At 68.3% G+C, this 55,067-nt stretch carries 53 protein-coding genes (2 of these 53 only partly in view); 28 read left to right on the forward strand and 25 right to left on the reverse strand.

Annotation, left to right across the window (positions count from 1 at the left end):
* The 9 genes from gspD to gspG form a co-directional block, all read right to left on the reverse strand.
* Positions 1–424, reverse strand: the beginning of a protein-coding gene (gspD, locus tag AC1DF3_RS06250) for a type II secretion system secretin GspD (protein ID WP_478139158.1). Its footprint begins 1,859 nt before the window's first position; 424 of the gene's 2,283 nt are visible here — the first part of the coding sequence; it begins with the start codon at positions 422–424; its stop codon lies off the left edge, out of view.
* A gap of 2 nt (positions 425–426) precedes the next feature.
* Entirely contained in the window at positions 427–1,221 is a 795-nt protein-coding gene (gene gspN, locus AC1DF3_RS06255; RefSeq protein WP_478139159.1) for a type II secretion system protein N, read from the reverse strand.
* An 8-nt stretch (positions 1,222–1,229) separates the two neighbouring features.
* A complete protein-coding gene (gspM, locus tag AC1DF3_RS06260; RefSeq protein ID WP_478139269.1) occupies positions 1,230–1,727 on the reverse strand; it encodes a type II secretion system protein GspM in 498 nt (165 codons plus the stop codon).
* 77 nt (positions 1,728–1,804) lie between these two features.
* Complete coding sequence (gene gspL, locus AC1DF3_RS06265) at positions 1,805–3,013, reverse strand: type II secretion system protein GspL (RefSeq protein WP_286536370.1); 1,209 nt, start codon at positions 3,011–3,013, stop codon at positions 1,805–1,807.
* Positions 3,014–3,144: 131 nt separating this feature from the next.
* Positions 3,145–4,272 (reverse strand): type II secretion system minor pseudopilin GspK, encoded by a 1,128-nt coding sequence (gspK, locus tag AC1DF3_RS06270; RefSeq protein WP_478139160.1) that lies wholly within the window; start codon positions 4,270–4,272, stop codon positions 3,145–3,147.
* On the reverse strand, positions 4,269–4,919 hold the full coding sequence (locus AC1DF3_RS06275; RefSeq protein ID WP_286523592.1) for a PulJ/GspJ family protein: 651 nt from the start codon (positions 4,917–4,919) through the stop codon (positions 4,269–4,271). Before AC1DF3_RS06275 ends, gspK begins: the two co-directional genes overlap by 4 nt.
* Positions 4,919–5,290, reverse strand: a complete 372-nt coding sequence (gspI, locus tag AC1DF3_RS06280) for a type II secretion system minor pseudopilin GspI (RefSeq protein ID WP_286536368.1) — start codon at positions 5,288–5,290, stop codon at positions 4,919–4,921. Before gspI ends, AC1DF3_RS06275 begins: the two co-directional genes overlap by 1 nt.
* On the reverse strand, positions 5,287–5,790 hold the full coding sequence (locus AC1DF3_RS06285) for a prepilin-type N-terminal cleavage/methylation domain-containing protein (RefSeq protein WP_478139161.1): 504 nt from the start codon (positions 5,788–5,790) through the stop codon (positions 5,287–5,289). The genes gspI and AC1DF3_RS06285 overlap by 4 nt, the downstream gene beginning before the upstream one ends.
* Positions 5,765–6,229 (reverse strand): type II secretion system major pseudopilin GspG, encoded by a 465-nt coding sequence (gene gspG, locus AC1DF3_RS06290; protein WP_478139162.1) that lies wholly within the window; start codon positions 6,227–6,229, stop codon positions 5,765–5,767. Before gspG ends, AC1DF3_RS06285 begins: the two co-directional genes overlap by 26 nt.
* On the opposite strand from gspG, the gene AC1DF3_RS06295 reads away from it, so the two are divergent.
* The gene (locus tag AC1DF3_RS06295) at positions 6,228–6,719 is read left to right on the forward strand and encodes a type II secretion system protein N (protein ID WP_478139163.1); all 492 of its coding nucleotides are present in this window, start codon (positions 6,228–6,230) and stop codon (positions 6,717–6,719) included. The genes gspG and AC1DF3_RS06295 overlap by 2 nt on opposite strands.
* A 10-nt stretch (positions 6,720–6,729) precedes the next feature.
* Here the strand turns inward: AC1DF3_RS06295 and ilvA are convergent, their stop codons facing one another.
* Positions 6,730–8,286: a threonine ammonia-lyase, biosynthetic gene (gene ilvA / locus AC1DF3_RS06300; RefSeq protein ID WP_478139164.1), complete on the reverse strand. Its 1,557-nt coding sequence runs from the start codon at positions 8,284–8,286 to the stop codon at positions 6,730–6,732.
* 251 nt (positions 8,287–8,537) lie between these two features.
* Here ilvA and AC1DF3_RS06305 point away from each other — a divergent pair, with 251 nt between their 5' ends.
* A complete protein-coding gene (locus AC1DF3_RS06305; RefSeq protein ID WP_286523583.1) occupies positions 8,538–8,987 on the forward strand; it encodes an OsmC family protein in 450 nt (149 codons plus the stop codon).
* Position 8,988: 1 nt separating this feature from the next.
* On the opposite strand, the gene coq7 is transcribed toward AC1DF3_RS06305, so the two are convergent.
* Complete coding sequence (coq7, locus tag AC1DF3_RS06310) at positions 8,989–9,618, reverse strand: 2-polyprenyl-3-methyl-6-methoxy-1,4-benzoquinone monooxygenase (protein ID WP_478139165.1); 630 nt, start codon at positions 9,616–9,618, stop codon at positions 8,989–8,991.
* 282 nt (positions 9,619–9,900) lie between these two features.
* Here coq7 and AC1DF3_RS06315 point away from each other — a divergent pair, with 282 nt between their 5' ends.
* The 7 genes from AC1DF3_RS06315 to AC1DF3_RS06345 all read left to right on the forward strand — a co-directional run bounded on the left by AC1DF3_RS06315 (position 9,901) and on the right by AC1DF3_RS06345 (position 18,205).
* Positions 9,901–11,220, forward strand: a complete 1,320-nt coding sequence (locus AC1DF3_RS06315) for a porin (protein ID WP_478139166.1) — start codon at positions 9,901–9,903, stop codon at positions 11,218–11,220.
* Between the two features lie 161 nt (positions 11,221–11,381).
* On the forward strand, positions 11,382–12,362 hold the full coding sequence (locus AC1DF3_RS06320) for an ABC transporter permease (RefSeq protein ID WP_286523577.1): 981 nt from the start codon (positions 11,382–11,384) through the stop codon (positions 12,360–12,362).
* On the forward strand, positions 12,363–13,616 hold the full coding sequence (locus AC1DF3_RS06325) for a M20 aminoacylase family protein (RefSeq protein ID WP_478139167.1): 1,254 nt from the start codon (positions 12,363–12,365) through the stop codon (positions 13,614–13,616). It abuts the gene before it with no gap.
* A 27-nt stretch (positions 13,617–13,643) separates the two neighbouring features.
* Positions 13,644–15,227, forward strand: a complete 1,584-nt coding sequence (locus tag AC1DF3_RS06330; protein ID WP_286536360.1) for an ABC transporter substrate-binding protein — start codon at positions 13,644–13,646, stop codon at positions 15,225–15,227.
* Between the two features lie 68 nt (positions 15,228–15,295).
* On the forward strand, positions 15,296–16,207 hold the full coding sequence (locus tag AC1DF3_RS06335) for an ABC transporter permease (protein WP_286536359.1): 912 nt from the start codon (positions 15,296–15,298) through the stop codon (positions 16,205–16,207).
* A gap of 16 nt (positions 16,208–16,223) precedes the next feature.
* Positions 16,224–17,216: an ABC transporter ATP-binding protein gene (locus tag AC1DF3_RS06340; RefSeq protein WP_286523571.1), complete on the forward strand. Its 993-nt coding sequence runs from the start codon at positions 16,224–16,226 to the stop codon at positions 17,214–17,216.
* Positions 17,213–18,205: an ABC transporter ATP-binding protein gene (locus AC1DF3_RS06345; RefSeq protein WP_478139168.1), complete on the forward strand. Its 993-nt coding sequence runs from the start codon at positions 17,213–17,215 to the stop codon at positions 18,203–18,205. Before AC1DF3_RS06340 ends, AC1DF3_RS06345 begins: the two co-directional genes overlap by 4 nt.
* A gap of 18 nt (positions 18,206–18,223) precedes the next feature.
* Here the strand turns inward: AC1DF3_RS06345 and zwf are convergent, their stop codons facing one another.
* Positions 18,224–19,693: a glucose-6-phosphate dehydrogenase gene (gene zwf / locus AC1DF3_RS06350; RefSeq protein WP_286536357.1), complete on the reverse strand. Its 1,470-nt coding sequence runs from the start codon at positions 19,691–19,693 to the stop codon at positions 18,224–18,226.
* 135 nt (positions 19,694–19,828) lie between these two features.
* Here zwf and AC1DF3_RS06355 point away from each other — a divergent pair, with 135 nt between their 5' ends.
* The 4 genes from AC1DF3_RS06355 to AC1DF3_RS06370 are packed head-to-tail and all read left to right on the forward strand — an operon-like array spanning position 19,829 to position 24,782.
* The gene (locus AC1DF3_RS06355) at positions 19,829–20,848 is read left to right on the forward strand and encodes an ABC transporter substrate-binding protein (protein WP_286523566.1); all 1,020 of its coding nucleotides are present in this window, start codon (positions 19,829–19,831) and stop codon (positions 20,846–20,848) included.
* 4 nt (positions 20,849–20,852) lie between these two features.
* Positions 20,853–23,063, forward strand: coding sequence for an ABC transporter permease (locus AC1DF3_RS06360; RefSeq protein ID WP_478139169.1), 2,211 nt, complete (start codon positions 20,853–20,855; stop codon positions 23,061–23,063).
* A 13-nt stretch (positions 23,064–23,076) separates the two neighbouring features.
* Positions 23,077–24,123 (forward strand): ABC transporter ATP-binding protein, encoded by a 1,047-nt coding sequence (locus tag AC1DF3_RS06365; protein ID WP_286536354.1) that lies wholly within the window; start codon positions 23,077–23,079, stop codon positions 24,121–24,123.
* 23 nt (positions 24,124–24,146) lie between these two features.
* A complete protein-coding gene (locus AC1DF3_RS06370; protein WP_478139170.1) occupies positions 24,147–24,782 on the forward strand; it encodes an HAD family hydrolase in 636 nt (211 codons plus the stop codon).
* Here AC1DF3_RS06370 and AC1DF3_RS06375 read toward each other — a convergent pair.
* A complete protein-coding gene (locus AC1DF3_RS06375; RefSeq protein WP_286536352.1) occupies positions 24,728–25,396 on the reverse strand; it encodes a lipocalin family protein in 669 nt (222 codons plus the stop codon). The two genes, AC1DF3_RS06370 and AC1DF3_RS06375, sit on opposite strands and share 55 nt — an antisense overlap.
* Before the next feature lie 112 nt (positions 25,397–25,508).
* On the opposite strand from AC1DF3_RS06375, the gene tal reads away from it, so the two are divergent.
* The 3 genes from tal (at position 25,509) to AC1DF3_RS06390 (ending at position 28,444) form a co-directional block, all read left to right on the forward strand.
* On the forward strand, positions 25,509–26,456 hold the full coding sequence (gene tal, locus AC1DF3_RS06380) for a transaldolase (protein ID WP_301802882.1): 948 nt from the start codon (positions 25,509–25,511) through the stop codon (positions 26,454–26,456).
* Positions 26,456–28,012, forward strand: coding sequence for a glucose-6-phosphate isomerase (gene pgi / locus AC1DF3_RS06385; protein ID WP_478139171.1), 1,557 nt, complete (start codon positions 26,456–26,458; stop codon positions 28,010–28,012). Before tal ends, pgi begins: the two co-directional genes overlap by 1 nt.
* 81 nt (positions 28,013–28,093) lie before the next feature.
* Positions 28,094–28,444 carry a DUF805 domain-containing protein gene (locus AC1DF3_RS06390; protein ID WP_478139172.1) on the forward strand — a complete coding sequence of 117 codons (351 nt, stop codon included), beginning with the start codon at positions 28,094–28,096 and terminating at the stop codon, positions 28,442–28,444.
* A gap of 81 nt (positions 28,445–28,525) precedes the next feature.
* On the opposite strand, the gene groL is transcribed toward AC1DF3_RS06390, so the two are convergent.
* The 6 genes from groL to AC1DF3_RS06420 form a co-directional block, all read right to left on the reverse strand.
* Complete coding sequence (gene groL / locus AC1DF3_RS06395) at positions 28,526–30,181, reverse strand: chaperonin GroEL (RefSeq protein ID WP_286523554.1); 1,656 nt, start codon at positions 30,179–30,181, stop codon at positions 28,526–28,528.
* A 47-nt stretch (positions 30,182–30,228) separates the two neighbouring features.
* A complete protein-coding gene (gene groES / locus AC1DF3_RS06400) occupies positions 30,229–30,519 on the reverse strand; it encodes a co-chaperone GroES (RefSeq protein ID WP_286536348.1) in 291 nt (96 codons plus the stop codon).
* 275 nt (positions 30,520–30,794) lie between these two features.
* Positions 30,795–31,043, reverse strand: a complete 249-nt coding sequence (locus tag AC1DF3_RS06405; RefSeq protein WP_286536347.1) for a hypothetical protein — start codon at positions 31,041–31,043, stop codon at positions 30,795–30,797.
* Between the two features lie 91 nt (positions 31,044–31,134).
* Entirely contained in the window at positions 31,135–32,790 is a 1,656-nt protein-coding gene (gene pgm / locus AC1DF3_RS06410; protein WP_478139173.1) for a phosphoglucomutase (alpha-D-glucose-1,6-bisphosphate-dependent), read from the reverse strand.
* Positions 32,791–32,818: 28 nt separating this feature from the next.
* Entirely contained in the window at positions 32,819–33,481 is a 663-nt protein-coding gene (locus AC1DF3_RS06415; protein WP_478139174.1) for an HAD family hydrolase, read from the reverse strand.
* Positions 33,482–33,491: 10 nt separating this feature from the next.
* The gene (locus AC1DF3_RS06420) at positions 33,492–35,063 is read right to left on the reverse strand and encodes a phospholipase D family protein (protein ID WP_286536344.1); all 1,572 of its coding nucleotides are present in this window, start codon (positions 35,061–35,063) and stop codon (positions 33,492–33,494) included.
* Between the two features lie 168 nt (positions 35,064–35,231).
* Between AC1DF3_RS06420 and AC1DF3_RS06425 the strand changes: the two genes are divergently transcribed.
* Complete coding sequence (locus AC1DF3_RS06425) at positions 35,232–37,367, forward strand: TonB-dependent receptor domain-containing protein (RefSeq protein WP_478139175.1); 2,136 nt, start codon at positions 35,232–35,234, stop codon at positions 37,365–37,367.
* Between the two features lie 23 nt (positions 37,368–37,390).
* Positions 37,391–38,014, forward strand: coding sequence for a phosphoribosyltransferase (locus AC1DF3_RS06430; RefSeq protein WP_286536342.1), 624 nt, complete (start codon positions 37,391–37,393; stop codon positions 38,012–38,014).
* A gap of 221 nt (positions 38,015–38,235) precedes the next feature.
* On the opposite strand, the gene metK is transcribed toward AC1DF3_RS06430, so the two are convergent.
* A complete protein-coding gene (metK, locus tag AC1DF3_RS06435; RefSeq protein WP_478139176.1) occupies positions 38,236–39,417 on the reverse strand; it encodes a methionine adenosyltransferase in 1,182 nt (393 codons plus the stop codon).
* Between the two features lie 186 nt (positions 39,418–39,603).
* Here metK and AC1DF3_RS06440 point away from each other — a divergent pair, with 186 nt between their 5' ends.
* The gene (locus AC1DF3_RS06440; RefSeq protein ID WP_286536341.1) at positions 39,604–40,482 is read left to right on the forward strand and encodes a lysophospholipid acyltransferase family protein; all 879 of its coding nucleotides are present in this window, start codon (positions 39,604–39,606) and stop codon (positions 40,480–40,482) included.
* The gene (locus tag AC1DF3_RS06445; RefSeq protein WP_286536340.1) at positions 40,479–41,366 is read left to right on the forward strand and encodes an LpxL/LpxP family acyltransferase; all 888 of its coding nucleotides are present in this window, start codon (positions 40,479–40,481) and stop codon (positions 41,364–41,366) included. The genes AC1DF3_RS06440 and AC1DF3_RS06445 overlap by 4 nt, the downstream gene beginning before the upstream one ends.
* Here AC1DF3_RS06445 and AC1DF3_RS06450 read toward each other — a convergent pair.
* Complete coding sequence (locus AC1DF3_RS06450) at positions 41,360–42,274, reverse strand: alpha/beta fold hydrolase (RefSeq protein ID WP_478139177.1); 915 nt, start codon at positions 42,272–42,274, stop codon at positions 41,360–41,362. The genes AC1DF3_RS06445 and AC1DF3_RS06450 overlap by 7 nt on opposite strands.
* A gap of 47 nt (positions 42,275–42,321) precedes the next feature.
* Positions 42,322–43,080, reverse strand: a complete 759-nt coding sequence (gene yihA / locus AC1DF3_RS06455; protein WP_286536338.1) for a ribosome biogenesis GTP-binding protein YihA/YsxC — start codon at positions 43,078–43,080, stop codon at positions 42,322–42,324.
* A gap of 70 nt (positions 43,081–43,150) precedes the next feature.
* Between yihA and AC1DF3_RS06460 the strand changes: the two genes are divergently transcribed.
* From AC1DF3_RS06460 to AC1DF3_RS06480, 5 genes are all read left to right on the forward strand, one after another.
* Positions 43,151–43,825, forward strand: coding sequence for a c-type cytochrome (locus AC1DF3_RS06460; RefSeq protein ID WP_286536337.1), 675 nt, complete (start codon positions 43,151–43,153; stop codon positions 43,823–43,825).
* A 105-nt stretch (positions 43,826–43,930) separates the two neighbouring features.
* Positions 43,931–46,081, forward strand: coding sequence for a cytochrome c biogenesis protein ResB (locus AC1DF3_RS06465; protein WP_286536336.1), 2,151 nt, complete (start codon positions 43,931–43,933; stop codon positions 46,079–46,081).
* Positions 46,078–47,394, forward strand: a complete 1,317-nt coding sequence (gene ccsB / locus AC1DF3_RS06470) for a c-type cytochrome biogenesis protein CcsB (RefSeq protein WP_478139178.1) — start codon at positions 46,078–46,080, stop codon at positions 47,392–47,394. The genes AC1DF3_RS06465 and ccsB overlap by 4 nt, the downstream gene beginning before the upstream one ends.
* A gap of 107 nt (positions 47,395–47,501) precedes the next feature.
* Positions 47,502–48,500, forward strand: a complete 999-nt coding sequence (msrP, locus tag AC1DF3_RS06475; RefSeq protein ID WP_286536335.1) for a protein-methionine-sulfoxide reductase catalytic subunit MsrP — start codon at positions 47,502–47,504, stop codon at positions 48,498–48,500.
* A gap of 70 nt (positions 48,501–48,570) precedes the next feature.
* Positions 48,571–49,230, forward strand: coding sequence for a protein-methionine-sulfoxide reductase heme-binding subunit MsrQ (locus AC1DF3_RS06480; protein ID WP_286536334.1), 660 nt, complete (start codon positions 48,571–48,573; stop codon positions 49,228–49,230).
* On the opposite strand, the gene lysA is transcribed toward AC1DF3_RS06480, so the two are convergent.
* Both lysA and lptM read right to left on the reverse strand, forming a co-directional pair.
* Entirely contained in the window at positions 49,220–50,500 is a 1,281-nt protein-coding gene (gene lysA / locus AC1DF3_RS06485) for a diaminopimelate decarboxylase (RefSeq protein WP_286536333.1), read from the reverse strand. The two genes, AC1DF3_RS06480 and lysA, sit on opposite strands and share 11 nt — an antisense overlap.
* Positions 50,497–50,730: an LPS translocon maturation chaperone LptM gene (lptM, locus tag AC1DF3_RS06490; protein ID WP_478139179.1), complete on the reverse strand. Its 234-nt coding sequence runs from the start codon at positions 50,728–50,730 to the stop codon at positions 50,497–50,499. The genes lysA and lptM overlap by 4 nt, the downstream gene beginning before the upstream one ends.
* Positions 50,731–50,742: 12 nt before the next feature.
* Here lptM and cyaY point away from each other — a divergent pair, with 12 nt between their 5' ends.
* Positions 50,743–51,075 (forward strand): iron donor protein CyaY, encoded by a 333-nt coding sequence (gene cyaY / locus AC1DF3_RS06495; RefSeq protein ID WP_286536330.1) that lies wholly within the window; start codon positions 50,743–50,745, stop codon positions 51,073–51,075.
* A gap of 145 nt (positions 51,076–51,220) precedes the next feature.
* Here cyaY and AC1DF3_RS06500 read toward each other — a convergent pair whose 3' ends face one another.
* Positions 51,221–53,623 carry a penicillin-binding protein 1A gene (locus tag AC1DF3_RS06500; RefSeq protein WP_478139180.1) on the reverse strand — a complete coding sequence of 801 codons (2,403 nt, stop codon included), beginning with the start codon at positions 53,621–53,623 and terminating at the stop codon, positions 51,221–51,223.
* Between the two features lie 241 nt (positions 53,624–53,864).
* On the opposite strand from AC1DF3_RS06500, the gene AC1DF3_RS06505 reads away from it, so the two are divergent.
* Together AC1DF3_RS06505 and AC1DF3_RS06510 are read left to right on the forward strand one after the other, a co-directional pair.
* Positions 53,865–54,944, forward strand: a complete 1,080-nt coding sequence (locus AC1DF3_RS06505; RefSeq protein ID WP_286523516.1) for a pilus assembly protein PilM — start codon at positions 53,865–53,867, stop codon at positions 54,942–54,944.
* Positions 54,941–55,067, forward strand: the beginning of a protein-coding gene (locus AC1DF3_RS06510; RefSeq protein ID WP_286523515.1) for a PilN domain-containing protein. The gene runs 488 nt beyond the window's last position; 127 of the gene's 615 nt are visible here — the first part of the coding sequence; the start codon lies at positions 54,941–54,943; the stop codon falls past the right edge of the window. The genes AC1DF3_RS06505 and AC1DF3_RS06510 overlap by 4 nt, the downstream gene beginning before the upstream one ends.

Raw genomic sequence — 55,067 nt, forward strand, 5'->3', positions numbered from 1 at the left:
TGATCTGGTTGCCGCTGAGGCTGGACCCGGCGGGCGTCGAGGTCGTCACGGTGCTGCTCTGCAGCTTGGCATCGGCCTCCGGCACGACCTTGTAGAGGCCGTCGGCCTGCACGATCGCGAAGCCCTGCAGCCGCAGCGCGGCGGCGAACTGGTTGAAGGCCGCGGCCGGTTCGATGGCGCGGTCGGTCTGCAGGGTGATGGTGCCCTTGACGCGCGGGTCGACCACCACGTCGCGCCCGGTCACGACGGCCATGGTGCGCGCCACCGATTCGATCTCGGCGTTGCTGAAGTTCAGCGTGATCGGCTCGCCGCGCCGCAGCACGTCCTGGGCGAAGGCGGAAGGAATGCAGGCCGCGATCAGCATCTGCGCGGCGAGCGCGAGGGTGCCGAGGCGGACGCCGGAAGAAGACTTTGGCTTCGTCATGGTCAACCCAGTGTGATGAGGGAGCGCGCGCCGTCGCGTCGTCCGATGATGTTCAACAAGTTCGATAGCGCGTCTTCGCGGCCCGGCGCCGCGCTGGCCTCGCCGTCGAACCGCATCGTCGTGCCGTTCCAGCGGCCGCTGCCGCTCAGTTGCAGGCTGCCTTCGCGGGTCGTCAGGAGCAGCGAAGGCACCGGTCCGCCTTCGAGAGCGATCCGGTAGCTGCCCATCGGCTTCAGGGTCGACAGGCTGGAAGAGATGTCGGTGGCGTCGAGCGTCGCCCGGCCGGCCAGCGTCAGCTGGCGGCCGCTCCAGCGCAGCACCAGCGCCTGCATCGAGAGGTCGAGCGCGCCCTCGAGTTTGAGCGTGTTCCAGGGCGCGCCGAATCCGGCCAGCATCGCCGCCGGCCAGCGCGACTGGCCGTCGCGCCACTCGAGCTCGAGCCCGTCGGCGCGCGGGCGTCCCTTGAATTCCAGCGGCTTGGCCGCGCAGCAGGGGAGGTCGAGCGCGGCGCTGATGCCGTCCCAGCGCGGCCGCAGCGTCCAGCCCAGCTGGCCGGGCAGGGAGATCGATTCGGCGCCGCCCGCCCCGCTGGAGAACACGACCCCGGCGGTGCCGTTCCAGAGCGTGCCGCGCGCATTGATCAGTTGCAGGTGGCCGTCGCTCCATTGCGCCAGGCCGGCCGCGAGCCACCGCGCGGGCGCGAACACGGCCAGCGCGAGGGCGATGCCGATGCAGGCGCCGAGCAGGGCCCAGCGCCAGCCGGAGCCGGACGGGCGGGGGGTGGACGGGATCGCCATGCGCGCTTTCAGCGGGCCGGCAGGCCCATGACCAGGGTGCCGTCCCAACGCGGACGGGGCGGTCCTGCCGGCGCGGCCGGAGCCGCAGGCGCCGCGGGCGCCGCCCCGGGGCCGGCGGGTCCGGCCTGCGGCGTGCTGCTGCGCGTCAGGTGCACTTCGCGCGGCACCGCGCGCGCATTGCTGCGCGCCTGCGTGATCAGTTGGGCGAGCGCGTCGGCCGGCGCGCTGCGCAGTGCGATGGTGGCGTTCTCGCCGGCGCCGGCGGTTTGAAGCTGGGCGTTCGGCCCGAGGTTCTCGCGCACCGAGGCTTCGAGGGCGCGCATCGCGTCGTCGCGGCTGGCGCGGGGCTGCGACTGCAAGGACTTGGCCTGGCGCTGCAGTGCCGTCATCTGCTGCAGCTGCGCATCGAGCTTCGCGTGTTCGGCCGGAGCCGCGGACAAGGTGCCCAGGGCCGGCGCCAGGGCCACCCACCAGACCAGCGCCAGGCCCACCAGCGCGGCCGCGATCGCGACCAGGCGCTGTTCGCGCGGCGCGAGTTCGGGCCACCAGGTTTGCCAACGCGCTTGGAGGGCTTCGAGCCACTTCATCGCTGCGCCTCCGCCTGCACCAGCAGCAGGTCGCTCTCGGTGCGCGCGCTGTAGCCGCGCGAGGACAGCGCGGTCTTGACGCCGGCGAACTCGGAGGCCGGCAAGCCGAGGCCGCGCAGGCGCAGCTGGCCGGCGCTGAAATCGATCGCGGTGGGCACGCGGCCCGCCGGCAGGCTGGCCGCCAGCGCGACCAGCATCGGTTCGAGGTCGGACGGCGTGACGCCGCCCGTGGCCTGCTCCAGGGCCGCGACCTCGCGCGCCATCTGCACCGGGGCGTCGACCACCAGCTTGACCGAGGGGAAGGTCTGGGTCAGCAGCGATCGCACCGCGCCGCGCTTGGCGTCGAGCGCATTGCGCTCCTTCCAGGCCCAGGCGTTGAGTCCGATGAACTGCGCCAGCAGCAGGGCCAGCACACCCCAGCGCGCCGCCCGCCAGCGGCGTCCGTACCACAGCGCGCGCGCCATGGCGGCCGCCTTCTTGCCGGCGCGTGCACGTCCCGTCGATGCCAGGTCGAACTGCGCCAGGTCCCAGGGCGAACGGCTGGCCTGCAGCCAGCGCTCGGCCGGCTTGACGATCGGCAGCCGGCGCCCGAGCAAGCTTTCGGCCAGTTCGGCGACCGCCGGCTCGGCCAGTGCCGTGGTGTCGGCGGGAAGGGGTCCGGCCAACTCGAGGCCGGCGGCGTCGAGCGGCAGCGTGGCCACGCCCTCGGTGCCGCAGACGATGCACAGCGCCGCGTCCGGATCGCCGATCGCGAACACCATCGGCGGGCTGCCGGCCGGCTGGGGCGTGAACTCGGGAACGATTCGGGTCACGCGCCGGCCGGCGGCCTCCAGCGCCTGCACGGCGGCGCGCAACCAGATGCGGTTGCAGGCGGCCACCCAGACCGGCACCGCCACCCGCGCGCCCGGTTCGAGGGCGAAATGAAGGGCTTCGGGATCGTCGAGCAGGCGGTCTTCGAGCAGGCCGTTCAGCACCGAGCGCAGGCGCACGGCCCCGCTCATGCTGCCCTGGGGCAGGGTGACCTGGTGCCACGACAGTGCTGCGGCGGGCACGCCGAGGATGACTTCGTCGCTGCTCGGCAACAGGGCCGGTGCCGCGCTGCCCTGCGAACGCAGCTTGCGGCCATCGCTGGACCAGAGCGCCCAGCCGTACTCGCCGGCCGCCGGGCCGGAAACGAGAGGAATGGTTACAAGCAGCAAGGCCATGGACAGGGGTGAAGGGTCGCTATTGTAGGAGAGGGTCGCTTGGCGATGCTACGGAATTGATAGCATCTCTTTCAGATGCAACGGGCGTTGCGACTATTTTTGACCCATTCGGTGACAGGTGGTGTGTTGCATCAGGATCTTGCCGGCTCCGGCGTCGCGCCGGCGCCACGTTCTCGCCACACGATTCCGATGTCGATGCCGACTCGGTGCAGCAGGGTCTGTTCCTCGACCCAGGTCCGGTCGATGCGCAGGCGGGCCTGTACTTCGAAGTAGGTGGTCGACACGCTTTGCTGGTCCGGCGTGAACTGCGCCGAGCTCTGCTGGACCAGCGCGCCGGCGTCGGCCAGCGTCTTGAAATAGGACTGGGTGCGGGCCGCGACCAGGCGCTTGGCGCCGGCGAGGTCGAGGGCCGGCGTGCTCGCGAAGATGGCTTCGGCGCTGGCGGTGTTGAGGTTCAGCGGTGTCCGGGTGGGCAGCACCGTGACATAGGGTTCCAGCGCCGCGGCGGTGGAGGGCGACAGGCCGAGCCAGACCAGCTGGGCCGTGCGCTGGGGCACGAGGGGGCCGGTGGCGCTGCCGGTCACGGTGGCTGGCGCCGTGGTGGTCGGGGTGGTGGTGGTCGGGGTCGTGGTCTGCGGGGTCGAGGTGCTGGCCGTGCTGCTCGCGCTGCTGGTGGTGCCCGTAGTGCCCGTGGTTCCGGTGGCCGCGGTGCTGGCGGCGGCCGGCAGTGCGCGCCGCAGGTTGGCGGTCATCAGGTCCAGCTCCTCGGCCGGCAGCCCGAGCAGCTGGAACAGTTTCTTGAACGCGGCCACCGACGTGGCGACCGGCTTGCCGGCATCGACCAGGTTGAACGCGTTGAGCTTCGACTGGGCGTCGATGATGCGGCCCGACAGGAAGGCGTCGGGCAGCCCTTCCAGCGCGTCGCTGGCGATGTTCTTGTCGGCCGCCAGGAAGGTGGTCAGCTTGGCCTCCTCGAGCGGGATCGCCCATGGCTCGGCCAGGTAGTCCGCATTGACCCCGCTGCTGCCGGCCGCCCGGGCGTCCTCGCGCAGGATCAGCCGCGACCAGTCGAGTGCGCCGACCAGCACCCAGGCGGCCTGCGTCCGGCCCCGCTCGGCGGCCTCGACCTCGGCCGCACGCCATTGCTGCCAGAGCGCGGCCGCGGCGAAGGTGGCGACCAGCGTCACGGTCAGCATGGCCGTGAGCAGCGCTGCGCCGAACTGGCGGCCACGCTTCCCCTTGTGCATCGGCGTCTTCATGACTTCGGCACCGTCAAGCTGGGCCGGACCCAGTCCCGGGTGACCAGGCCCGCGAGCGCCGGTCCCTGGGGCAGGGCCAGCGTCAGGCGCACGCCATCCGGCATCGGCGTGGTGGCGCCGAGCGCCTCGGCGCTCGTGGCCGGGGTCCAGGCGTTGTTGCGGAAGTAGGCAAGCTGCCAGCTGTCGAGCGGAATCAGGTCGACGTCTGCGCCCCCGGTGCCGCTGCCGCCGTCGGTCGCCCAGGCGGCGGCCTGGGCCCAGGCCTGCTGCCATTCGGGGCGGGTCGTGAAACCCTGCGATTGCCAGCGCCGCCAGTGGGTGCCGCCGGCAGGGTCCGGCCGCAGCGTCCAGGCGGCGACGAAGACCACCGGCGTCGCACTGTCGGTGCTGCGGCGCGTGAGCCGCAGCACGCGGCCATCCCAGTCGATCGCCGAGGTCTGCGGCAGCGCCACCATGGCGTCGAGGTCGGCGCTCCACTGGGACAGCGTGGTCTGCAGCGTCAGCACGGCGTCGCCGCGCTCCCGGTTCAGCGACTGGGCACGTCCCATCGCATCGAGCCCGCGCCAGCTCATGAGGGCCAGCAGCGCCATGGCGGCGATCGCCACCAGGAGCTCGATCAGCGTGAATCCGCGGGCCTGGCGCCTCATCAGTAGCGCCCCACCACCGTCGACAGCCGCAGCACCGGCGCGTCGAAGGCGTCGCGCACCTGGACGTCGACCCGGCGGAAGTTCGGATTCAGCGTCGACGTGGTCGTCACGGTCACGCCGAAACTCTGGCTGGCCTGCGTGCAGACGCCGCCGGCGTCGCCCACGGGCGGCATCTGCCGTGCCAGCCGGGCCTTGATCAGCTCGTTCTCGGCGCAGATCTGGGCCAGCATCACGTCCGTCTGCCGCTGCGCGTTGCGCGTCAATGCCATCGTGGCCTGGGTGCCGGCCATCAGCGCGATGGCGACGATGCCGAGGGCGACCAGCACCTCGATCAGGGTGAAGCCGCGCGCGGCCCGGCAGGTTCGCCTCATGGCGCCACCACCGTGAAGGGGCGCAGGCCGTCGGTGCCGATGCGCAGGCTGCGATCGGGCAGCGCGTCGGAGGTCAGCAGCACCTGCTGCGCGGCGATGATCGGGTCGGGGCCCAGCTGCAGCGCGCCCACGGCCCGGCCGTCGACCCCGATCGGCTGGGCCGAGATGCCGCCGCTCAGCCAGTTCGTCGGCAGCGCGCCGGATGGCAGGCCGTCGAAGCTGAAGTTGCCGGGCCCATCGGGCGTGACGCGCCACCGCACCGCGACGCCGCTGGCACGCGACTGCGCCCGCGCCGATTCGAGCAGGGCGGCGAGCCGCTCGGCTTCGCGGTCGAGCGTGGCCTGGCCGGAGTCCCTGAGCGAGAGCCCGACACCGGCAGTGGCCAGCGCGATGATCGCGATCACCACCAGCAGCTCGAACAGCGTGAAACCGCTCGCGCCGGGCCGGCCGTGAACGGGTTGGCGGCAGTGCGAGCTACTGCCAGCTGCCGATGTCGGCATTCTTGCCTTCGCCACCGGGCTCGCCGTCGGCGCCGAGCGAAAACACGTCGATCTCGCCCTTGACGCCCGGATTCAGGTACTGGTACGGGCGGCCCCAGGGGTCGTTCGGCAGCTTCTCGACATAGGGCTTCCAGTTGGGTGCCGCCGGGCCGCTGGTGGGGCGCGCGATCAGCGCCTGCAGCCCCTGCTCGGCGCTCGGGTAGCGCTGGTTGTCGAGCCGGTACAGCTTGAGCGCCTGCATCAGGTTGTTGACGTCGGTCTTGGCCGCGGTGACCCGGGCGTCATCGGCCCGTTCGATCACGTTGGGCACGATCAGCGCGGCCAGCACGCCGATGATGACCAGCACCACCATCAACTCGATCAAGGTGAAGCCGCGCTGGAGTGCGCGGGCGGGATAGCGGATGGAAATGGGCATGGAGGAATGATAATCCGGGCTCATGTCAGTCCCTTACGCCTCCCCTCGCTGGCCCGCGGCCGCCGCCACGACCGCCCTCTGGGCATTGGCCGCGGCGAGCGTCGTGTTCTGGGGCCTGCGGCTGGCTGCGCCGGCCGACGCGCCGGCCCCGCCGCCGGTGGCCGGCACGCCGCAGGCGGCGCCCGATCCGGCCGCGGTGGCGCGGATGCTGGGCGCCGTGTCGACCCCCGCCGCAGCGGCGCCGACGCCCGAGGCCGCCAGCCGCTTCGCGCTCCTGGGCGTGGTGGCCGATGCCGACCAGCGGGGTGTGGCGCTGATCGCCGTCGACGGCAAGCCGCCGCGGCCGTTCCGGGTCGGCGCCACGGTGGCCGACGGCTACGTGCTGCAGTCGCTCGAAGCCCGGGCCGCCGCCCTGGGCGCCAGCGCCGGCTCGGCGGCCGCCTTCACGCTGCAGCTGCCGACGCGGCCGCTGGCGACCATGACCCCGCCCGCGCCCCTGCCGCCGCAGAACTGACGCAAGACAACTAGATCAGAAAGAGCCGGTACACCGGGTTGTCGGTTTCCTCCACGAACGGGTAGCCCAGCGTCTGGAGGAAGGCATCGAAGGCCTCGTGTTCGGCCGCGGGCACCTGCAGCCCGACCAGGATGCGTCCGTAGTCGGCCCCCTGGTTGCGGTAGTGGAACAGGCTGATGTTCCAGTTCGGCCCCAGCAGGCTCAGGAACTTCAGCAGCGCCCCCGGCCGCTCGGGGAAGACGAAGCGCAGCAGCCGCTCTTCTTGCGCGAGGCTGGTGCGGCCGCCCACCATGTGGCGGATGTGTTCCTTGGCGAGCTCGTCGTGCGTGAGATCGATGGCACCGAAGCCATGCGCCACGAAGGTGTCGGCGATGGTGGTCGATTCGCCGCGCGCCGAGGTCGTCAGGCCGACGAACACATGGGCTTCCTTCGAGTCGCTGATGCGGTAGTTGAATTCGGTCACGTTGCGCGAGGCGCCGGGCAGCTGGCCGACCAGTTCGCAGAAGCGGCGGAAGCTGCCGCGCTCCTCGGGGATCGTCACCGCGAACAGCGCCTCGCGCTCCTCGCCGACCTCCGCGCGTTCGGCCACGAAGCGCAGGCGGTCGAAGTTCATGTTGGCGCCGCAGAGGATCGCGGCATAGGTTTCGCCGCGCGTGCCGCGGGCCTCGACGTACTGCTTGATCGCCGCCACCGCGAGCGCACCGGCCGGCTCGACGATGCTGCGGGTGTCGATGAAGACATCCTTGATGCCGGCGCAGACCGCATCGGTGTCGACCGTGATGAATTCGTCCACCAGTTCGCTCGAGATGCGGAAGGTCTCCTCGCCGACCAGCTTGACCGCCGTGCCGTCGGAAAACAGCCCGACGTCCGGCAGCGTCACGCGCTGGTGGGCGGCGACCGATTGCATCATCGCGTCGGAGTCGTTCATCTGCACGCCGATCACGCGAATCTCGGGCCGCAGCGCCTTGATGTAGTTGGCCACCCCCGAGATCAGGCCGCCGCCGCCGATGGCGACGAACACCGCGTGCAGCGGCCCCTGGTGCTGGCGCAGCATTTCCATGGCGATCGTGCCCTGGCCGGCGATCACGTCCGGGTCGTCGAACGGGTGCACGAAGGTGAGCCCGTGCAGCTTCTGCTGCTCGAGCGCATAGCCATAGGCGTCCGAATAGCTGTCGCCGTGCAGGTGGACCTCGCCGCCGAGCGCGCGCACCGCGTCGATCTTCAGTTGCGGGGTGGTCACCGGCATCACCACCACGGCCCGCGCCCCGAGTTTGCGCGCGCCCAGGGCCACGCCTTGCGCATGGTTGCCGGCCGAAGCGCAGATCACGCCGGCGGCGAGCTGTTCGGCGCTCAGCTGCGCCATCTTGTTGTAGGCGCCGCGCAGCTTGAAGCTGAAGACGGGCTGCTGGTCCTCGCGCTTGAGCAGCACGGTGTTGCCGAGCCTGGCGCTCAGGGCGCGCGCCGGTTCGAGCGCCGATTCGACCGCCACGTCGTAGACGCGCGCAGTCAGGATCTTCTTGAGGTAGTCGGCAGGGGTAAGGGGCGGGGTCGGGGTCGGGGAGGACATAGGGCCGCGATCATAGGCCTCGCCGAGGCGTCGGCCCGACCCCAAGAAAAAAGCCCCGGGCCTTGCGGCTCGGGGCTAAATCCACCAATTGGGAGGGTGGAGGAGACAACCGGTGCACATATGTGGATGTGCGATGAAATAAAGTATATCGGTTGATTGCTGCAATGCAACACGCCCGTTGCTTTTTTTGAACACTCAATCACGTCGTGCGGTGATTTCCCCGCTCGCGCGACGACTTTTCGGAGCTGAAGATGGAATGCACAGTAAGTTGGACCGGCAACGCCGGCACGCGATCGGCGATGGGCTTCGTCGCCGAGACCGGCAGCGGCCATGTCCTGATGATGGATGGCGCGCCGGATGCCGCCAAGCCCGAGAACGGCGGCCAGAACCTGGCTGCCCGGCCGATGGAGACGGTGCTGGCCGGGACCGGCGGCTGCACCGCCTACGACGTCGTGCACATCCTCAAGCGCGGCCGGCACCAGGTCGAGCGCTGCAGTGTCAAACTGACCAGCGAGCGGGCCGAAAAAGATCCCAAGGTCTTCACCAAGATCCACATGCACTTCACGGTGGCGGGCAAGGGCATTCCGGCGGCGGCGGTCGAACGCGCGATCGCCCTCAGCCACGACACCTACTGCTCGGCCACCATCATGCTCGGCAAGACGGCCGAGATCACGACGAGTTTCGACCTGGTGGAGGCCTGATTCAGATCCTGTGTGCGACCGTGGTCATCACACGGGACGCCATCCGCATCAAGGCCTTCGCCGGCGCCGGCAGTTCCTTGGCCCCGGCGTTCCAGGCCTGGGCCGCGTGACGGGCCTCGTCCACTTTCATCTGCTCGACTACGGCGCGCGAGGCGGTGTCGGCCGCCGGCAGGCGGTCGAGATGGCCATCGAGGTGCGCTTCGACCTGGCGCTCGGTCTCGGCCACGAAGCCCAGGCTGGTCGCATCCCCGAAGCGGCCCGCCACCAGTCCGAGCCCGAATGCGCCCAGATACCAGAGCGGGTTCAGGACCGACGCGTGGCTCCCCAGGTCGTCGATCCGCTGCTGGGTCCAGGCCAGGTGGTCGGTTTCCTCGCGCGCCGCCTCTTCGAAGTGCCGCCGCAGGGCAGGGTCCCGCGTGACCGCCGCCTGTGCCGTATAGAGTGCCTGTGCGCACACCTCCCCGACATGGTTGACCCGCATCAGGGCGCCGGCCTCGCGCCGCTCGGCCTCGCTCAGGCTGCCGCCAGCCACCGCGGGCGCGGGCAGCGCCCGCGTCGCGTGCGGCTTGGCAAAAAGAGTGCGCAGCGCCGCGTCGGCCGCGCCCAGGACGGAGTCAAGCGTTCGGTACATGAAGCGATTGGAACCGATGTACAAAATGTCACATGCATGGAGCGCCAACGTTCCACATCATGAAGCGGACAAGCGGGCCAAAGCTTTGTTGCACCGCTGCAACGAAACGCCTCACCCGGCCGCCTTTTCGGGCGAATTGCTTTGCCCTCCCGAAGCGGCTCTGGTGCAATAGCGACAACTTCCCAAAAGGAGGTTGGCCCGGGGTCCGGTGGGAGCACAAAGTGCCAGTCACGGTGAGCCCTTCGCACCGGAGCCCTATGTTTAACCTTGGAGAAACTTGCAATGAAAAAATCTCTAGTTGCCCTGGCTGCTCTGGCTGTTGCCGGTATTGCCTCGGCTCAGTCGTCGGTCACCCTGTTCGGTGTGGTTGACGCGACGATCAACGGCATTTCGAACAAGACCGACCAGCCGGTGTTCCTGGGCAACGTCAATGGCCTGCCGGTCTTCGGCGTCCAGAGCGTCACGACCAGCCAGACGAAGTTGACCAACTCGGGCTACAACTCCAGCCGCCTGGGCTTCCGTGGTACGGAAGACCTCGGTGGTGGCCTGGCTGCCAGCTTCTGGCTCGAAGCCGGCATGAGCAACGATGACGGCAACGGCGCTGCTACCGGTGGTGGCCTGAACTTCAACCGTCGTTCGACGGTCAGCCTGTCGGGCAACTTCGGTGAAGTGCGCCTCGGTCGCGACTACACCCCGACGTTCTGGAACGACACCGTGTTCGATCCGTTCGGCACCAACGGCGTGGGTACCAACCTGATCTCCACCGCCAACGGTTTCAGCAGCAACGGCGCCCGCACGGGTGGCTTCACCGCGAACAACAACTACGTTCGCGCCAGCAACTCGGTCGGCTACTTCCTGCCGCCGAACCTGGGTGGTTTCTACGGCCAGGTGATGTACTCGTTCAACGAGAAGACCAGCTACGATCCGGGCGGCCTGACCCCTCCCGGCTCGGTGGYCATCGTGAACAACCCCGCGCTGCTGCTCATTCCTGGCAATGAGCGCGCTGGCCGCTACGGTGGTGGTCGCGTCGGCTACGCCAACGGTCCCCTGGACGTTGCTATCGCCTACGGCCAAAGCACCATCGCGTCGAACTTCTACGCCGGCACGACGAACAACCTGAACACCTGGAACCTTGGTGCTTCGTACGACTTCGGCGTGGTCAAGCTGTTCGGTGAATACTCGAATGCTGAACTGAAGCAAGAGAGCTCGACGAACTTCATCGCTGGTGTGACCAACCCGTTCGGCTGGCGTAACCCCGGCGCTGACGGCTGGCTGATCGGCGCAACCGTGCCTGTCGGTCCTGGCCTGATCCGCCTGTCGTACTCGGCAGTCAACTACAAGAACACCGGTTCGCTGATCAACCCGGCCAACCCGTTCCTCGGCTTCAATGACGACGCCAAGGCTGACAAGTTCGCCCTGGGCTATGTGCACAACCTGTCGAAGCGTACGGCCCTGTACGCAACGGTGGCGTACCTGAGCAACAAGGACGGTGCTGACCTGACGCTGGGCGGCCCGGCTTTCTTCTCGTCGAGCGCCACCATCGTTACCGGCGTGCCGAAGAGCTCGACCGGCTACGACTTCGGTATCCGTCACGCTTTCTGATCTGACGCTGGCGCAAGCCAGCATCAATGGGAAGTCTTGAAAGCCACTCGACGAAAGTCGAGTGGCTTTTTTCATGGCCGAACCGGCGGCGCACCCCCGGGGAACCCCCTCTTGGGCACGCAGCTTGCTCTGCTAGCATCATTGGTCACTCTTGTTTCTGAATGATTGCTTTCGTACTGCGCCGCCTGATCCAGGCCGTGATCGTCATGGTCGCGGTTGCCTTCTTCGCCTTCCTCCTGTTCCAGTACGTGGGCGATCCGGTCGTCTTCCTGCTCGGCCAGGACGCCAAGCCCGAGCAGATCCGCGAACTGCGCGCCGCCTTGGGGCTCGACAAGCCCTTCTTCGTGCAGTTCTGGCACTTCCTGGTCAATGCGGCGCAAGGCGAGTTCGGCCTCAGCCTGCGGCAGGGCGCCAAGGTCTCGCGGCTGATCGGCGAGCGCTTCCCCGCGACGCTCGAACTGTCGCTGGTGGCCGCGGTGCTGGCGTTGGTCATCGGCATCCCGATGGGCGTCTACACGGCGCTGCGGCGCGGCAGCGTCACCAGCCAGGTCTTCATGACGCTGTCGCTGCTCGGCGTCTCGCTGCCGACCTTCCTGATCGGCATCCTGCTGATCCTGGTGTTCGCGGTGCACCTGGGCTGGTTCCCGAGCTTCGGCCGCGGCGAGACGGTGCAGATGGGCTGGTGGAGCACCGGCCTGCTGAAGTCCGATGGCTGGATGCACATCGTGCTGCCCGCGATCACGCTGGCGATCTTCCAGCTGACGCTCATCATGCGGCTGGTGCGCGCCGAGATGCTCGAAGTGCTGCGCGCCGACTACATCAAGTTCGCGCGGGCACGGGGCCTGTCCGACCGCGCGATCCATTTCGGTCATGCGCTCAAGAACACGCTGGTGCCGGTGATGACCATCACCGGGCTGCAGCTCGGCGGCCTGATCGCGTTCTCGATCATCACCGAGTCGGTATTCCAGTGGCCCGGCATGGGGCTGCTGTTCATCCAGGCCGTGACCTTCGCCGACATCCCCGTGATGGCCGCGTACCTCTGCCTGATCGCCCTCATCTTCGTCGTCATCAATCTCGTGGTCGATCTGCTCTATTTCGTGGTCGATCCGAGGTTGAGGATCAGCAACGCCGGAGGCCACTGAATGACTGAACCCCGACTGCAGGCGGCCGGCAGGCCCTTTGCGCACATCGCGCGCCTCCATCCCGAACTGACCGCGTTCCGGCGCGACCTGCACGCGCATCCCGAACTCGGCTTCGAAGAGGTCTACACCTCGGGCCGCGTCCACGAGGCGCTGAAGGCCTGCGGCGTGGACGAGATCCACACCGGCATCGGCAAGACCGGCGTGGTGGGCGTGATCCGTGGCCGCAGCACGGCCAGCGGCCGCATGCTGGGCTTGCGCGCCGACATGGATGCGCTGCCGATGGCCGAGGACAACGACTTCGAGTGGCGCTCGGGCAAGCAGGGCCTGATGCATGGCTGCGGCCACGACGGCCATACCGCGATGCTGGTCGGCGCCGCGCGCTACCTGGCCGAGACGCGCAACTTCGACGGCACCGCGGTGCTCATCTTCCAGCCCGGCGAGGAAGGTTTCGCGGGCGCCCGGGTGATGATCGAGGAGGGCCTCTTCGACCGCTTCCCGGTCGACTCGGTCTATGCCATGCACAACTGGCCCGGCATGCCGGCCGGAACGGTCGGCATCAATCGCGGCGCGATGATGGCGGCGGCCGATCGCATCACCATCGAAGTCACGGGCAAGGGCGGCCACGGGGCTCATGCCTATCTGACGGTCGACCCGGTGGTGGTGTCGGCCCACATCATCACGGCGGTGCAGAGCATCGTGTCGCGCAATGTGCGGCCGATCGATGCCGCGGTGGTCAGCATCTGCGCCGTGCACGCCGGCGACCTGGGCGCGATGAGCGTGGTGCCGGGCAAGGCGACGCTGGTCGGCACCGTGCGCACCTTCAGTTCGCGCGTGCAGGAGCAGGTCGAGCGGCGACTGGTCGAACTCAGCAGCGCGGTGGCCGCGGGCTTCGGCGCCACCGCCCAGGTGAAGTTCGAGCGCATCTATCCGGCCACCATCAACACGGCCCCCGAGGCCCAGTTCGCGGGTGACGTGGCGCAGGCCCTGGTGGGCGCGCACAACGTCGAGCGCAACATGGAGCCCAGCATGGGCGCCGAGGATTTCTCCTTCATGCTGCAGAAGAAAGCCGGCGCCTACCTGCGCATCGGTCAGGACGCCCGCGGCGGCGCTTTTCTGCACAACAGCCAGTACGACTTCAACGACGAGATTCTGCCGTTGGGCGCCGCCTTGCACGCGGGCCTGGTCGAGCAGGGCATGCCGCTGGCCGCCAAGGCCGGCACCACAAAAAACAGGACCGTCTCGACGGCCGCCTGAATCTTTCCAACCCGAGGAGTGCTTCCCATGAGTCTGAAGAAAAGCGTGGTCGCGGCCGCGATCCTGTCCGTGCTGGCGACCGCGAGCCTGATGGCCGGTGCCCAGACGATCCGCATCGCCAACCAGGGCGACGCGTTGTCGCTCGATCCGCATTCGCTCAACGAATCGCTGCAGCTCAGCGTCGCGGCCAATGTCTACGAGACCCTGACCGGCCGCAACAAGGACCTGAGCCTGGCGCCGCTCCTGGCCACCAGCTGGAAGCAGACCTCGCCCAACGTCTGGCGCTTCGAATTGCGCAAGGGCGTGCAGTTCCACGACGGCACGCCGTTCACCGCCGACGACGTGGTCTTCAGCTTCGCCCGCGCCAAGGGCGACGGCTCCGACATGAAGGCCACGCTGAGCGACATCAAGGAAGTGCGCAAGGTGGGCGACCTGGCGGTCGAGATCGAGACCAATGGCGCCTTCCCGATCCTGCCCGACGTGATCTCGCTGACCATGATCATGAGCAAGAAGTGGTGCGAGGAGAACGGCGCCGCCAAGCCGGTCGACAAGCGCAAGGGCATCGAGAACACCGCGTCGTTCAAGGCCAACGGCACCGGTCCGTTCCGCGTCCGCGAGCGCCAGCCCGATGTCCGCACCGTGTTCACGCGCAACGCCAACTACTGGGGCAAGATCGAAGGCAACGCGCAGGAGATCATCTTCACGCCGATCGCCAATCCGGCGACCCGCGTCGCCGCGCTGGTGTCGGGCCAGGTCGACGTGATGGAGCCCGTGCCGGTGCAGGACATCGCACGCATCACGGCCAGCCCCAATGCCCGCGTGATCACCGGCCCCGAGCTGCGCACCATCTTCATGGGCATGGACCAGAAGCGCGACGAGCTGCTCTATTCGAGCGTCAAGGGCAAGAACCCGTTCAAGGACAAGCGCGTGCGCCAGGCCTTCTTCCAGGCCATCGACATCGTCGGTATCCAGAAGACCGTGATGCGCGGCGCCTCGCGCCCGACCGCCTTGCTGGTCGGCCCGGGTGTCAACGGCTGGAGCGAGCAGCAGGACAAGCGCCTGCCCTTCGACGTCGACGCCGCCAAGAAGCTGCTCACCGATGCGGGCTACCCGAACGGCTTCGAAGTCACGCTGAACTGCCCGAACGACCGCTACGTGAACGACGGCCAGATCTGCCAGAGCGTGGCCTCCAACCTCGCGAAGATCGGCGTCAAGATCAACCTCGCGACCGAGACCAAGGGCACGTACTTCCCGAAGATCCTGCGCCGCGACACCAGCTTCTACCTGCTGGGCTGGACCCCGACCACCTATGACGCGCACAACGCGCTGTCGTCGCTCACCGCCTGCCCGGACGACAAGGGCACGGGCCAGTTCAACCTGGGCGCCTACTGCAATCCCAAGCTCGACGAGCTGACCAAGAAGATCCAGTCGGAAAGCGACAAGGGCAAGCGCGACGCGATGATCAAGGAAGCCTTCACGATCCACATGGACGACGTCGGCCACCTGCCGCTGCACCAGCAGTCGCTGGCCTGGGGCGTGAGCAAGAAGGTCGAGCTGACGCAGCTGGCCGACAACTTCATGTACTTCAAGTGGATGAGCATCAAGCCGTAATGCCATGGCGGGCCGCCTTCGGGCGGCCCGCTCGCTTCCGGCCATAGACGCCATCTTTTCGCTCCCCGATGAAAAAAACCCTAGCGCGCTGGCTCGACAGCGATGTCGGACACAGCTTCCGCAACTCGCCGGTCGCGATGATCGCCGCCGTCATCGCGTTCCTGTGCCTGTTCTGCGCCGTCTTCGCCGGCTGGGTGACGCCCCACAATCCCTTCGACCTGGCCACGCTCGAACTCGGCGATGCCCGCCTGCCGCCAGCCTGGAGCGCCGAGGGCTCCACCAAATACCTGTTTGGCACCGACGACCAGGGCCGGGACATTCTCTCGGCCGTGATCTACGGCGCCCGCATCTCGCTGGTCGTCGGCATCGTCTCGGTGGTGCTGTCGGTCCTGGTCGGCGTGATGCTCGGCCTGCTCGCCGGCTTCTGGGGCGGCTGGCTCGATGCCTTCCTGATGCGGGTCTGCGACGTGATGCTGTCGTTCCCGCCGATCCTGATCGCGCTGCTGATGGCCGGCGTCGGCCGGGCGCTGTTTCCCGACGCGCCGACCTCGGTCGCCTTCGGCGTGCTGATCGTCGCCATCTCGCTGACCGGCTGGGTGCAGTACGCCCGCACCGTGCGCGGCTCGACGCTGGTCGAGCGCAGCAAGGAGTACGTGCAGGCGGCGCGCGTGACCGGCGTTTCGCGCTGGCGCATCATGATGCGCCACGTGCTGCCGAACGTCATGGGGCCGGTGATGGTGCTGGCCACGATCCAGGTCGCGACCGCGATCATCACCGAAGCCACCTTGTCGTTCCTGGGCGTCGGCGTGCCGCCGACCTCGCCCTCGCTGGGCACCTTGATCCGGACCGGCAACGACTACCTGTTCTCGGGCGAATGGTGGATCACGGTGTTCCCGGGCGCGATGCTGGTGCTGATCTCTCTCAGCGTCAACCTGCTGGGCGACTGGCTGCGCGATGCCTTGAACCCGCGCTTGCGCTGAAGCTGGAGCCCCGCACATGAGTCTTCTGCAAGTTCGGAACCTGGTCGTCGAGTTCCCGCACCGCCGCGGCACGCTGCGCGCGCTCGACGACATTTCCTTCGAGATCGCGCCGGGGGAGATCCTCGGCGTGGTGGGTGAGTCCGGTGCCGGCAAGTCGCTCACCGGCGCCGCCATCATCGGCCTGCTCGAGCCGCCGGGCCGCGTGGCCGGCGGCGAGATCCTTCTTGAAGGGCAGCGCATCGACAACCTCGGCCACGAGGCGATGCGCCACATCCGCGGGCGCAAGATCGGCGCGATCTTCCAGGATCCGCTGACCTCGCTGAATCCGCTGTACACCGTGGGCCGGCAGCTGGTGGAGACCATCCGCGCGCACCTGCCGGTGAGCGAGAGCGAGGCGCGGCGGCGCGCCATCGGCCTGCTGCAGGACACGGGCATCCCGGCGGCGGAACAGCGCATCGACCACTTTCCGCACCAGTTCTCGGGCGGCATGCGGCAGCGCGTGGTGATCGCACTGGCGCTGGCGGCCGAGCCGAAGCTGATCGTCGCCGACGAGCCGACCACGGCCCTCGACGTCTCGATCCAGGCGCAGATCATCGAACTGCTCAAGGGCATCTGCAAGGATCGCGGCGCTGCGGTGATGCTGATCACCCACGACATGGGCGTGATCGCCGAGACCTGCGACCGCGTGGCCGTGATGTATGCGGGCCGGGTGGCCGAGATCGGGCCGGTGCACGAGGTGATCCACCAGCCCGCCCACCCCTACACCGCGGGCCTGATGGCCGCCATTCCAGACATGACGATGGACCGCGAACGCCTGAACCAGATCGATGGCGCGATGCCGCGCCTCAACGCGATCCCGCGCGGCTGCGCCTACAACCCGCGTTGCCCGCGCGTGTTCGACCATTGCATGACCGAGCGCCCGGACCTGTTCAACGCCGGCGCGACCCGCGCCGCCTGCTGGCTGCACGAGGTGCACACCGCGTCGCCGGCCTATGGGGGCTTGGCATGACGGCGCTGGTCCAGGCGCACGACCTGGCGAAGAGCTTCGATGTCTCGCCGCCCTGGCTCAACCGGGTGCTCGAGCGCAAGCCGCGCGTGCAGCTGAAGGCGGTCGACGGCGTGAGCTTCTCGATCGAGCGCGGCAAGACGCTGGCGCTGGTGGGCGAGTCCGGTTGCGGCAAGAGCACGGTGGCGCGCCTGCTGGTCGGCCTCTACGAGCCGACCCGTGGCGGCATGCAGTTCGACGGCCAGGACGCGCACGCCGCCTTCAAGACTCCCGCGGGGCGCATCCTGCGCCGGCGCGTGCAGATGATCTTCCAGGACCCGTACGCGAGCCTCAATCCGCGCTGGATCGTCGAGGACATCGTCGGCGAGCCGCTGCGCGAGCACGGCATCCTGAAGGAAGGCCCGGCACTCAAGGCGCGCGTGGGAGAGCTGCTGCAGTCGGTCGGCCTGAGCCCGCTCGACATGGTGAAGTACCCGCACCAGTTCTCCGGTGGACAGCGGCAGCGGATCTCGATCGCGCGGGCGCTGGCGACCCAGCCCGAGTTCCTGGTCTGCGACGAACCGACCTCGGCGCTCGACGTCAGCGTGCAGGCGCAGGTGCTCAACATCATGAAGGACCTGCAGCGCGCGCAGGGCCTGACCTATCTCTTCATCTCGCACAACCTGGCGGTGGTGCGGCATGTGGCCGACCAGGTCGGCGTGATGTATCTGGGTCGGCTGGTGGAGGTGGCGGACAAGGCGCACCTGTTCGCGACGCCGCAGCATCCCTACACCCGGATGCTGCTCGATGCGATCCCGCAGATGAAGCACACCGGCCGCCGCCGAACGCCGGTGCAGGGCGAAGTGCCCAATCCCCTGAACCCGCCGAGCGGCTGCACCTTCCATCCGCGCTGCCCGCTGGCCAACGAGCGCTGCAAGACCGAGCGGCCGCCGCTGCAGATGCTGCGCGGCGTGCAAGTCGCCTGCCACGCGGTGGAAGAAGGCCGAGACTGAGACCTTGCGGGACTGGGGCTACTGCTCTTCGCCCCAGGCGTAGCCGTCTCTGGCGATCATCGCGCTCGACGCGCTCGGCCCCCAGGTGCCGGCCGCATACGGGCGCGGCGCGCCTTCGGCGGCCCAGCTGTCGATCAGCGGCTCGACCCAGCGCCAGGCTTCTTCCTGCTCGTCGCTGCGCACGAACAGGTTCAGCCGGCCGTCGATGACGTCGAGCAGCAGCCGCTCGTAGGCACCGACGCGCTCGGTGCCGAAGCGCTTGTCGAAGTCGAGGTCGAGCTGCACCGGCGCCAACTGCGGGCCGGCATGGCGGTCGCCGTTGCGTTGCCGCTTGTCCTGCGCCTGGGCCAGCAGGTGCAGTTCGAGCCCGTCCTTGGGCTGCAGGTTGATCACCAGCTTGTTGGCCGCGTTGAGGGGCGCCCGATAGATCGCGTGCGGGGTCTCGCGGAAGCTGACCTCGATGCGCGCATCGCGCGAGCCCAGCCGCTTGCCGGTGCGGATGTAGAGCGGCACGCCGGCCCAGCGCCAGTTGGCGATCTCGGTGCGCAGCGCGACGAAGGTCTCGGTGCGGCTCTCGGGGTCGACGCCGGGCTCGTCGCGGTAGCCCTGGACGCGCTCGCCGTAGGCGGTGCCGGCTGTGTACTGGCCGCGGATCGCGTGCATCCCGATCGATTCGGCGGTCCAGGGCTTGAGCGCCCGCAGCACCTTGAGCTTCTCGTCGCGGATGGCGTCGGCGTGGGCGTTGATCGGCGGCTCCATGCCGAGCGCGCAGACCAGCTGCAGCGCATGGTTCTGCACCATGTCGCGCAGGGCGCCGGTCTGGTCGTAGAAGGCGCCGCGCTTCTCGACGCCGAGGTCTTCGCCGATCGTGATCTGGATGTTGGCGATGTATTCGCGGCGCCAGATCGGCTCGAACAGCGCGTTGCCGAAGCGCATCGCGAACAGGTTCTGCACCGAGGGCTTGCCCAGGTAGTGGTCGATGCGGAACACCTGCTGCTCGGTCAGCACCTTGCGCACCGCACTGTTGATCTCGCGGTTCGATGCCAGGTCATGGCCGAGCGGCTTCTCGAGCACCAGCCGCACGTGCGGGCCGTTGAGCCCGGCGACGGCCAGCTGCTCGACCGCCTGCGTGAAGAGCCCGGGCGCGGTCGCAAGGTACATCACGACGGTGTCGGCATTGCGCTGCTTCAGCAGTTCGCCGAGCTTGGCGTAGTCCTCGGGCTTCGAGAGGTCCATGCGCTGGAAGTACAGCATCGAGGCGAACTGCTTGAACTCCTCGGGCGAGGGCCGCTTGGCGCCCTCGACCGCCGCGAAGCGCGACTGGATCAGTTCGCGGTAGGCGTCGTCGGTGAGGTTGTCGCGCGCCACGCCGATGATGCGCCCGCCTTCGGGCAGGCTGCCGTGGCGGAAGGCCTGGAACAGCGCCGGCATCAGCTTGCGCCATGCGAGGTCACCGGTGCCGCCAAAGAGGACGAGGTCGAAACTCATGGATACATCCGTGGTGTTGTTGAGGGCCGAGCATGCAGCTTTCAGCGAATGGTACTTGTACCGATCCTGCGCGGTCCGGTACGCGATAAGCTGAAAAGCGGCCCGCGGGGCCTTTTTTGTTCTTGAGAGGTCCTGATGAAGAAAATTTTTGCGATGACCGCGGCGGCTGCGCTGCTGGGCGCCACGGGCGCCGCTTCGGCCCAGACCGTCAACGTCATCTGCTCGGTGCAGGCCGAATGGTGCAACATGATCGCCACGGTCTACGCACGCACCACCGGCGTCAAGCTCAACATGTCGCTCAAGGGCTCGGGCGAGGCGCTGGCGCAGCTGATCGCCGAGAAAGAGAACCCCAAGACCGACGTCTGGTTCGGCGGTACCGGCGACCCGCATCTGCAGGCGGCCGAATCGGGCCTGACGCTCGAATACAAGTCGCCCAGCCTGCCGCAGCTCTATCCGTGGGCGCAGCAGCAGGCCCAGCAGTCGGGCTGGAAGACCGTCGGCATCTACTCGGGGCCGCTGGGCTTCGGCTACAACACCGAACTGCTGCAGAAGAAGAAGCTGGCCGTGCCGCGCAGCTGGGCCGACCTGCTCAAGCCCGAGTACAAGGGCGACATCCAGGTCGCCAACCCGGCCTCCAGCGGCACCGCCTACACGATGATCGCGACCCTGGTCCAGCTGATGGGCGAGGACAAGGCCTTCGAGTACCTCAAGGGCCTGCACAAGAACGTCGGCCAGTACACGCGCTCGGGCACCGGACCGATCAAGGCGGTGGCGCGCGGCGAGACCGCGGTGTCGATCAGCTTCGTCCACGATGCGCCGCAGGAGCGGATGCAGGGCTTCCCGGTCCAGACCGTGACGCCGTCCGAAGGCACCGGCGCCGAGATCGGCTCGATGAGCATCGTCAAGGGTGCGCGCAACCTGGCCGAGGCCAAGAAGTTCTACGAATGGGCGCTGACGCCGCAGGCCCAGACCTTCGGCGCCGCGGCCAAGCAGTTCCAGCTGCCGTCGAACAAGGCGACGCCGGTCGACGCCAACGTGCCGGACTTCAAGAAGATCAAGATGATCGACTACGACTACGCCAAGTACGGCGCCAGCGCCGAACGCAAACGCCTGATCGCGCGCTGGGAGAAGGACGTCAATTCGCTGCCGCGCTGAGAGCATGTCTTCTCGGCGCCCCAATGCCCCGGTCTGGACCTGCGTCGCGGCGGGGCTGCTGGCCTACTTCGTGCTGCCCTGGTATGCGATCCAGGACACCAGCTGGTGGGAGGCGCTGCCGCAGGTCTTCGGTTCCGCCGAAGGCGCCAGCGGCGTCATGCAGGCGCTGCTGCAGGCCCGCAGCTGGCTCTGGATCGGGTTGATCGGGCTGGCGATCTGCGCGCTCGGCGCCCTGTTGCCCGCGGGGCGCATCCAGGGCCGGCTGCTGCTGGTGGGCGGCGCGGTCGGGGCGATCGGCCTGGCGCTCAGCGCCTTCCTGATCGGCGCTCGCGGCTGGACCCTGCCCGTTCTCAACGCCCGGCTCGGCGAGCTGCCGGTCAATCAGTTCGGCATCGGCGCCGGCGGCTTCATCGCGCTCTCGGCGCTGATCCTGCTCGCCGCTTTCGGGCTGGCGCGGCTCGGCTTCTTCAAGGGCGACCTGTTCGTCGCCGGCGCGGTGGTCGGCTGCGGCGTGCTGATGGCGCTGTTCATCGCCTACCCGGTCAGCAAGGCGCTGGCCGGTGCCTTCCTGGACGAGGACGGCCGCGCGTCCTTCGCGGCCTTCGTGGCGCGCATCGGCACCGAGCGGGTCTGGGGCCTGGGCTGCCTGGCCGGCGGCGTGCGCTGCGGCGTGGCCTGGAACACGCTGGTGCTGGCCTTGCTGACGGCCGCCGGCACCACCTTCCTCGGCACGCTGATGGCGCTGATGGCCGAGCGCGGCAGCCGGCGCTGGCAGGCGCCGCTGCGGGTGCTGGCGCTGCTGCCGATCATCACGCCGCCGTTCGTGGTCGGGCTCGGCCTGATCCTGCTCTTCGGACGCGCCGGGGTCGTCAACCAACTGCTCGAGAGCGCCTTCGGCATCGAGCCCACGCGCTGGTTCTACGGCATGCCGGGCGTGCTGGTGGCGCAGCTCTTCGCCTTCACGCCGATCGCCTTCATGATCATGCGCGGCGTGGTGCAGGGTGTCTCGCCCAGCCTCGAGGAGGCGGCGCAGATGCTGCGCGCCGACCGCCGCCGGACCTTCTTCACCGTCACCTTGCCGCTGCTCAAGCCCGGGCTCGCGAACGCCTTCCTGGTCGGCTTCATCGAGAGCATCGCGGACTTCGGCAATCCGGTGGTGGTGGGCGGCCAGTTCTCGGTGCTGTCGACCGACATCTTCTTTGCCATCGTCGGTGCCCAGTACGACCAGGGCCGCGCCGCCTCGCTGGCGTGGGTGCTGACGCTCTTCGCGCTCGGCGTGTTCGCGCTCCAGCGCGCCGTGCTCGGCAAGCAGAACTACACCACGGTCAGCGGCAAGGGCGACGCCGGCATCGCGATGGCGCTGCCGGCCGGCGTGCGCCGCACCATCTACGGCATCGCGCTGCCATGGATCGCCTTCACGGTGGTGGTCTACCTGTTCGCCTTCGCGGGCGGCTTCGTCCAGACCTGGGGCCGCGACTACACCTTCACGCTGAACCATTTCAAGACCGCGTTCGCGCTCGAATGGGGGCAGTTCGGCATCGTCTGGGCCGGCACCGCATGGAACTCGCTGATCACCACGGTCAAGCTGGCCGGCATCTCGGCGCCGCTCACCGCGGGGCTCGGCCTGCTGATCGCCTGGCTGCTGGCGCGCAACGAGTTCAAGGGGCAGGGCGCATTCGAATTCGCGGCGCTGCTGGCCTTCGCGATTCCGGGCACGGTGCTCGGCGTGAGCTACATCCTGGCCTTCAACGTGCCGCCGCTGGAGCTCACCGGAACCGGCCTGATCATCGTGCTGTGCTTCATGTTCCGGAACCTGCCGGTCGGCGTGCGGGCGGGCACGGCGGCCTTCAAGCAGCTCGACCGCTCGCTCGACGAGGCCTCGCTGATGCTGCGGGCCTCGACCTCGCAGACGCTGTTCAAGGTGGTGCTGCCGCTGCTGAAGCCGGCCCTCGTGGCGGCGCTGGTCTACAGCTTCGTGCGGGCGATGACCACGGTGAGCGCGGTGATCTTCCTGGTCACGGCCGAGAACGAACTGGCGACCACCTACATCATCGGTCGGGTCGGCAATGGCGACTACGGCATCGCGCTGGCCTACTGCACGGTGCTGATGATCCTGATGTCGGTCGCGATCGCGGCGGTGCAGCTGCTGGTCGGCGAACGCAAGCTGGGGCGGCGCAAGCAGGGCGTGCCGAGCATCGCGGTGGCCGCCCATTGAACACGGAGGACCCATGAGCCACGGCATCGAACTGCGCAACATCACCAAGCGCTACGGCAGCAATGCGCGCGCGCCGCTGGCCGTCAAGGGCATCAGCTTCGAGGTGCCCGCGGGCACCCTGACCACCATCCTCGGACCGTCGGGCTGCGGCAAGACCACCACTCTGCGCATGATCGCCGGGCTCGAGTCGCCGACCTCGGGCACGATCCTCATGGGTGGGCGCGACGTGACCACGCTGGGGCCGGCCGAGCGCAACGTCAGCATGATGTTCCAGAGCTACGCCCTGTTCCCGCACATGAACGTGATCGAGAACGTCGGCTACGGCCTGCGCATGAGCGGCCTGCGCAAGCCCGAGGCGGCGGCGCGGGCCCGAGAGGCGCTCCGGGGCGTCGGGCTGGTCGACTTCGACCAGCGGCTGCCGAGCGAACTGTCGGGCGGGCAGCAGCAGCGTGTCGCGCTGGCGCGGGCGCTGGTGCTGGAACCGGCCGTGCTGCTGTTCGACGAGCCGCTGTCCAACCTCGACGCCCGGCTGCGCCGCGAGATGCGCGAGGAGATCCGCAACCTGCAGCAAAGATTGCAACTGACGGTCGCCTATGTCACCCACGACCAGAGCGAGGCGCTCGCGGTCAGCGACCAGATCATCGTGATGGACCACGGCGTGATCGCGCAGCAGGGCACGCCGGAGCAGCTCTACGGCCACCCGACGAGCGAATTCGTGGCCGGGTTCATGGGCGAGGCGATGGTGTTCCCGGCGCTGGCCCAGCCCGACGGCCGGGTCGAGCTCGGCCCCTTGACCTTGACGCCGCGCTACGACGTCGCGCCGGGCTTCGTCAAGGTCGCGGTGCGTCCCGAGGCCTGGCTGATCGGCGCCGCCATCGGCCTGCCGGCGACCTTGCGCAAGGCGGCCTACCTGGGCAGCTTTTACGAATATGCTTTCGACACCGCGCTGGGCCCGGTGTTCGTGGTGTCGTCCGACCTCACGCGGCCGCTGGCCGCCGGTGCGCAGACCACCCTGTCCCTCGCCAGCCATGGCGTTTCCGTCGTCCCCGTTGCCTTATGAATGTCGTTTTCGATCTCGGAGCCGTGCTTCTGACCTGGGAGCCTGTCGCGCTCGTCCAGAACCAGCTGGCGCCCCACGCGCCCACGGCGGAGGCCGCGCACGCGCTCGCGCGCAAGATGTTCCATCACGAGGACTGGCTGGGTTTCGACCGCGGCACCCACAGCCTGGACGATGCCATCGGCCGGATGGCATTGCGGCTGCCGCTGCCGGCCGACCGCTTGAGCGAAGTCCTGGCGCCCATGGGCGAGCGGCTCGAGCCGATCCCGGTCACGGTCGAATTGCTGGCAAGCCTGCGGGCGCGCCGGGATGCCGGGGAGGATCTGCGGCTGTACTACCTGTCGAACATGCCGTCGCCGTACGCCCGGGTGCTCGAGTACCGGCATCCCTTCTTCCAATGGTTCGATGGCGGCATTTTTTCGGGCGATGTCCAGATGATCAAGCCGCAGCGCGAGATCTATGAACTGCTCGCCGCCCAGTACCGGCTGGCGGCCGCCGAAACCGTGTTCATCGACGACTCGCTGGCCAACGTGCTTGCGGCGCGCGAACTCGGCTGGCAAGCCATCCATTGCGAGCGGCCCAGCGCCTTGCCGGGCCAACTGGCCGGCTACCTGCCGGTCAGCTCGACCTTGTCGACATCGAAGCCCAGCGTGCGGGCGTAGTCCAGCTCGGCCTGCAGCGCGGCGTCGTCGAGCCGCGGCACCCGCGAGAGCACCCACAGGTACTTGCGGTTCGGCGTGCCGACCAGGGCCACCTGGTAGTCGCGGTCGAGCTTGAGGATCCAGTAGTCGCCCCAGACCAGCGGCAGCCAGCCCAGCCACTCGGGTGCGAAGCGCACCTCGAGGCGCCCGGCGCCGGGCTGGCCGGCGACCGGCACCTGCCGTGCCGAACCGACGGATTCGTCGAAGCTGCCGTCGGCCAGGATGCAGCGGTTGCGCACCTCGACGCTGCCGTCCTCCAGGGGCGTGTACTCGGCCGAGACGGCGCCGGTACATTGTTTCTGGAACCGGTTGGGGAGCCGCGCCTGCTCGTGCCACAGCCCTGCATAGCGCTTGAGATCCACCGGCGCCACCACCTGCAGCGGCGCGCGCATCAGGGGCGCGCCATCGGCCGGGCCGGCGACGGTCTGCGCCCTTGCCGTGCGCGAGTTGGTGAGGGCCAGCAGGGTCAGCGCGCCGCCGACGCAGAAGGCCGCCGCGAGGGTTCCGATCGAAGCGCTGTGGGCGCGGTCGTCGAAGGCGGCGGGCGGCGTTGCACGAGGGGGGCGGTAGGGCATGGGCTTCTCCGGAAAGGCGATCAATCGAAAGTCGAGCCTAGCGGGCGGCGAGTGGCCGCCGCGTCAGTCGCGGACCACACGCCATGTAGTGCTGCGGCGGGATAATGGCCGCATGAACCAACTCGATGCCCTCCGCCAATGGACCACCGTGGTCGCAGACACCGGTGATTTCCGCCAGCTCGCCCAGTTCAAGCCGCAGGATGCGACCACCAATCCGTCGCTGATCCTGAAGGCGGTCCAGAAGGCGGACTACCGTCCTCTGCTGGACGAGGTGGTCGGGAAACACAAGGGGGCACCGGTCGACGAGGTCATCGACCGCCTGCTGGTGCGTTTCGGCACCGAAATCCTGTCGATCATCCCGGGCCGGGTGTCGACCGAGGTCGATGCGCGCCTGAGTTTCGACACGCAGGCGACCATCGATCGGGCCGAGCGCATCGTCGCGCTCTATCGGGCCGAGGGCATCGATGTGTCCAAGCGCCTGCTGATCAAGATCGCCTCGACCTGGGAAGGCATCGAGGCGGCGCGCCAGCTCGAACAGAAGGGCATCCACTGCAACCTGACGCTGCTGTTCTCGTTCGCCCAGGCGGTGGCCTGCGGGGCTGCCAAGGTGCAGCTGATCTCGCCCTTCGTCGGCCGCATCTACGACTGGCACAAGAAGTCGCAGGGCAGCCAGTGGAACGAGGCCGCCAATGCGGGCGCCAACGATCCGGGCGTGAAATCCGTGCGCCAGATCTTCGACTACTACAAGAAGAACGGGATCGCGACCGAGGTGATGGGCGCCAGCTTCCGCAACGTCGGCCAGATCGCCGCGTTGGCCGGCTGCGACCTGCTCACCATCAGCCCCGAACTGCTGGCCGAACTGGCCGCCAGCGAGGCCCCGCTTTCGCATGCACTCGACGCCGAGGCGGCCCAGCGCCTGGAGATCCCGAAGGTGTCGCTCGACCAGGCCGCGTTCCGCTTCGCGCTGAACGAGGACGCCATGGCGACCGAGAAGCTGGCCGAGGGCATCCGTGCCTTCGCGGCCGATGCCGTGAAACTCGAAAACCTGATGGAGGCGTGATGACCCACATTCGCTGCGACGGCACGGCGGCCTGGGCCGCGCTCCAGAAGCACTACGACAGCGTCGGCCTGGGCTTCGACATCCGCCAGGCCTTCGCGAGCGATCCGGGGCGTTTCGCGGCGCTGAGCCAGTCGGCACCGCACGTCTTCGCCGACCTGTCGAAGAACCTCCTCGATGCGCGCACCGAGCAGCTGCTGCTCGACGTGGCGCGCGAAACGGGGCTGGAGGCGCACCGCGACGCGATGTTCGCGGGGCGCCACATCAACGCGACCGAAGACCGCGCGGTGCTGCATACCTTGCTGCGCCGGCCGGCTTCGGCGCCGGTTGGCGGCGACTTGGCCGCGGCCTTCGGCGACGTCCAGGCCACGCTCGATGCGATGCTCGCCTACGCCGAGAAAGTGCGCGCCGACTCGACCATCACCGACGTCGTCAACATCGGCATCGGGGGTTCCGACCTCGGGCCGCAGATGGCGGTGCTGGCGCTCGACCAGTTCGTCGCGCCGGGCAAACGCTTTCATTTCGTCTCGAACGTCGATGGCCACGAACTGGCCGGCATCCTGCGCGGGCTGGCGCCCGAGCACACGCTGTTCCTGATCGCCTCGAAGACCTTCACCACCGCCGAGACCATGGCCAACGCGCAGTCGGCCAAGCGCTGGTTCGAGCAGTCGGGCGGGGTCGACATCGCGCGCCACTTCGCGGCGCTCACCACCAATGTCGCGGCCGCCAAGGCCTTCGGCATCGACACCACCTTCGGTTTCTGGGACTGGGTCGGCGGCCGCTATTCGATGTGGTCGGCCATCGGGCTGCCGATCGCGCTGGCCATCGGCGCGGACGGCTTCCGGGGCCTGCTGGCCGGCGCCCACGCGATGGACGAGCACTTCCGCACCGCCCCGCTGGCGCAGAACCTGCCGGTGCGGCTCGGCCTGCTCGACGTCTGGTATCGCAATTTCCATCGGTTCACGACCCGCAGCATCGCGCCTTACCACAGCGCGCTGAAGCGCCTGCCGGCCTACCTGCAGCAGCTCGAGATGGAAAGCAACGGCAAGCAGGTCGACATGGCTGGCCAGCTGCTCACCTTCGGCACCTCGCCGGTGTTGTGGGGCGAGCCCGGAACCAACGGGCAGCATGCGTATTTCCAGATGCTGCACCAGGGCACCGACGTGACGCCGCTGGAGTTCATCGCGGTGCGCGATGCGGCGCACGATCTCCCTGGCCACCATTCCAAGCTGCTGGCCAATGCGCTGGCGCAGGCGCAGGCGCTCATGGTCGGCCAGCGCGACGCCGGCGGCCACAAGAATTTCCCCGGCAACCGGCCGAGCACCTTCTTCGTCTTCGAGCAGCTGACGCCGGAGTCGCTCGGCGCCTTCCTGGCCCTGTACGAACACCGCGTGTTCACCAGCGGCGCGCTCTGGGGCATCAACAGCTTCGACCAGTGGGGCGTCGAGCTCGGCAAGGTGCTGGCCAGGGACATCGAGCCGCGGCTGGCGTCGGGCGACGTGGTGGGGCTGGACGCCTCCACGGCCGGGCTGCTGGCGCGGCTTCGCCCGCGCGCCTAGCTTTCGTCATCACCCGGAGCAGGCTGCTCGATATGATGATTGCGGGGTTGTCCCGTGGGAAAACATCAAGAGGAGTTGCTCATGAACTTTCAACAGGCGGTCCAGACCTGCTTTCGCAAGTACGTCGAGTTTTCCGGCCGGGCGACCCGGCCCGAATACTGGTGGTTCATCCTGGCCTATGTCATCTCAGCCTTCGTGGCGGGTTTCATCCACGAGTTCCTGTACTACCTCGTGGTGCTGGCCTTCCTGCTGCCCCTGCTGGCGGTCGGCGCGCGGCGCCTGCATGACGTGGGCCGCAGCGCCTGGTTCCTGCTGCTCGGCCTGGTGCCGGTGATCGGCACCCTGGTGCTGCTCTATTTCATGGTCCAGCCCAGCCAGCCCGAGTCGAACGCCTACGGGCCGCCGTCCGGCGCCTTGCCGGCCGGCGTCTGAGGCCGCGCCACCACCGGAACGAAAAAAAGCCCCGCAGCGCAAGCTGCGGGGCTTTTTGATTGGCTTGGCGCCGGGGGCCGATTACATGCCCATGCCGCCCATGCCACCCATGCCGCCCATGTCGGGCATGCCGCCGCCGCCGGCACCGGCCTCGTCCTTCGGTGCGTCGGCGACCATGGCTTCGGTCGTCAGCAGCAGCGAGGACACCGAAGCGGCGTTCTGCAGTGCGGTGCGGGTCACCTTGGTCGGGTCCAGGATGCCCAGTTCGAGCATGTCGCCGTAGGTGTCGTTGGCGGCGTTGAAGCCGTAGTTGCCCTTGCCGGCCAACACAGCGTTCACCACCACCGAGGCTTCGCCGCCGGCGTTGTTGACGATCTCGCGCAGGGGCGCTTCGATGGCCTTGAGCACCAGCTTGATGCCGGCGTCCTGGTCAGCGTTGTCGCCCTTGAGCGAGTCGCCCACGGCTTGCTTGGCACGCAGCAGTGCCACGCCGCCGCCGGCCACGACGCCTTCTTCCACTGCAGCGCGGGTGGCGTGCAGGGCGTCTTCGACGCGCGCCTTCTTTTCCTTCATTTCGACTTCGGTGGCAGCGCCGACCTTGATCACGGCAACACCGCCGGCCAGCTTGGCCACGCGCTCTTGCAGCTTTTCGCGGTCGTAGTCGCTGGTCGCTTCTTCGATCTGCACGCGCACTTGCTTGACGCGGGCTTCGATGTCGCCGGCAGCGCCGGAGCCGTCGATGATGATGGTGTTTTCCTTGCCCACTTCGATGCGCTTGGCCTGGCCGAGGTCGGCCAGGGTCACCTTCTCGAGGGTCAGGCCCACTTCTTCAGCGATGACCTTGCCGCCCGTCAGGATGGCGATGTCTTCCAGCATGGCCTTGCGGCGGTCGCCGAAGCCAGGTGCCTTGACGGCCACGACCTTCAGGATGCCGCGGATCGTGTTCACGACCAGGGTCGCCAGGGCTTCGCCTTCGACTTCTTCGGCAATGATCAGCAGCGGACGGCCAGCCTTGGCGACTTGTTCCAGCGTCGGGAGCAGGTCGCGGATGTTGCTGATCTTCTTGTCGAACAGCAGCACGAAGGGGTTGTCCAGAATCGCGGATTGCTTTTCGGGGTTGTTGATGAAGTAGGGCGACAGGTAGCCGCGGTCGAACTGCATGCCTTCGACGACGTCGAGTTCGCTGTCGAGCGACTTGCCGTCTTCGACGGTGATCACGCCTTCCTTGCCGACCTTGTCCATCGCGTCAGCGATGAGCTTGCCGATGGTTTCGTCGCTGTTGGCCGAGATCGAGCCGACTTGCGCGATTTCCTTCGAGGTGGTGGTGGCCTTCGAAGCCTTCTTCAGCTCGGCGACCAGGGCGGTGACCGCCTTGTCGATGCCGCGCTTCAGGTCCATCGGGTTCATGCCGGCGGCGACCAGCTTGAAGCCTTCGCGAACGATGGCCTGGGCCAGCACGGTCGCGGTGGTGGTGCCGTCACCGGCGTTGTCCGAAGTCTTGGAGGCCACTTCCTTCACGAGCTGGGCGCCCATGTTCTGGAGCTTGTCCTTGAGTTCGATTTCCTTGGCGACCGACACGCCGTCCTTGGTCACGGTGGGGGCGCCGAAGGAGCGCTCGAGCACCACGTTGCGGCCCTTGGGGCCCAGGGTCACTTTGACTGCGTTGGCGAGGATGTTCACACCTTCGACCATGCGCGCGCGGGCTTCGCCGCCGAAGACTACGTCTTTTGCTGCCATGAGATTTCTCCGAGATTCAGTTGATTGGGGGTTGAAGAGAGAAGTGCTTACTTCTCGACGACCGCGAACAGGTCGTCTTCCTTCATGACCAGCAGTTCGTCGCCATCGACCTTGACGGTCTGGCCGCTGTACTTGCCGAACAGGACGCGGTCGCCGACCTTGATGTTCATCGAGATCAGGTCGCCCTTGTCGTTCTTCTTGCCAGGACCGACGGCCAGGACTTCACCCTGATCGGGCTTTTCGGCGGCGTTGTCGGGGATCACGATGCCCGAGGCGGTCTTGGTTTCGCTTTCAATGCGCTTGACGATCACGCGATCGTGCAAAGGACGAAGTTTCATTGCTTGCATCTCCTGATGGGAACGGGTTTGGGTCGGGCGTCGGCGTTGTGCCGATACCACATCGTTGGGCAGAAGGCGCTGTTAGCACTCAACTGCAACGAGTGCTAATCATAAGGGTGTTTTTTGGCTTTTCAAGGCGGGGGACTGTTTTTGCAGGCGCGTCGCGCCGCCGCGCCGGGGCCGCCCGAATGCCGGGAGGCGCGGGGCGCAATTCGTCCGACTGGCGGACCGAGGCACGCCTCGCCGACCGTGGTCCGGCATTGCGCCGGGCCGTTTCAGCCCCGCGGGGCGCCGGGCCGAAGCAGCGCTGCCAGCCTGGCGACGCCCCCGGTGCCGCTGGCCGCGCGGCCGATGAAGGCGCCCGCCGCGGCGCCGATCAGCGCCTTGCCGATCAGCGAGCGGCTGCGGCCCGTGGCCATCATGAGCAACAGACCGACGCCCAGCACGATCAGGTGCTCGCCCGGCAGGTCCGGCCGGTTGGCGTCTGCTTCCTTGACGGTCTTGATCAACGAGTCGAGATTCATGAGGTCTCCGCAACTGAAAAGCCGTTCATAGACCGGGCGCCAAGGCTTCGGTGTAGGCGACGGCCGGCGGCTGCATCCGCCGGTCGTGCCTTCACGGCGCCGGCGAGATCGCCGCGTCTACGATGGTCTGGGCCTCGGCCAGGATCCGCTGCAGGTGCTCGGCGCCGCGGAAGCTCTCGCCGTAGATCTTGTAGATGTCCTCGGTGCCCGACGGCCGGGCGGCGAACCAGCCGTTCTGCGCGATCACCTTGATGCCGCCGATCGCGCCGCCATTGCCGGGGGCATGGCTCAGCACGCTCTCGATCGGCTCGCCGGCCAGCTCGGTCGCGTGGAGCTGCTGCGGGCTCAGCGCCGACAGCTGTTTCTTCTGCTGACGGCTGGCGGGCGCATCGATGCGGTTCGAGACCGGGCTGCCGAACTCGTTCGCCAGCTCGGCGTAGAGCGCACCGGGGTCGCGGCCTGTTCGGGCGGTGATCTCGCCGGCCAGCAGCGCCGCGGTGATGCCGTCCTTGTCGGTGGTCCAGACCGAGCCGTCGCGGCGCAGGAAGGTGGCGCCGGCGCTTTCCTCGCCGACGAAGCCGAGCGAGCCGTCGACCAGGCCGTCCACGAACCACTTGAAGCCCACCGGCACTTCGTAGAGCCGTCGGCCGAGCCGCTTCGCCAGGGCATCGATCAGCCGCGTCGAGACCACCGTCTTGCCGACCGCCGCATCGGCGCCCCACTGCGGGCGGTGGCGGAACAGATAGTCGATCGCGACCGACAGGTAGTGGTTGGGCTGCAGCAGGCCGGCGCTGCGGGTGACGATGCCATGGCGGTCGTGGTCGGTGTCGCAGGCCACGCCGACGTCGAAGCGGTCCTTGATGTCGAGCAGCCGCTGCATCGCGTAGGTCGACGACGGGTCCATGCGGATCTGGCCGTCCCAGTCGAGCGTCATGAAGGCGAAGCGCGGATCGACCGTCTCGCTGACCACGCTGAGGTCGATCCGGTAGCGCTCGGCGATCGCCCCCCAGTAGTGGACCCCGGCACCGCCGAGCGGGTCGACGCCCATGCGCACGCCCGCTTCGCGGATCAGGGCCATGTCGATCACGTTGTCGAGGTCGCCGACGTAGGCCGCCACGAAGTCATGGCGGTGCGTGGTGGCGGCCTTCAGGGCCCGCTCGTGCGGCATCCGGCGCACGCCCGCGAGCCCTTTCTCGAGGAAGCCATTGGCCGCCTCCTGCACCGGGCCCGTGATGTCCTGGCCGGCCGGTCCGCCATTGGGCGGGTTGTACTTGAAGCCGCCGTCGCGCGGCGGATTGTGCGACGGCGTGACCACGATGCCGTCGGCCAGCCCGCTGGTGCGGCCGCGGTTGTAGGTGAGGATGGCATGCGACAGCGCGGGGGTCGGCGTGTATTCGTCGCCGCTGGCCAGCATCACCTCGACGCCGTTGGCGGCCAGCACCTCGAGCGCGCTGGCCGCCGCGGGGGCCGACAGCGCGTGCGTGTCGATGCCGAGGTAGAGCGGCCCGTCGATGCCCTGGGCCCGGCGGTGGTCGCAGATCGCCTGGGTCATCGCCAGCACGTGCCATTCGTTGAACGAACGCTCGAAGGCGCAGCCGCGATGGCCCGAGGTGCCGAAGGCGACCCGTTCGGTCGCGACCCCCGGGTCGGGGCGCTCGGCGAGATAGGCGGCGAGCAGCGCGTCGACGTCGACGAGGCTGTCCACGGGGGCCGGCTGGCCGGCGAGAGGGCTGAGTCGTGAGGCCATGAAAGCTCCTGGTCGATGTCCGAGTGTCTCAAAGGATGGGCCATTGGCGCATCTCGATGATGCGTTCGATGGTGATGTCGGGGGCCGGATGACCGGCCAACGCCTGCGGGGCGAGCGCGTACTGGCCCTGGCGCGGAAAGACCGTGGTCAGCCGTTCGCCCCATCCGGCCTTCATCGCCGAGAGGATGCGCGGCTTGTCGTCGATCATCACGTAGCGGCGGGCCGGATAGCGCTCCTGCACCGCATCCAGCATCAGCTCCTTGTGGATGTAGATCAGCACCCGCCCATCGACCGCCTGCCACAGGCCCGAGCGCTGCACCTTGCGCGGCTGGAAGACCGCGTCGCCATCCGACAGGATCACCGGCAGGCCGAAGCGCTGCAGGTGCGCGATGACTTGCAGGGCACCGGGATAGAGCCGTTCGGCGAAAGGGTAGTCGAGCAGGAAGCTCGACATCCGCAGCAGCCGCGGATCGCTCATGTCGGCGCCGGGCCCGCCCAGGCGATAGCGTTGCAGCGCACCCAGGTAGTCGGTGTAGCCGAGCTCGTCGCGCAGTTCCTCGAAACCGCGCCAGTAGCGCTCGGCCCCCCCGGGGCCGAGGTCGTCGACCAGGCGGCGGCGCAGGTCGTGGAGCACACCGTCGAAGTCGAGCAGCGTGTTGTCGACGTCGAGCAAGAAGACGATGTCCTGCATTGGCGATCTCCTAGAGCAGGTCGCTCGGCACGAACCACGAGAACAGCAGCAGCTTGATCTTCACCAGCATGCTGGCCTCGGGCTCGTCGTCGTACACCGCGTTCTCGCCATCGGTGCTGACCCATTGGATCTTGTCGGTGCCGGGTTTCAGCCGCAGTTCGTACGCGCTTTCGACATTGTCGACCTGGTAGGCGTCGAGCAGGCGGTGCGCGACCTCGAAGCTCTCCAGGCGCACCCCGAGCTCGGTGTTGATGTGGGCCGAACGGGGATCGAAGTTGAGCGAGCCGATCAGCGACCACTCGCGGTCGATCAGCGCCAGCTTGGCATGCAGGCGCCCGCGCGACTGGCGGAACACCTTGCGCAGGTTCAGGCTGCGCTTGATCTGCTCGGAGCTCACTTCGTAGAGGCGTACGCCGAGGCGGAGCATCTCGACCCGGTAGTTGTTGTAGTTGATGTTGACCAGCGGCTCGTCGGTGTCGGCCAGCGAGTTGGTGGCGACGCTGATGCGGACGTCGCGGGCGCGCAGCCGGGCGAGCTGCGCCATGCCCTCCTCGCCGGGCAGGAAGTAGGGCGACACGATGTCGACGCTGAAGCGCGCCAGGTCGAGCTGCACCCGCATGCGCTCGGCCACGGTCGGGGGGCGGCGTTCGCTGGCCCACTCGCCGTCGTCGGTCTGCAGCGCCTTGGTGGGCGAGTCCGACACCGCGTTGGCCCGCGCCGGGATCATCTCGAACCGGCCCTGGGCGATCAGGCTGCCGAGCGGCGGGTCGCCGAACATGTCGGTCTCGGGCGGTGCCGGGGGCAACGGCGCTTCCTTGCGCGAGGTCCGCCGGTCGAACTCGGCCCGCAGCTCGGCGGTCGATTCGATCGCCGGCACGATGGTGTGCAGCGGGTAGACCACCTCGCTGTTCCAGTAGTTGTCGAAGATGGTCTGCAGCTCGGTCACGACCGGTCCGGCCAGCAGCATGTCGAGGTCGATGAAGTTGGCGCCCTCGCTGCGCAGGAAATACTCGTCCGCCAGGTTGCGCCCGCCCACGATCGCGAAGGCGCCATCGGCCATGAAGAGCTTGTTGTGCATGCGGTGGTTGAGCCGACGGAAATCGGCCGCGAAACCCATCCAGCGGGTGGCCGAATGGTCGCGGCCGGCCACGAAGGGGTTGAACAGCCGGATCTCCACGTTCGGCCAGGTGGCCAGGCCGAGCAGCAGCGGATCCAGCTTGGTCGTGTAGAAGTCGTCCAGCAGCAGACGCACCCGGACCCCGCGCCGGGCGGCGTCGCGCAGCTCTCGCAGAATCAGCTTGCCGGTCTTGTCGTTGCCCAGCAGGTAGTACTGCAGGTCGAGCGAGGACTGGGCGCGCCGGATCAGCTCCAGCCGCGCGTCCAGCGCGAAGGCGCCCTGCGCCAGCACCCGCGCGCCCGACAGGCCTTCGGGCGAGCTGCCGAAGGGCGCGGCGAGCCGGCCCAGTTCGTTGGACGTCGAGGCCGCAATGGCCGGGACATAGGGCGATGCGGGGACAGCCGGCAGCCCGGCGCAGGCCGACAGCAGGCAGGCGAGGGCGAGGACCAGACAGCGAAGCAGCATGGGGGAGACCGCGGCAAGGCGACCGGAAGGGGCTCCGCCCCGGATGGACGGCCCGCGGATCGTAGCCGTCCGACCATATTGTTGCGTCAGGTCGGGTATCGGGTTTCTTCGCGCGATAGGGTGTTGCCCACCCGGGAGCGGCGAAGCGCACAACGCAGAATCGCCGCGATGAGATTCTCTGCCGTCCCCACCGCTTGCCTCCTGCTCGCAGCCTGGTTCCCGGCCCAGGCCCAGGAACAGGACCAGGCCCGGGACACCGGAAGCGCACCGACGCTGGGCGAGATCACGGTCTCCACACCGGCCGGCCCGACGCCACTTTTCGATGTCGCCGGCTCGGTCGACCGGGTGGAGGGCGCGGCCATGCGCGACAGCCGGCTCGGCGTGAACCTGTCGGAAAGCCTGAGCGGCGTGCCCGGGCTGCAGATCCAGAACCGGCAGAACTACGCGCAGGACCTGCAGATCTCGATCCGCGGCTTCGGCGCCCGCTCCACCTTCGGCGTGCGCGGCGTGCGGCTGTATGTCGACGGCATTCCGGCGACCTTGCCCGACGGCCAGGGCCAGACCTCCAACATCGACATCGGCTCCGTGGACCACGTCGAGGTGCTGCGCGGCCCGTTCTCGGCGCTCTACGGCAACTCCTCGGGCGGCGTGGTGCAGACCTTCACCGAGACCGGCGAGGGGCCGCCCAAACTCGGCTTCTCGATGGCCGCGGCCAGCTTCGGCACGACCCGTACCGGGGTCATGGCCAGCGGCTCCTCCGGTGCGGTCGACTACCTCCTGAGCGCCGGGCGCTTCGAGACCGACGGCTACCGCGACCACAGCGCGGCCGATCGCGACATCGTCAACGGCAAGTTCGGCCTCGCGCTCGACGACGGCAGCCGACTGACGCTGGTCGCCAACAGCGTGCACCTGAATGCGCAGGACCCGCTCGGGCTGACGGCCGAGCAGTACGCGCTGAACCGGCGCAGCGCGGCCGTCGCGACGCAGTTCGACACCCGCAAGAGCGTCGACCAGACGCAGGCCGGCCTGACCTACGAGCGCCGCCTCGACGGCGACAACGCGCTGCGCATGATGGTCTACGGCGGCGAGCGCAAGACCTCGCAGTACCAGGCGATCCCGCCCTCCGCTCAGTCGAGCCCGACCAGCGCCGGGGGCGTGATCGGGCTGGACCGCGACTTCGGCGGGGCCGACCTGCGGTGGATCTCGCAGATGCGACTGGCCGACCGGCCGTTCGAGCTCGTCGCCGGGCTGGAATACAACAAGCTGCGCGAGCACCGCACCGGCTACGAGAACTTCCTGGGGCCGGTCGCGCGGCCGGTGCTGGGCGTCCAGGGCCGGCTGCGGCGCAACGAGATCAACGAGGTCTACAACCTCGACCCCTACCTGCAGGGCAACTGGCGCTTCGCCGATCGCTGGACGCTCGAGGCCGGCGTGCGCCGCAGCAGCGTGGACTTCGATTCGCAAGACCACTACATCGTCGGCGCCAACGGCAACGACAGCGGCAGCGCGCGCTACACCGAGACGCTGCCGGTGGCGTCGCTGCGCTACGAGGCCACGCGCGACCTCGCCCTCTACACCTCGGTGGGCCGAGGCTTCGAGACGCCGACGCTGAACGAGCTCTCGTACCGTCCCGACGGGCAGGGCGGGCTCAACTTCGCGCTGCAGCCGGCGGTCAACGACAGTGTCGAAGTGGGCGCCAAGGCGCGCCTGGCGGGCGGCCTGCTCACGGCGGCGCTGTTCAAGACCCGGACCAGCGACGAAATCGTGACCGCCACCAACATCGGCGGCCGTGCCACGTTCCAGAACGCAGGCCGCACCATGCGCGACGGCTTCGAGCTGGCCTGGCAGCACGAGACCGAGGACCACTGGCGCACCCAGCTGGCCTACACCTGGCTCGACGCCCGCTACAGCGACACCTTCTGCGCCGCGGTGCCGTGCACGGCGGCGGGCCTGGTGCCGGCCGGCAACCGGATTCCGGGCATCGCACCGCAAGCGCTGTTCGCCTCCTACGGCTGGGTGCCGCCCCAGGGCTGGCGTGTCGGCACCGAGCTGCGCGCGCTCTCGAGCATCGAGGCCAACGACCGCAACACGGTCAGCGCACCGGGCTACGCGGTGGTCGCGCTATTCGCGGGCTACCTCATGCAGTGGCAGCGCTGGGACCTGAATGCCTTCGCGCGCATCGACAACCTGTTCGACCGCCAATACATCGGCTCGGTGATCGTCAACGAGGGCAATGCCCGCTACTACGAGCCGGCACCGGGGCGCAACTGGACGATCGGCATGAGTGCGGCGTATCGTTTCTGAGTCCCGGAAAGTGGGAGCAGACCATGGAATTCAAGGATCGACGCGACGCCGGCCGTGCGCTCGCCAAGGCACTGGAAGCCTGGCGCGGGCGGCCCGGCGTATTGGTGCTGGCGCTGCCGCGCGGCGGCGTTCCGGTGGCCTGGGAAGTCGCCCGCGCGCTCGGTGCGCCACTCGATGTGCTGGTGGTGCGCAAGCTGGGTTTTCCGGGGCAGGAAGAGTATGCAATGGGCGCCATAGCACCCGGCGGCGTGCGCGTCATGGGCGAGGCGGACGCTGGCTGGCCGGTCTCGGCACGGGAGCTCGAAGCCGTCGTCGCGCGTGAACAGGCCGAGCTGGTGCGGCGTGAGCAGCGCTACCGCGGCGGACGACCGCCGCTCGATCTGGCCGGTCGCGTCCTGATCCTGGTGGACGACGGCCTCGCGACCGGTGCAACCATGCGCGCTGCGGTGCAGGCGGCGCGCGCCGGCAATCCGAAGCAGGTCATCGTCGCCGTGCCGGTGGCTTCGACCGAGGCCGTGCAAAGCCTGAGTGCGCTGGCCGACGAGGTGGTGTGCCTCTTCACGCCGGAGCACTTTCGTGCGGTGGGCCTCTGGTACCAGGACTTCACGCAGACGAGTGACGAAGAGGTGGACAGGCTGCTGGCGTGAGGCTGCCAGGAGACGGCGGGGTCGAGCAGGGGCGGCCCCACGCCGACGGCGTACTCTGCTCCGCGAATGTCCCCCGCCCTTCGGGCTCCTCCTTTATTTCGCTGCGCAGAGCACGCCCTCGCCACCGCCCGGGATGCACCCGAGCCAAACCCGGCCCCAAAGAAAAAGCCTGCGAATGCAGGCGCATCCGCAGGCTCGGGGAGGCTGAATGCCCGACGGGATCAGAGGCCGGCGGCAGCGCGCAGCGCCTGCGCGTTGGCCGTGCTTTCCCAGGTGAACTCGGGCTCTTCGCGGCCGAAGTGGCCGTAGGCGGCCGTCTTGCCGTAGATCGGGCGCAGCAGGTCGAGCATCTGGATGATGCCCTTGGGACGCAGGTCGAAATGCTCCTGGACCAGTGCGGCGATCTTCTCGTCGGAGATGACGCCGGTGCCTTCGGTGTAGACCGTCACGTTCATCGGCTTGGCGACGCCGATCGCGTAGGCGACCTGGATCTGGCACTGGCGCGCCAGGCCGGCGGCCACGATGTTCTTGGCCACGTAGCGCGCGGCATAGGCGGCCGACCGGTCGACCTTGCTCGGGTCCTTGCCCGAGAACGCGCCGCCGCCGTGCGGGCAGGCGCCGCCGTAGGTGTCGACGATGATCTTGCGGCCGGTCAGGCCGCAGTCGCCCTGCGGGCCGCCGATGACGAAACGGCCGGTCGGGTTGATCAGATAGCGCGTCTCCTTGAGCCACTCCTTGGGCAGCACGGGCTTGATGATCTCCTCGATCACGGCTTCGACGAACGAGGCCTTCATCTTGGTCGGCGTCTCGCTCTGGTCGGGGTGGTGCTGGGTCGAGAGCACCACGGTGTCGATGCTGTGCGGCTTGCCGTCGACATAGCGCATCGTGACCTGGCTCTTGGCGTCGGGACGCAGGAAGGGCAGGCGGCCGTCCTTGCGCAGCTGGGCCTGGCGCTCGACCAGCCGGTGGGCGTAGTAGATCGGCGCGGGCATCATCTCGGGCGTCTCGTCGCAGGCGTAGCCGAACATCAGGCCCTGGTCGCCGGCGCCGGTGTTGAGGTGGTCGTCGCTGGCGTGGTCGACGCCCTGGGCGATGTCGTTGGACTGCTTGTCGTAGCAGACCATGACGGCGCAGCCCTTGTAGTCGATGCCGTAGTCGGTGTTGTCGTAGCCGATGCGCTTGATGGTGTCGCGCGCCACCTGGATGTAGTCGACGTGCGCGTTGGTCGTGATCTCGCCCGCGAGCACCACCAGGCCGGTGTTGGTCAGCGTCTCGGCGGCCACGCGCGAGCGCGGGTCCTGTTCGAAGATCGCGTCGAGGATCGCGTCCGAGATCTGGTCGGCCACCTTGTCGGGATGGCCTTCGGAGACGGATTCGGAAGTAAAGAGGAAATCGTTCGCCATGTGTTTCAAACTCCGTAGCAGCAGGTCAATTGGCGCGTTGCCAACCCGTTTCGGAGCTCTGGCGAACGCTTTAGCAGTAGTGTTTAACGTCGCCCTGCAAGTAGTTCCATAACTCGGCGACAATTTGCATTCTATCCGAGCCGCGCTGTACCCTGCGCGCGCGTCCCTCTCCATCCCCATGTTTCGATGATTGCCTTGTTCAGATTGCTCGCTCGTGTTCCGCTGCCCGTGATGCATGCGGTGGGCGGCTGGTTGGGCTGGCTGGTCTGGTGGTTCGCACCCGACTACCGCCGCCGTTTCCGCGAGAACGCCGAGGCGGCGGGCTTCACGCCGGCGCAGTACCGCCCCGCGATCGCCGCCGCCGGCGCCATGGTCGGCGAGCTGCCCTGGGTCTGGGCCCGTCCGCGCGACGAGAGCCTCTTGCCGCACATCGTGCGCTGGGACGGCATCGAGGCCTTCGAGGCCGCGCTGGCCGCGCGCAAGGGCGTGATCCTGGTGTCGCCGCACCTGGGCAGCTGGGAAACCTTCGGCCAGGCGGTGGGCGAGCGCTTCTTCAAGGACTACGGTCCGATCACGGCCCTGTTCCGGCCGGCGCGCAAGAAATTCATGGCCGACCTGATCGCCGGTTCGCGCGACCGGCCCGGGCTGCAGACCCTGCCGACCACCGTCTCCGGCGTGCGGGGCCTGATCCGAACGCTGCGCGGCGGCGGCTACACCGGGCTGCTGCCCGACCAGGTGCCGCCGCTGGGCCAGGGGGTCTGGGCACCGTTCCTGGGCCGGCCGGCCTACACGATGACCCTGCTGCCGCGGTTGGCGCAGCAGACCGGTGCCCGGGTCTTCCTAGGGGTCTGCGAGCGGCTGCCGCGCGGCGCCGGCTATGCGATCCGGTTCGTGCCCTTCGACGGCACCGCGATGAGCGACCCCAAGGCCACGCCGGAGGCCGCCGCCACGGCGATGAACGAAGGCATCGAGAAGCTGATCCGCGCCCTGCCGGGGCAATACGTCTGGGACTACGCCCGCTACAAGCAGCCGCGCGCCGAGGCGGCGGTGGAGGCGGCGACATGAGCAAGCTCACTTCGAAGCTCGGCATCGGCTTCATGCGGGCACTGGCGCACGTGCCGTTCCCGCTCGTGCGCGGCTTCGGGGCGGTGCTCGGGCGCGTGCTGCACGTGCTGGCAGTGCCGCGGCGGCGCGTGGTCGACACCAACCTGGCGCTGTGCTTTCCGACCCGGTCGGAGGCCGAACGGCGCCGCATGGCGCGTCAGACCTTCGTCTACGTGGCGCAGTCCTGGTTCGACCGCAGCTGGCTCTGGCATGCGCCGGAGGCGGTGGTGGCGCGCCGCCTCAAGGTGGTGGGCGCGGCCGACGTGATCGAGGAGATCGCCCACGGCCACGAGCCGATGATCCTGTTCGCGCCGCATTTCTACGGCCTCGACGCGGCCGCCACGGCGCTCACGATGCACACCGACCGGCCGTCGACCACCATCTACACCACGCAGCGCGATCCGATGATCGACCAGTGGGTCAGCGAGGGCCGCAAGCGCTTCGGCAACGTGATCACGCTGAACCGGGTCGACGGCATCAAGCCGATCGTCGCCGGCCTGCGCAAGGGCGGCCTGCTGTACCTGCTGCCGGACATGGACTTCGGCCGCGACCAGACGGTGTTCGTGCCCTTCTACGGCGTGCAGGCGGCCACCGTGCCCTCGCTGTCGCGCTTCGCGCGGCTGGGGCGGGCCAAGGTGGTGCCGGTGGTCTCGAAGCTCACCCCCGACGGCTACGAGATCGAGGTGCTGCCGGCCTGGAAAGACTTCCCGAGCGATGACCCGGTGGCCGACACCGCCCTCATGAACCAGCGCCTGCAGGGCTACATCGACACCATGCCGTCGCAGTATTACTGGGTGCATCGGCGCTTCAAGACCCGGCCCGAGGGCGAGAAACCAGTTTATTGAGTCCGGCGCAGGAAGGCCTCGATCTCGCCGGCGACGAACTTGGGCTGCTCATGCACCACCCAGTGCGTGGCGCCCGGCACCCGGACGATCTCGAGCTTCGGCACGTAGTCCTCCAGGCCTTCCAGCAGACCGGGCAGCAGCGCCTTGTCGTCGAGCGCCCACAGGACCAGGGTGGGTGCGGCGACCGTGAGCTTGTCGTGGGGCATCTCCGGCATCGCGGGCGCCGGCTGGCCGGGCATGGCCGGCTTCAGCGGTGTGACGCGATACAGGTTGCAGGCGCCCTTGAGGCCCGCATCCCAGACCTTGCGGTACTGGTCCTTGACCGGCTCCGTGAGCCAGCCGAAGCCATCGGCGCCGGCCTTCATGCCGAGGAACATCGGCCACATGCGGCGGTAGTCGTCGGCCGCCAGCAGCGCCTCGGCATCCGGCCGGGCCAGGAAGTTCATGTAGGCGCTCGCGGCCTGCTGGTCCGGGTTGTTCTGCAACTCGCGGGCGAAGGTGCCGGGATGCGGCGAGTTGATGATCACCAGGCGTCCCAGCCGGTCGCCGTGCCGGTTGCCGAAACCCCAGCCGAAGGCGCCGCCCCAGTCGTGCGCCACCAGCACCTCGATGCGGCCGGCCGGGTTCTCGCTGGCCGCCAGTTCGGCGAGGTCCTGCACCAGGAGGTGGGCCCGGTAGGCCGAGACCTCGGTGGGCGCGCTCGACTGTTCGAAGCCGCGCAGGTTCGGTGCGATGCAGCGGAAGCCGCCGTGCTCGGGCGCGGCGAAGTATTCGAGCAGTTCGTCCCAGATGAACGCGGCCTCGGGAAAACCGTGCAGGAACACCATCAGCGGCCGGCCGGGCGCGCCGGCCGCGCGGCAGCTCAGGGTGGTGCCGTTCGGCAGTGCGCGGGCGAAAGTCTCGATCACAGGCTGTCTCCTTCGTTGTCCATGCGGCGAGGAGGCCAGCGCCGGATTCAGGGCTGCTCGTCGATGGGGGCTTGCTCGGATGCCGGCTCGGAAGGCGGCGCGGGCTGCCCGTCTTCCGGGTGCGCCCAGCGCCACAGCAGCTCGGCCGCCTCGTCCACGCCGTGCTGCTTCAGGGCCGAGAACAGTTTGACCTCGCCGCCGCCGGCCTGCAGTCGCGCAATCGACAGCGCCTTGGCGCCGTCCGAGCGCGTGAGCTTGTCCGACTTGGTGAGCAGCACCAGGAACTTGAGCCCCTGCTCGACCCGCGGCCGGATCACGTCGAGCAGGATGTCGTCGAGCTCGGTCAGGCCGTGGCGCGGATCGCACATCAGCACCACGCCGCGCAGGTTCGGACGGGTCATCAGGTAGTTGCCCATCACGCGCTGCCAGCGCAGCTTGGCCTCCTTGGGCACGGCCGCATAGCCATAGCCGGGCAGGTCGGCGAGCACGGCGTCGTCGACCTTCTGCTTGCCGACGCCGAACAGGTTGATGTGCTGGGTCCGGCCCGGTGTCTTCGAGGCGAAGGCCAGCCGGGTCTGCTGGGTCAGGGTATTGATGGCGGTCGACTTGCCGGCATTCGAGCGGCCGACGAAGGCGATCTCGGGCAGGTCGAAGGTCGGCAGATGCTCGAGCTGGGGGGCGCTCGTGAGGAAGTGGGCAGTGTGCAGCCAGCCGCGCGCCACACGGGCGCGTTCGGCCGCCTGGGGGTCGACGGTGGTCGCTTTGCGGGAGTAGCTGGCGGCGGGCTTCCGCGGCGGGGTGGTCATCGATGGGCTTTCGGTACGGGTCGCCATTGTAGAATCGCCGGGTTTTGCGCCATAAATCCAAGCCCCCGATATGAAGTTGTTTGCCAAATTTCTGCTTGCAGCCCTGTTGGGCGCCGCCGCCAGTGCCAGCTTCGCGGCTGACGAGCCCGCTGCAAAGCCGGCTGCCGAGGCGCCCGCCAAGGCACCGAAGCCCGACCCCGCCAAGGGCGATACGGTCTTCAATGCCACGCCGGCAAACAGCCAGAGCTGCGCCTCGTGCCACAACGCGGACGGAAATTCGGCCATCGCGGCGAACCCCAAGCTGGCGCAGCAGCACCCCGAATACATCCTCAAGCAACTGCAGGACTTCAAGTCCGGCAAGCGCAAGAGCGCGATCATGAAGCCCATGGCCACGGCGCTGTCGGACGACGACATGCGCAACATCGCCTGGTTCGTGACCTCGAAAAAGATCAAGCCGGGCTTCGCCAAGGAGAAGGACCTGGTCGGCCTGGGCGAGCGGATCTTCCGCGGCGGCATCGCCGATCGCCAGATCCCGGCCTGCGCCGGCTGCCACAGCCCGAACGGCGCCGGCATCCCGGCCCAATACCCGCGCCTGGGCGGCCAGCACGCCGAATACACTGCGCAGCAGCTGACCCTGTTCCGCGAAGGCACCCGCCTCAATTCGCCGGTCATGACCGGGGTGGCGGCCAAGCTCAGCAACAAGGAAATCACCGCGGTCGCCGACTACATCGCCGGCCTGCGCTGAACGCCGGGCCTCCAAGCCTGAACCAACCGCCAATAACAAACTCCTAACAAGGCGGGTCCATCCGGCAGGATGGCCCGCCTTGTTTGCTTTCCACGCCTCGCACCGATGTCAGTCTCCACCCACGGCCTTCGCGTCCGCCGCGGCCCCCACGCGGTCCGCGCGGCGGTGGAGCTGTTCTCGTCGATGCGCTTCGCGATCGCGCTGCTGACCATCATCTGCATCGCCTCGATCATCGGCACCGTGCTGAAGCAGCACGAGCCGGTCGGCAACTACGTGAACCAGTTCGGCCCCTTCTGGGCCGAGCTGTTCCGCGCCGCCAGGCTCGACTCCATCTACAGCGCCTGGTGGTTCCTGCTGATCCTGCTGTTCCTGGTGGTCAGCACCTCGCTGTGCATCGCGCGCAACACACCGCACATCCTGCGCGACCTGAAGACCGTGAAGGAAGGCATCCGGGCCCAGAGCCTGAAGGCCTTCGGACAGCGCGCCGAGGCCGTGCTGGCCGAGACGCCCGACAGCGCCGCCAAGCGCATCGGCGAGCTGCTGGCCGGCGGCGGCTGGAAAGTCAAGCTGCAGCACCGCGAGGCCGAAGGGCAGAGCCAGGGCTGGATGGTCGCCGCGCGCGCCGGCGGGGCCCACAAGCTCGGCTACATCGCCGCCCACGGCGCGATCGTGCTGGTCTGCATCGGCGGCCTGTTCGACGGCGACCTTGTCGTGCGGGCCCAGACCTGGTTCAACGGCAAGAGCGTCTACACCGGCGGCGGCCTGATCAAGGACGTGGCGCCCGAGCATCGGCTGTCGCCGCGCAACCCGACCTTCCGCGGCAACATCCTGGTGCCCGAGGGCGCGCAATCCAGCGTCGCGATCCTGAACCAGGCCGACGGCGTGCTGCTCCAGGACCTTCCGTTCTCGATCGAGCTCAAGAAGTTCATCGTCGAGTACTACTCGACCGGCATGCCCAAGCTGTTCGCCAGCGAAGTGGTGCTGCACGACCGCGAGACCGGCGAGCAGCTGCCCAGGCGCATCGAGGTCAACCACCCGGCCAGCTACAAGGGCGTCGAGATCTACCAGTCGAGCTTCGACGACGGCGGCTCCAGCGTGAAGCTCAAGGCGGTGCCGATGGGCGCGGCCGCCAAGCCCTTCGAGATCGACGGCACCATCGGCGGCAGCAGCGAGATCACCAACGGCAACGACCGGCTCACGCTCGAGCTGGTGGCGCTGCGCGTCATCAACGTCGAGAACTTCGCCGACGGCGGCGGCGCCATGACCAGCGGCGCCGACGTCCGCAAGGTCGACCTGCGGCACGACCTCGAGTCGCGCCTTGGCGCGGCCAACAAGACCAACAAGCCCAAGGTGCTGCGCAACATCGGCCCCAGCATCGGCTACAAGCTGCGCGACGCTTCGGGGCAGGCGCGCGAGTTCCAGAACTACATGGTGCCGGTCGACACCGGGGACGGCCAGCCGGTGTTCCTGCTCGGGGTGCGCGAGCGGCCCGAGGACCCCTTCCGCTACCTGCGCGTGCCGGCCGACGAGCAAGGCTCGATGGAAGGCTTCGTGCGCATGCGCGCCGCCCTGGCCGATGCCAAGTTGCGCGACCGCGCCCTCGACCGCTACATCGCGCGCGCCACCGATCCCAAGCGGCCCGAGCTGGCCGCCCAGCTGCGCGCCTCCGCGGCCCGGGCGCTGGCCCTGTTCGCGGGCACCGAGCGCGCCAAGGTCGACGCGGTCAGCAGCGGCGGCTGGCAGGCGGTGGCCGAGTTCATGGAGGCCAACGTGCCCGAGGCCGAGCGCGAACGCGCGGCCGCCGTGCTGGTGCGCATCCTCAATGACGTGCTGTTCGAGGTGCTCAACCTGAGCCGCGAGCAGGCCGGCCTGGCCGCCATGCCGCCCGACGAGAAGTCGCAGCTTTTCCTTACGCAGGCGGTGCTGGCGATCAGCGACGCCCACTTCTATCCGGCCCCGGTCGCGATGATGATGTCCGACTTCAAGCAGGTCCAGGCCAGCGTCTTCCAGGTCGCGCGAGCCCCTGGCAAGAACATCGTCTATCTCGGCTGTCTGTTGCTGATCGTGGGCATTTTTGCGATGCTGTACGTGCGCGAGCGCCGGCTCTGGGTGTGGCTCGCGAAGGACGGCGACGACGCCCGGGGCACGGCGGCGACCCTGGCTTTCTCGGTCAACCGCAAGACCATCGACAGCGACCGCGAATTCGAGCACTTGAAGCACAAGCTGCTCGCCATCACGAAAGACACCGCGTCATGACGACCACCACGCTCACTCTCAACGACAGCTGGCTCTCCCGCCGCAACGCCCTCGACTGGGTGTTCGCGCTGCTGGTGCTGGCGGGCGCCGTCTTCGCCTTCTCGCGCTACCACGGTGCGATGGACTACTACGAGCAGACGATCCTGGTGGCGGCCGTGCCCGCCGCCGTCTGGCTGGGCTGGTTCTGGCGGCCGCTGCGGGTGCTGGCGATCGTGGTCGCGGCCGCCGCACTGCTGGCCATCGCGTCCTACCAGGGCGACCTGGCGCGTGCCGACAGCGTCTTCTGGCTCAAGTACTTCCTGTCAAGCCAGTCGGCCATCCTCTGGATGAGCGTGCTGTTCTTCATGAGCACGATCTTCTACTGGATCGGTTTCTTCAGCGGCCGCCAGGGCGACGCCATGGACCTGATCGGCTCGCGGCTGGCCTGGGCCGCGGTCACGATGGCGCTGATCGGCAGCATGGTGCGCTGGTACGAGAGCCACCAGCTCGGCCCCGACATCGGCCACATCCCGGTCAGCAACCTGTACGAGGTGTTCGTCCTCTTCTGCTGGCTCACCGCCACCTTCTACCTGTACTTCGAATGGCGCTACCGCACCCGCGCGCTGGGTGCCTTCGTGATGCTGGTGGTCAGCGCCGCGGTCGGTTTCCTGCTCTGGTACACGCTGGTGCGCGACGCCCACGAGATCCAGCCGCTGGTGCCGGCGCTGCAGAGCTGGTGGATGAAGCTGCACGTGCCGGCCAACTTCATCGGCTACGGCACCTTCTCGCTCGCCGCCATGGTGGCCTTCGCCTACCTGATCAAGGAGCAGGCCGCCGAGACCCGCTGGTACAAGCTGACGCCGATCTGGCTGCTCGGCGTGGCGCTGTGCTTCGTGCCGGTGGCGTTCCGCCAGCGCGTGCAGGAGGCTGGCGGCAGCTACTGGGTCGGCTATGCCGCGATCTCGGCGCTGATCGCCGCCGGCATCCTGATGGGCCGCAAGCGCATCGCGGCGCGGCTGCCGGCCAACGAGGTGCTCGACGACGTGATGTACAAGTCGATCACGGTCGGCTTCGCCTTCTTCACCATCGCCACCGTGCTGGGCGCGCTGTGGGCGGCCGATGCCTGGGGCGGCTACTGGAGCTGGGACCCGAAGGAAACCTGGGCGCTGATCGTCTGGCTCAACTACGCGGCCTGGCTGCACATGCGGCTCGTGAAGGGCCTCCGAGGCACCGTGGCGGCCTGGTGGGCGCTCGGCGGCCTGGCCGTGACCACTTTCGCGTTCCTCGGCGTCAACATGTTCCTGAGCGGGCTGCACAGCTACGGCACGCTCTAGCGCGGTCTTTGCGCGTGGAATGATCCGGGGGCGTGCCTGGCGCGTAACCGGATCGGCATCGGCAACGAACTCCCCCTGACTGAGCGTTTTCAGGCGAAAGGCATTTCATGTTGATTCATTCCCGCGACGACGGCTTCCTCCACCCGCGTTCGAGCGAGATCACGCCCAAGGGCGTCTACGAAGGCCGGCGCGACATGCTGCGCTGGATGGCCGGCGGTGTCGCAGGCGCGGCCATGGCTTCCTGGGCGGCGCGTGACGCACTGGCGCAGGCGGCGGCACCGGGCAAGCTGGCGCCGCTCGCGGGCGCGAAATCGGCGGTGCCTGGCGCCCAGACGATGGAAAAGCTGACCGACTACAAGGATGCCACCAGCTACAACAACTTCTACGAGTTCGGCACCGACAAGGGCGATCCGGTGAAGAACGCCGGCACCCTGAAGACCCGGCCCTGGACCGTCGAGGTCGAAGGCCTGGTCAAGAAGCCCGGCAAGTACGGCATCGAGGACCTGCTCAAGCTCAGCGCCCAGGAAGAGCGCATCTACCGGCTGCGCTGCGTCGAGGGCTGGTCGATGGTGATCCCGTGGGTCGGCTATTCGCTGTCGGAACTGATCAAGAAGGTCGAGCCGCAGGGCAACGCCAAGTACGTCGAGTTCCTGACGCTGGCCGATCCCAAGACCATGCCCTTCGTCGGCTCGCGCGTGCTCGACTGGCCCTATGCCGAGGGCCTGCGCATGGACGAGGCGATGCATCCGCTGACCTTGCTGACTTTCGGCATGTACGGCGAGGTGCTGCCGAACCAGAACGGCGCCCCGGTGCGCATCGTGGTGCCCTGGAAGTACGGCTTCAAGAGCGCCAAGTCGATCGTCAAGATCCGCTTCGTCGAGAAGGAGCCGGGCACGGCCTGGAACAAGGCCGCGGCCAACGAGTACGGCTTCTATTCCAACGTCAATCCGAACGTCGACCACCCGCGCTGGAGCCAGGCGACCGAGCGGCGCATCGGCGATGGCGGGGGGCTGTTCGCCAAGCGCGCGAAGACCCAGATGTTCAACGGCTACGAGGCCCAGGTCGGCCAGTTGTATGCCGGCATGGACTTGAAGAAGAATTATTGAGACCTTGCGGGACAGACCAAGAAACCGCGCAGCGGTTTTTGCGCTGTCCCCAACCGATCAAAAGACATTCATGAACAAGCTGCTGATGCACCCGGCCGCCAAGCCGGTGGTGTTCGTGCTCTGCCTGCTGCCCTTCGCCTGGCTGTTCTACGGCGCGCTGACCGACGGCCTTGGTGCCAACCCGGCCGAGTATTTGATCCGCTCGACCGGCGACTGGACCTTGCGCTTCATCTGCATCGTGCTGGCCGTGACGCCCTTGCGCGTCATCGCCAAGGCGAACGCGCTGGCACGCTTTCGGCGCATGCTGGGCCTGTTCGCGTACTTCTATGTCGTGGTGCACCTGTTGAGCTACAGCTGGTTCGACATGGGGTTCGAGATGGCCGACATCGCCAAGGACATCGCCAAGCGACCGTTCATCCTGGTCGGCTTCTCGGCCTTCGTGCTGCTGACGCCGCTGGCCGCGACCTCGTTCAACCGCGCCATCAAGGCGCTGGGCGCGAAGCGCTGGCAGGCGCTGCACAAGCTGGTCTACGGCATCGCCGCGCTCGGCCTGCTGCACTTCTTCTGGATGCGGGCCGGCAAGAACAACTTCGCCGAAGTGTTCGTCTACGCCGGGATCATCGCCGTGCTGCTCGGCTGGCGCGTGTGGAACTTCGCGCGCAAGAAGAGGGAAGGCGGCCAGGCGCCGCGGCCGATCGCCGCCGCACCCCGGGCGCCGGTCAGTCGTTGATGCGCTCGCTCGCGAGCTGGTCGTCGATCGATTCGCGGCGCCGGATCAGCGTCGCCTGCGTGCCGCTCACCAGCACTTCGGCCGCGCGGCCGCGCGTGTTGTAGTTGCTGGCCATGGCCATGCAGTAGGCGCCCGCGGACAGCACCGCGAGCAGGTCGCCCGACGCCACCTGGAGCGCGCGGTCGCGGCCGATCCAGTCGCCGCTCTCGCAGACCGGGCCGACCACGTCGTAGGTCGTGGCCGGGCCGGCGCGCTCGGCCAGCGGCACGATCTGGTGGAAGGCCTGGTACATGGCCGGACGGGGCAGGTCGTTCATGGCCGCATCGACGATGCAGAAGTTCTTTTCCTCGCCCGGCTTGAGGTACAGCACCTCGGTCACGCAGACGCCGGCGTTGCCGACCAGCGAGCGGCCGGGCTCGACGATCAGCCGGCGCTGGCCGAAGCCGCGTGCGTCGAGCCGCACGAGCAGCTGCTGCCAGAGCGCATCGGCGGCGGGCGGCGTGTCGCCGTTGTAGTCGATGCCCAGGCCGCCGCCGAAGTCGAGATGGTGCAGCGGCACGCCGGCCGCCTCGATCGCCTCGACCAGGTCGAGCACGCGCTCGAGGGCCTCGAGGTAGGGCGAGGCGTCGGTGATCTGGGAGCCGATGTGGCAGTCGATGCCGACCACCTGCAGGCCCTGCAGCGAGGCCGCGTGCCTGTAGATCGGGACTGCGCGGTCGTGGGCGACGCCGAACTTGTTGCCCTTGAGCCCGGTCGAGATGTAGGGATGGGTCTTCGGGTCGACGTTGGGATTGATGCGGATGCTGACCGCGGCGCGGCGGCCTTCTTCGAGCGCGACCGCATTGAGCACGTCGAGCTCGGCTTCGCTTTCGACATTGAAGCAGCCGATGCCGGCCGCCAGCGCCTGCCGCATCTCGGCCCGGGTCTTGCCGACGCCCGAGAAGATCACCTTGGCCGGATCGGCGCCGGCGGCCAGCACCCGCGCCAGTTCGCCGCCGGAGACGATGTCGAAGCCGCAGCCGGCCTCGGCGAAGACGCGCAGCACGCCCAGCGAGGAATTGGCCTTGATCGCGTAGCAGACCATCGCATCGCGGCCCTCGAAGCCGCGCTGGTAGGCGGCGAGGGCGTCGAGCATCCATTGCTTCGAGTAGACGAACAGGGGGGTGCCGTATTGCTGCGCCAGTTCGGCGAGCGGCCGGCCTTCGACCTGCAGGGCGCCGTCGTGGCGCGCGATGTGGGGATGGCCCGGGAGCCGTGCGGCGGCGTTCACTGGCTGGCTCCTGCGGGGGCGCTGCTGGCGGCTGCCGGCGGCTTGGCCGGGGCATCGCCGGCGGCGCTGGCGGGCGGCGTGGGCAGCAGCAGGCCGGGCAGCGTGGTGCGTTCCTTGGCGAGCGGATCGGTGGGCAGGTACAGCGAGCCCTTCTGGCCGCAGGCCGCGAGGCCGACCCCGACGAGCGCGAGGCCAAAGGCGCTCACTAGAATTTGGCGAACATTCAACATGGCGAAATTGTAATGACCGACCCCGAATACATGGACCGCGCGGAAGCCGCACTGGCAGCGATCGAGCGCAGCTGCGACCGAATCAACGACGAGAGCGACGTCGACATCGACAACCAGCGGGTCGGGGGAATGATCACGATCATCTTCGGCAACGGCAGCCAGCTGATCGTCAACCTGCAGAAGCCGCTGCAGGAGATCTGGCTCGCCGCGCGTTCCGGCGGCTACCACTACCGGCACGACGGCCGCGCCTGGGTCGACACCAAGACCGGCGAGGAATTCTTCGACAACCTGTCGCGCGAGGCGACCCGGCAATCAGGCCAGCCGCTCCAGTTCATCGCCGGCTGAGCGAGACGGCGTAACGATCTCCCTCGGCCGGCGCAGCCCGGCCCGTTGGTGAAACACCGCGGAACTGGCTTTGCCGGGCCGCTGGTGTTGCCCCCGGTAGGGGGTGGGCGCCCCACACGAAGTGAGGGGCAACCTGGGGGCGAGCCTAATTCCTGAAGAGGTCCAGGATCCGGCTGCGCTCCTCCACCGGCGCCGGCGCGCTGATCGGCGGTGCCGCGATCGCCTCCGCCGGCGGCGTCGGTCCGCTGTCGACGCCCAGGCTGGCGACGCCGCGGCCCGGCGCGTAGTCGTCGTAGTACCACTCGCCGCCGACATTCACCACGCCCGGCGGCGCCGGCACCTCGGCCACCGGCACGCCTTTGATCGCGGTCTCCATGAAGTTGATCCAGATCGGCAGGCTCAGCCCGCCGCCGGTCTCGCGGTCGCCCAGCTTGCGCGGCGTGTCGTAGCCCATCCACGCGACTGCCGCCATGGTGGGCTGGAAGCCCGCGAACCAGGCATCGAGCGAGTCGTTGGTGGTGCCGGTCTTGCCGTAGATGTCGGTCCGCTTGAGCGTCGCCTGCGCCTTGGCCGCGGTGCCGCCGCTGGCCACCGACTGCAGCAGGCTGGCCATCAGGAAGGCGTTGCGCTGCGGCACCGCACGCAGGGTCTCGTTGAGCAGCGGCGGCTGCTTGTCGACCAGCACCTTGTCCTTGTGGTCGGTCACGCGGGTCACGAGGTAGGGGTTGACGCGATAGCCGCCGTTGGCGAACACCGAGTACGCGGTCGCCATCTGCATCGGCGTCACCGAGCCCGCGCCCAGCGCCATCGGCAGGTAGGCCGGGTGCTTCTCGCGCTCGAAGCCGAAGTTGGTGACCCAGTCCTGGGCGTAGCGGGTGCCGATCGACTGCAGGATGCGGATCGACACCATGTTCTTCGACTTCATCAGCGCCCGGCGCATCGACATCGGGCCTTCGAAGGTGCCGTCGTAGTTCTTCGGCTCCCAGGGCTGGCCGCCGGTGGTGCCGGCATCGAAGAAGAGCGGCGCATCATTGATCACGGTGCTGGGCGTGAAGCCCTTCTCGAGCGCGGCCGAATAGATGAAGGGCTTGAAGCTCGAACCCGGCTGGCGCCAGGCCTGCGTGACGTGGTTGAACTTGTTCTTGTCGAAGTCGAAGCCGCCGATCATCGCCTTGACGGCGCCGTCGCGCGGATCCATGGCGACGAAAGCGCCTTCCACCTCGGGCAGCTGGGTGATTTCCCAGGCGCCCTTCGGGGTCTTCACGACCCGGATCACGGCGCCGCGCCGGATCCGGATGTTGGGCGGCGCCTTGTCCGACAGCCCGGACTGTGCCGGCTTCAGGCCGTCGCCGGTGATCTGGACCGCGTCGCCGTTGCCGCGCACCGCCTGGATCTCCTTGGCGTTCGCCTTCAGCACCACGGCCGACATGACGTCGCCGTTGTCGGGGTGGTCGGCCAACGCATCGTCGACCGCTTCGTCGAGCTCCTTGGGGTCGTTCGGAAGGTCGACGAATTTTTCGGGGCCACGGTAGATCTGGCGCCGCTCGTAGTCCATGATCCCGCGCCGCAGCGCACGGTAGGCCGCCGCCTGGTCGGCCGCGACCAGCGTGGTGTAGACCTTGAGCCCGCGCGTGTAGGTGCTGTCGCCGTACTGCGCGTACATCAGCTGGCGCACGGTCTCGGCCACGTACTCGGCGTGCAGCCGCGTCGGGTCGGCGGCGTCGCGCAGGTGCAGTTCCTCCTTGCGGGCCTGGGCGGCCTGGTCGGCGTTGATGAAGCCGGCCTCCTGCATGCGGTCGATCACGTACAGCTGGCGGCCGCGGGCGCGGGCCGGGTTGTTGACCGGGTTGTTGGCGCCCGGTGCCTTCGGCAGGCCGGCGAGCATCGCCGCCTGGGCGATCGTGATGTCCGACAGCGGCTTGCCGAAATAGGCCTCGGAGGCGGCCGCGAAGCCGTAAGCGCGGTTGCCCAGGTAGATCTGGTTGAGGTAGATCTCGAGGATCTGGTCCTTGCTCAGCAGGTGCTCGAGCTTGAAGGTCAGCAGCACTTCGTAGATCTTGCGGGTCAGCGTCTTTTCGGAGCTGAGGTAGACGTTGCGCGCCACCTGCATCGTGATGGTCGACGCGCCCTGGCTCTTGGCCCGGTTCATGTTGGCCATGCCGGCCCGCAGCATGCCCTTGTAGTCGACGCCGCCGTGCTCGTAGAAGCGGGCGTCCTCGGCGGCCAGCACCGCATCCTTCATGATCTTCGGGATGGTCGCGATCGGCGTCAGATTGCGGCGCTCTTCGCCGAACTCGCCGATCAGGATCCCTTCGGCCGAAAACACCCGCAGCGGCAGCTTGGGACGGTAGTCGGCGAGTTCGGAGATGTCAGGCAGGTTGGGGTAGGCGACCGCCAGCGCGACCGCGATCACGCAGATCAGCGCGACTGTCCCGGCCACCACGAGGCCGAGGCTCCACAGGATCAGGCGAAGCAACCATTTCAGCCAGGCCGGGCGTTTGGGAACGGGAGCCTTCGCAGGCCCTTTGGGTCGAGAGTTTTCGGGCATTGAGGCTGTTGGAGTCTGAGCGCATTATAAAAACGCGCCGCCGTAGGACGGCGCCGCGGTAGCAGTTAGGACCCAAGTACTCTTATTTGTGACGCAAGTTGCAGTTCCGAACTGTTACGTCGACTTTTGACAACGATTGCTCACTCACTGGGGATTCGGCGCTTGGATTGGCTTGCACCTTGCTGCTAGCATGCAACCACTCGCAATTATTTCCAATCGTTACAAACGGATGGGATCGAACTTGACTGCTCTCGGATCGTTGTTTCGCCGCCAGCCCGCGCCTCTGCTCGGGCTCGACGTCAGTTCGTCCAGCGTCAAGCTGGTCGAACTCGGCCGTGACGCGAGCGGCAAGCTGGTGCTCGAGCGCTGTGCGATCGAGCCCCTCGAACGCGGCTGGATCACCGACGGCAATGTCGAGAAGTTCGACGAAGTCGCGGAGGCCGTGCGGCGCGTGGTCCGCAAGAGCGGCACCCGCACCAAGAATGTCGCGCTGGCCCTGCCGCCGTCGGCGGTGATCACCAAGAAGATCATCCTGCCCGGCGGCATGAGCGAGCAGGAGCTCGAGATCCAGGTCGAGTCGGAAGCCAACCAGTACATCCCGTTCTCGCTGGACGAGGTGAGCCTCGATTTCTGCGTCATCGGGCAGAGTGCCAACTCGGCCGGCGATGTCGAGGTGCTGATCGCCGCCTCCCGCAAGGAAAAGGTGCAGGACCGCCAGGGCCTGGCCGAGGCCTCGGGTCTCAAGGCCGTGATCCTCGACGTCGAGTCCTATGCCTCCCGGCTGGCGACGGCGCGCCTGATCGAGCAACTGCCCGGCCAGGGCCAGGACGCCGTGGTCGCGCTGTTCGAGGTCGGTGCCTTCACCACCAGCATGCAGGTGCTGCGCAACCAGGAAGTCCTGTATGACCGTGACCAGGCTTTCGGCGGCGCCCAGCTGACCCAGCTCATCGTTCGCCAATACGGCTTCTCGGCCGAGGAAGCCGAGGCCAAGAAGCGCAGCGGCGAACTGCCCGACGACTACGCGGCCGGCGTGCTCAAGCCCTTCGTGGCCAGCATCGCGCAGGAAATCGCCCGGGCGCTGCAGTTCTTCTTCACGAGCACGCCGCACAACCGCGTCGACTACGTTCTGCTGGCGGGCGGATCGGCGGGCCTGCCCGGCCTCACGAGCGCAGTCACGCGCCAGACCTCGTTCGCCTGCTCGCTGGTCAACCCGTTCGACGGCATGGAGATCGGCAGCAGCATCCGCGAGAAGAAGGTGCGGCGCGAGGCGGCCTCCTACCTGACGTCCTGCGGCCTCGCGATGCGGAGGTTCCTGCAGTGATCCTGATCAATCTGCTTCCGCACCGCGAAGCCGCGCGCAAGCGCCGTCGCGAGACTTTCTATGCCACGCTGGGTCTTTCCGCCGTGCTGGGCGGGCTCATCGCGGTCACCGCGTTCCTCTGGT

The organism is Variovorax sp. 10N432, assembly GCF_056394465.1.

What these genes read in the sequence shown, in the direction of transcription:
- groL (WP_286523554.1), bottom strand. Translation starts at nt 30,181, where the DNA reads ATGGCAGCAAAAGACGTAGTCTTCGGCGGCGAAGCCCGCGCGCGCATG.
- cyaY (WP_286536330.1), top strand. Translation starts at nt 50,743, where the DNA reads ATGACCGACCCCGAATACATGGACCGCGCGGAAGCCGCACTGGCAGCG.
- AC1DF3_RS06325 (WP_478139167.1), top strand. Translation starts at nt 12,363, where the DNA reads ATGACTGAACCCCGACTGCAGGCGGCCGGCAGGCCCTTTGCGCACATC.
- AC1DF3_RS06360 (WP_478139169.1), top strand. Translation starts at nt 20,853, where the DNA reads ATGTCTTCTCGGCGCCCCAATGCCCCGGTCTGGACCTGCGTCGCGGCG.
- AC1DF3_RS06445 (WP_286536340.1), top strand. Translation starts at nt 40,479, where the DNA reads ATGAGCAAGCTCACTTCGAAGCTCGGCATCGGCTTCATGCGGGCACTG.
- lptM (WP_478139179.1), bottom strand. Translation starts at nt 50,730, where the DNA reads ATGTTGAATGTTCGCCAAATTCTAGTGAGCGCCTTTGGCCTCGCGCTC.
- tal (WP_301802882.1), top strand. Translation starts at nt 25,509, where the DNA reads ATGAACCAACTCGATGCCCTCCGCCAATGGACCACCGTGGTCGCAGAC.
- msrP (WP_286536335.1), top strand. Translation starts at nt 47,502, where the DNA reads ATGTTGATTCATTCCCGCGACGACGGCTTCCTCCACCCGCGTTCGAGC.
- gspK (WP_478139160.1), bottom strand. Translation starts at nt 4,272, where the DNA reads ATGAAGACGCCGATGCACAAGGGGAAGCGTGGCCGCCAGTTCGGCGCA.
- AC1DF3_RS06430 (WP_286536342.1), top strand. Translation starts at nt 37,391, where the DNA reads ATGGAATTCAAGGATCGACGCGACGCCGGCCGTGCGCTCGCCAAGGCA.
- AC1DF3_RS06285 (WP_478139161.1), bottom strand. Translation starts at nt 5,790, where the DNA reads ATGCCGACATCGGCAGCTGGCAGTAGCTCGCACTGCCGCCAACCCGTT.
- AC1DF3_RS06275 (WP_286523592.1), bottom strand. Translation starts at nt 4,919, where the DNA reads ATGAGGCGCCAGGCCCGCGGATTCACGCTGATCGAGCTCCTGGTGGCG.
- AC1DF3_RS06335 (WP_286536359.1), top strand. Translation starts at nt 15,296, where the DNA reads ATGAAAAAAACCCTAGCGCGCTGGCTCGACAGCGATGTCGGACACAGC.
- AC1DF3_RS06425 (WP_478139175.1), top strand. Translation starts at nt 35,232, where the DNA reads ATGAGATTCTCTGCCGTCCCCACCGCTTGCCTCCTGCTCGCAGCCTGG.
- groES (WP_286536348.1), bottom strand. Translation starts at nt 30,519, where the DNA reads ATGAAACTTCGTCCTTTGCACGATCGCGTGATCGTCAAGCGCATTGAA.
- zwf (WP_286536357.1), bottom strand. Translation starts at nt 19,693, where the DNA reads ATGAGTTTCGACCTCGTCCTCTTTGGCGGCACCGGTGACCTCGCATGG.
- AC1DF3_RS06405 (WP_286536347.1), bottom strand. Translation starts at nt 31,043, where the DNA reads ATGAATCTCGACTCGTTGATCAAGACCGTCAAGGAAGCAGACGCCAAC.
- gspN (WP_478139159.1), bottom strand. Translation starts at nt 1,221, where the DNA reads ATGGCGATCCCGTCCACCCCCCGCCCGTCCGGCTCCGGCTGGCGCTGG.
- AC1DF3_RS06320 (WP_286523577.1), top strand. Translation starts at nt 11,382, where the DNA reads ATGATTGCTTTCGTACTGCGCCGCCTGATCCAGGCCGTGATCGTCATG.
- gspL (WP_286536370.1), bottom strand. Translation starts at nt 3,013, where the DNA reads ATGGCCTTGCTGCTTGTAACCATTCCTCTCGTTTCCGGCCCGGCGGCC.
- gspI (WP_286536368.1), bottom strand. Translation starts at nt 5,290, where the DNA reads ATGAGGCGAACCTGCCGGGCCGCGCGCGGCTTCACCCTGATCGAGGTG.
- ilvA (WP_478139164.1), bottom strand. Translation starts at nt 8,286, where the DNA reads ATGTCCTCCCCGACCCCGACCCCGCCCCTTACCCCTGCCGACTACCTC.
- AC1DF3_RS06295 (WP_478139163.1), top strand. Translation starts at nt 6,228, where the DNA reads ATGTCAGTCCCTTACGCCTCCCCTCGCTGGCCCGCGGCCGCCGCCACG.
- coq7 (WP_478139165.1), bottom strand. Translation starts at nt 9,618, where the DNA reads ATGTACCGAACGCTTGACTCCGTCCTGGGCGCGGCCGACGCGGCGCTG.
- ccsB (WP_478139178.1), top strand. Translation starts at nt 46,078, where the DNA reads ATGACGACCACCACGCTCACTCTCAACGACAGCTGGCTCTCCCGCCGC.
- AC1DF3_RS06480 (WP_286536334.1), top strand. Translation starts at nt 48,571, where the DNA reads ATGAACAAGCTGCTGATGCACCCGGCCGCCAAGCCGGTGGTGTTCGTG.
- AC1DF3_RS06305 (WP_286523583.1), top strand. Translation starts at nt 8,538, where the DNA reads ATGGAATGCACAGTAAGTTGGACCGGCAACGCCGGCACGCGATCGGCG.
- AC1DF3_RS06440 (WP_286536341.1), top strand. Translation starts at nt 39,604, where the DNA reads ATGATTGCCTTGTTCAGATTGCTCGCTCGTGTTCCGCTGCCCGTGATG.
- AC1DF3_RS06465 (WP_286536336.1), top strand. Translation starts at nt 43,931, where the DNA reads ATGTCAGTCTCCACCCACGGCCTTCGCGTCCGCCGCGGCCCCCACGCG.
- gspG (WP_478139162.1), bottom strand. Translation starts at nt 6,229, where the DNA reads ATGAGCCCGGATTATCATTCCTCCATGCCCATTTCCATCCGCTATCCC.
- pgm (WP_478139173.1), bottom strand. Translation starts at nt 32,790, where the DNA reads ATGGCCTCACGACTCAGCCCTCTCGCCGGCCAGCCGGCCCCCGTGGAC.
- AC1DF3_RS06365 (WP_286536354.1), top strand. Translation starts at nt 23,077, where the DNA reads ATGAGCCACGGCATCGAACTGCGCAACATCACCAAGCGCTACGGCAGC.
- AC1DF3_RS06345 (WP_478139168.1), top strand. Translation starts at nt 17,213, where the DNA reads ATGACGGCGCTGGTCCAGGCGCACGACCTGGCGAAGAGCTTCGATGTC.
- metK (WP_478139176.1), bottom strand. Translation starts at nt 39,417, where the DNA reads ATGGCGAACGATTTCCTCTTTACTTCCGAATCCGTCTCCGAAGGCCAT.
- yihA (WP_286536338.1), bottom strand. Translation starts at nt 43,080, where the DNA reads ATGACCACCCCGCCGCGGAAGCCCGCCGCCAGCTACTCCCGCAAAGCG.
- AC1DF3_RS06390 (WP_478139172.1), top strand. Translation starts at nt 28,094, where the DNA reads ATGAACTTTCAACAGGCGGTCCAGACCTGCTTTCGCAAGTACGTCGAG.
- AC1DF3_RS06375 (WP_286536352.1), bottom strand. Translation starts at nt 25,396, where the DNA reads ATGCCCTACCGCCCCCCTCGTGCAACGCCGCCCGCCGCCTTCGACGAC.
- pgi (WP_478139171.1), top strand. Translation starts at nt 26,456, where the DNA reads ATGACCCACATTCGCTGCGACGGCACGGCGGCCTGGGCCGCGCTCCAG.
- AC1DF3_RS06415 (WP_478139174.1), bottom strand. Translation starts at nt 33,481, where the DNA reads ATGCAGGACATCGTCTTCTTGCTCGACGTCGACAACACGCTGCTCGAC.
- AC1DF3_RS06355 (WP_286523566.1), top strand. Translation starts at nt 19,829, where the DNA reads ATGAAGAAAATTTTTGCGATGACCGCGGCGGCTGCGCTGCTGGGCGCC.
- AC1DF3_RS06460 (WP_286536337.1), top strand. Translation starts at nt 43,151, where the DNA reads ATGAAGTTGTTTGCCAAATTTCTGCTTGCAGCCCTGTTGGGCGCCGCC.
- AC1DF3_RS06340 (WP_286523571.1), top strand. Translation starts at nt 16,224, where the DNA reads ATGAGTCTTCTGCAAGTTCGGAACCTGGTCGTCGAGTTCCCGCACCGC.
- AC1DF3_RS06500 (WP_478139180.1), bottom strand. Translation starts at nt 53,623, where the DNA reads ATGCCCGAAAACTCTCGACCCAAAGGGCCTGCGAAGGCTCCCGTTCCC.
- AC1DF3_RS06330 (WP_286536360.1), top strand. Translation starts at nt 13,644, where the DNA reads ATGAGTCTGAAGAAAAGCGTGGTCGCGGCCGCGATCCTGTCCGTGCTG.
- AC1DF3_RS06420 (WP_286536344.1), bottom strand. Translation starts at nt 35,063, where the DNA reads ATGCTGCTTCGCTGTCTGGTCCTCGCCCTCGCCTGCCTGCTGTCGGCC.